Origin of the sequence: Microbacterium sp. KUDC0406 (genome assembly GCF_021582875.1) — a bacterium.
Lineage (GTDB): Bacteria > Actinomycetota > Actinomycetes > Actinomycetales > Microbacteriaceae > Microbacterium.
The window spans coordinates 2271030-2328104 of the sequence record NZ_CP091138.1; the positions used below are offsets into that span (position 1 = coordinate 2271030).

Annotated in this window: 55 protein-coding genes, 3 tRNA genes and 3 pseudogenes (2 of these 61 running past the window's edge); 21 read left to right on the forward strand and 40 right to left on the reverse strand. The window is 69.5% G+C overall.

Annotated features, from left to right (window positions below):
- From L2X99_RS11365 to L2X99_RS11375, 3 genes are all read right to left on the reverse strand, one after another.
- Positions 1–74: the 5' end (the start) of a LysE family translocator gene (locus L2X99_RS11365; RefSeq protein ID WP_236126636.1), read on the reverse strand. It extends 556 nt beyond the left edge of the window; only the first 74 of its 630 coding nucleotides appear in the window; it begins with the start codon at positions 72–74; its stop codon lies beyond the left edge, outside the window.
- Between the two features lie 205 nt (positions 75–279).
- Positions 280–813, reverse strand: a complete 534-nt coding sequence (locus L2X99_RS11370; RefSeq protein ID WP_236135128.1) for an alpha/beta fold hydrolase — start codon at positions 811–813, stop codon at positions 280–282.
- Positions 814–821: 8 nt separating this feature from the next.
- Entirely contained in the window at positions 822–1289 is a 468-nt protein-coding gene (locus tag L2X99_RS11375; protein ID WP_236126634.1) for an SRPBCC family protein, read from the reverse strand.
- A 107-nt stretch (positions 1290–1396) separates the two neighbouring features.
- On the opposite strand from L2X99_RS11375, the gene L2X99_RS11380 reads away from it, so the two are divergent.
- From L2X99_RS11380 to L2X99_RS18625, 7 genes and pseudogenes are all read left to right on the forward strand, one after another.
- Complete coding sequence (locus L2X99_RS11380) at positions 1397–1861, forward strand: winged helix-turn-helix transcriptional regulator (RefSeq protein WP_236126633.1); 465 nt, start codon at positions 1397–1399, stop codon at positions 1859–1861.
- Positions 1862–2048: 187 nt separating this feature from the next.
- Positions 2049–2477: a MarR family winged helix-turn-helix transcriptional regulator gene (locus L2X99_RS11385; protein ID WP_236126632.1), complete on the forward strand. Its 429-nt coding sequence runs from the start codon at positions 2049–2051 to the stop codon at positions 2475–2477.
- Positions 2478–2562: 85 nt separating this feature from the next.
- Positions 2563–4158, forward strand: a complete 1596-nt coding sequence (locus L2X99_RS11390) for an SPFH domain-containing protein (RefSeq protein ID WP_236126631.1) — start codon at positions 2563–2565, stop codon at positions 4156–4158.
- Between the two features lie 103 nt (positions 4159–4261).
- Positions 4262–4780, forward strand: a pseudogene (locus L2X99_RS18610) (DEAD/DEAH box helicase); the annotation flags it as partial.
- 202 nt (positions 4781–4982) lie between these two features.
- The gene (locus tag L2X99_RS18615; protein ID WP_442923439.1) at positions 4983–6050 is read left to right on the forward strand and encodes a helicase-related protein; all 1068 of its coding nucleotides are present in this window, start codon (positions 4983–4985) and stop codon (positions 6048–6050) included.
- A complete protein-coding gene (locus L2X99_RS18620) occupies positions 6047–6232 on the forward strand; it encodes a hypothetical protein (protein WP_442923440.1) in 186 nt (61 codons plus the stop codon). The genes L2X99_RS18615 and L2X99_RS18620 overlap by 4 nt, the downstream gene beginning before the upstream one ends.
- Positions 6169–7029, forward strand: a complete 861-nt coding sequence (locus L2X99_RS18625) for an ATP-dependent helicase C-terminal domain-containing protein (protein WP_442923441.1) — start codon at positions 6169–6171, stop codon at positions 7027–7029. Before L2X99_RS18620 ends, L2X99_RS18625 begins: the two co-directional genes overlap by 64 nt.
- A 34-nt stretch (positions 7030–7063) precedes the next feature.
- Here the strand turns inward: L2X99_RS18625 and L2X99_RS11400 are convergent, their stop codons facing one another.
- Genes L2X99_RS11400 through L2X99_RS11410 form a run of 3 tightly spaced genes read right to left on the reverse strand, consistent with a single transcriptional unit; the run spans position 7064 to position 8246 of the window.
- Positions 7064–7594: a zinc-binding dehydrogenase gene (locus tag L2X99_RS11400; protein ID WP_236126630.1), complete on the reverse strand. Its 531-nt coding sequence runs from the start codon at positions 7592–7594 to the stop codon at positions 7064–7066.
- A complete protein-coding gene (locus tag L2X99_RS11405) occupies positions 7579–8022 on the reverse strand; it encodes a hypothetical protein (RefSeq protein ID WP_236126629.1) in 444 nt (147 codons plus the stop codon). Before L2X99_RS11405 ends, L2X99_RS11400 begins: the two co-directional genes overlap by 16 nt.
- Positions 8019–8246 carry a hypothetical protein gene (locus L2X99_RS11410; RefSeq protein WP_236126628.1) on the reverse strand — a complete coding sequence of 76 codons (228 nt, stop codon included), beginning with the start codon at positions 8244–8246 and terminating at the stop codon, positions 8019–8021. The genes L2X99_RS11405 and L2X99_RS11410 overlap by 4 nt, the downstream gene beginning before the upstream one ends.
- A gap of 122 nt (positions 8247–8368) precedes the next feature.
- Here L2X99_RS11410 and L2X99_RS11415 point away from each other — a divergent pair, with 122 nt between their 5' ends.
- Complete coding sequence (locus L2X99_RS11415; protein WP_236135129.1) at positions 8369–9028, forward strand: TetR/AcrR family transcriptional regulator C-terminal domain-containing protein; 660 nt, start codon at positions 8369–8371, stop codon at positions 9026–9028.
- On the opposite strand, the gene L2X99_RS11420 is transcribed toward L2X99_RS11415, so the two are convergent.
- From L2X99_RS11420 to L2X99_RS11515, 20 genes are all read right to left on the reverse strand, one after another.
- Complete coding sequence (locus L2X99_RS11420; RefSeq protein ID WP_236126626.1) at positions 9003–9737, reverse strand: ABC transporter permease; 735 nt, start codon at positions 9735–9737, stop codon at positions 9003–9005. The genes L2X99_RS11415 and L2X99_RS11420 overlap by 26 nt on opposite strands.
- A complete protein-coding gene (locus tag L2X99_RS11425) occupies positions 9734–10498 on the reverse strand; it encodes an ABC transporter ATP-binding protein (protein ID WP_236126625.1) in 765 nt (254 codons plus the stop codon). The genes L2X99_RS11420 and L2X99_RS11425 overlap by 4 nt, the downstream gene beginning before the upstream one ends.
- 61 nt (positions 10499–10559) lie before the next feature.
- Positions 10560–12077: an L-serine ammonia-lyase, iron-sulfur-dependent, subunit alpha gene (locus tag L2X99_RS11430; protein ID WP_236126624.1), complete on the reverse strand. Its 1518-nt coding sequence runs from the start codon at positions 12075–12077 to the stop codon at positions 10560–10562.
- A 149-nt stretch (positions 12078–12226) separates the two neighbouring features.
- Positions 12227–13675 (reverse strand): sensor histidine kinase, encoded by a 1449-nt coding sequence (locus tag L2X99_RS11435; protein ID WP_236126623.1) that lies wholly within the window; start codon positions 13673–13675, stop codon positions 12227–12229.
- Entirely contained in the window at positions 13672–14427 is a 756-nt protein-coding gene (locus L2X99_RS11440; RefSeq protein WP_236126622.1) for a response regulator transcription factor, read from the reverse strand. The genes L2X99_RS11435 and L2X99_RS11440 overlap by 4 nt, the downstream gene beginning before the upstream one ends.
- A 311-nt stretch (positions 14428–14738) precedes the next feature.
- Positions 14739–15482 carry an amino acid ABC transporter ATP-binding protein gene (locus L2X99_RS11445; RefSeq protein ID WP_236135130.1) on the reverse strand — a complete coding sequence of 248 codons (744 nt, stop codon included), beginning with the start codon at positions 15480–15482 and terminating at the stop codon, positions 14739–14741.
- Entirely contained in the window at positions 15479–16174 is a 696-nt protein-coding gene (locus L2X99_RS11450) for an amino acid ABC transporter permease (RefSeq protein WP_329607999.1), read from the reverse strand. The genes L2X99_RS11445 and L2X99_RS11450 overlap by 4 nt, the downstream gene beginning before the upstream one ends.
- 166 nt (positions 16175–16340) lie before the next feature.
- The gene (locus L2X99_RS11455) at positions 16341–17195 is read right to left on the reverse strand and encodes an ABC transporter substrate-binding protein (protein WP_236135131.1); all 855 of its coding nucleotides are present in this window, start codon (positions 17193–17195) and stop codon (positions 16341–16343) included.
- 3 nt (positions 17196–17198) lie between these two features.
- Positions 17199–17654, reverse strand: coding sequence for a cupin domain-containing protein (locus tag L2X99_RS11460; RefSeq protein ID WP_236135132.1), 456 nt, complete (start codon positions 17652–17654; stop codon positions 17199–17201).
- Positions 17651–19006 carry an amidohydrolase family protein gene (locus tag L2X99_RS11465; RefSeq protein WP_236126620.1) on the reverse strand — a complete coding sequence of 452 codons (1356 nt, stop codon included), beginning with the start codon at positions 19004–19006 and terminating at the stop codon, positions 17651–17653. Before L2X99_RS11465 ends, L2X99_RS11460 begins: the two co-directional genes overlap by 4 nt.
- Positions 19003–20544 carry an adenosylhomocysteinase gene (locus L2X99_RS11470; RefSeq protein ID WP_236126619.1) on the reverse strand — a complete coding sequence of 514 codons (1542 nt, stop codon included), beginning with the start codon at positions 20542–20544 and terminating at the stop codon, positions 19003–19005. The genes L2X99_RS11465 and L2X99_RS11470 overlap by 4 nt, the downstream gene beginning before the upstream one ends.
- Positions 20545–20612: 68 nt before the next feature.
- Positions 20613–20685, reverse strand: a tRNA-Arg gene (locus tag L2X99_RS11475).
- A 65-nt stretch (positions 20686–20750) separates the two neighbouring features.
- Positions 20751–21386, reverse strand: a complete 636-nt coding sequence (locus tag L2X99_RS11480; protein WP_236135133.1) for an asparagine synthase — start codon at positions 21384–21386, stop codon at positions 20751–20753.
- 76 nt (positions 21387–21462) lie between these two features.
- Positions 21463–22083, reverse strand: coding sequence for a GntR family transcriptional regulator (locus L2X99_RS11485; RefSeq protein ID WP_236135134.1), 621 nt, complete (start codon positions 22081–22083; stop codon positions 21463–21465).
- 129 nt (positions 22084–22212) lie between these two features.
- Positions 22213–23322, reverse strand: coding sequence for a fatty acid desaturase family protein (locus tag L2X99_RS11490; protein ID WP_236126844.1), 1110 nt, complete (start codon positions 23320–23322; stop codon positions 22213–22215).
- A gap of 182 nt (positions 23323–23504) precedes the next feature.
- Positions 23505–23708 (reverse strand): cold-shock protein, encoded by a 204-nt coding sequence (locus L2X99_RS11495; RefSeq protein ID WP_236126843.1) that lies wholly within the window; start codon positions 23706–23708, stop codon positions 23505–23507.
- Positions 23709–24207: 499 nt separating this feature from the next.
- Entirely contained in the window at positions 24208–24846 is a 639-nt protein-coding gene (locus tag L2X99_RS11500; protein WP_236126616.1) for a lysophospholipid acyltransferase family protein, read from the reverse strand.
- A gap of 163 nt (positions 24847–25009) precedes the next feature.
- Entirely contained in the window at positions 25010–25291 is a 282-nt protein-coding gene (locus L2X99_RS11505; protein WP_236126615.1) for a hypothetical protein, read from the reverse strand.
- 383 nt (positions 25292–25674) lie between these two features.
- Positions 25675–26943 (reverse strand): DUF1214 domain-containing protein, encoded by a 1269-nt coding sequence (locus tag L2X99_RS11510; protein WP_236135135.1) that lies wholly within the window; start codon positions 26941–26943, stop codon positions 25675–25677.
- A gap of 68 nt (positions 26944–27011) precedes the next feature.
- Complete coding sequence (locus L2X99_RS11515; protein ID WP_236135136.1) at positions 27012–28430, reverse strand: DUF1214 domain-containing protein; 1419 nt, start codon at positions 28428–28430, stop codon at positions 27012–27014.
- Positions 28431–28601: 171 nt separating this feature from the next.
- Here L2X99_RS11515 and L2X99_RS11520 point away from each other — a divergent pair, with 171 nt between their 5' ends.
- Positions 28602–29240, forward strand: coding sequence for a TetR/AcrR family transcriptional regulator (locus L2X99_RS11520; protein ID WP_236126612.1), 639 nt, complete (start codon positions 28602–28604; stop codon positions 29238–29240).
- A gap of 440 nt (positions 29241–29680) precedes the next feature.
- Here the strand turns inward: L2X99_RS11520 and L2X99_RS11525 are convergent.
- Positions 29681–29769 (reverse strand) — tRNA-Ser (locus L2X99_RS11525).
- Positions 29770–29848: 79 nt separating this feature from the next.
- Positions 29849–30853 carry a LacI family DNA-binding transcriptional regulator gene (locus tag L2X99_RS11530; RefSeq protein ID WP_236126611.1) on the reverse strand — a complete coding sequence of 335 codons (1005 nt, stop codon included), beginning with the start codon at positions 30851–30853 and terminating at the stop codon, positions 29849–29851.
- 174 nt (positions 30854–31027) lie between these two features.
- On the opposite strand from L2X99_RS11530, the gene L2X99_RS11535 reads away from it, so the two are divergent.
- The 10 genes and pseudogenes from L2X99_RS11535 to L2X99_RS11580 all read left to right on the forward strand — a co-directional run bounded on the left by L2X99_RS11535 (position 31028) and on the right by L2X99_RS11580 (position 42826).
- Entirely contained in the window at positions 31028–32569 is a 1542-nt protein-coding gene (locus L2X99_RS11535) for a sugar ABC transporter ATP-binding protein (protein WP_236135137.1), read from the forward strand.
- Positions 32566–33603: an ABC transporter permease gene (locus L2X99_RS11540; protein WP_236135138.1), complete on the forward strand. Its 1038-nt coding sequence runs from the start codon at positions 32566–32568 to the stop codon at positions 33601–33603. Before L2X99_RS11535 ends, L2X99_RS11540 begins: the two co-directional genes overlap by 4 nt.
- A complete protein-coding gene (locus L2X99_RS11545) occupies positions 33596–34687 on the forward strand; it encodes an ABC transporter permease (protein ID WP_236126608.1) in 1092 nt (363 codons plus the stop codon). Before L2X99_RS11540 ends, L2X99_RS11545 begins: the two co-directional genes overlap by 8 nt.
- 28 nt (positions 34688–34715) lie before the next feature.
- On the forward strand, positions 34716–35771 hold the full coding sequence (gene rhaS, locus L2X99_RS11550) for a rhamnose ABC transporter substrate-binding protein (protein WP_236126607.1): 1056 nt from the start codon (positions 34716–34718) through the stop codon (positions 35769–35771).
- Positions 35772–35843: 72 nt separating this feature from the next.
- A complete protein-coding gene (locus tag L2X99_RS11555; protein ID WP_236126606.1) occupies positions 35844–37286 on the forward strand; it encodes an L-fucose/L-arabinose isomerase family protein in 1443 nt (480 codons plus the stop codon).
- A complete protein-coding gene (locus L2X99_RS11560) occupies positions 37283–37645 on the forward strand; it encodes an L-rhamnose mutarotase (RefSeq protein WP_236126605.1) in 363 nt (120 codons plus the stop codon). The genes L2X99_RS11555 and L2X99_RS11560 overlap by 4 nt, the downstream gene beginning before the upstream one ends.
- Positions 37642–38805, forward strand: coding sequence for an L-rhamnose isomerase (rhaI, locus tag L2X99_RS11565; protein WP_236126604.1), 1164 nt, complete (start codon positions 37642–37644; stop codon positions 38803–38805). Before L2X99_RS11560 ends, rhaI begins: the two co-directional genes overlap by 4 nt.
- Positions 38802–40862, forward strand: coding sequence for a bifunctional aldolase/short-chain dehydrogenase (locus L2X99_RS11570; protein WP_268928502.1), 2061 nt, complete (start codon positions 38802–38804; stop codon positions 40860–40862). Before rhaI ends, L2X99_RS11570 begins: the two co-directional genes overlap by 4 nt.
- Positions 40863–41061: 199 nt before the next feature.
- A pseudogene (locus L2X99_RS11575) lies at positions 41062–42273 on the forward strand (rhamnulokinase); the annotation flags it as partial.
- A 190-nt stretch (positions 42274–42463) separates the two neighbouring features.
- Positions 42464–42826, forward strand: coding sequence for a GntR family transcriptional regulator (locus L2X99_RS11580; RefSeq protein ID WP_236126603.1), 363 nt, complete (start codon positions 42464–42466; stop codon positions 42824–42826).
- A 4-nt stretch (positions 42827–42830) separates the two neighbouring features.
- Here the strand turns inward: L2X99_RS11580 and L2X99_RS11585 are convergent, their stop codons facing one another.
- The 9 genes and pseudogenes from L2X99_RS11585 to L2X99_RS11625 form a co-directional block, all read right to left on the reverse strand.
- Entirely contained in the window at positions 42831–43790 is a 960-nt protein-coding gene (locus tag L2X99_RS11585; protein WP_236126602.1) for a carbohydrate ABC transporter permease, read from the reverse strand.
- A complete protein-coding gene (locus tag L2X99_RS11590) occupies positions 43787–44716 on the reverse strand; it encodes a carbohydrate ABC transporter permease (protein ID WP_236126601.1) in 930 nt (309 codons plus the stop codon). Before L2X99_RS11590 ends, L2X99_RS11585 begins: the two co-directional genes overlap by 4 nt.
- Positions 44713–46074, reverse strand: a complete 1362-nt coding sequence (locus tag L2X99_RS11595) for an extracellular solute-binding protein (RefSeq protein WP_236135139.1) — start codon at positions 46072–46074, stop codon at positions 44713–44715. The genes L2X99_RS11590 and L2X99_RS11595 overlap by 4 nt, the downstream gene beginning before the upstream one ends.
- Before the next feature lie 95 nt (positions 46075–46169).
- Positions 46170–47836: pseudogene (locus tag L2X99_RS11600) on the reverse strand (glycoside hydrolase family 13 protein).
- A 134-nt stretch (positions 47837–47970) separates the two neighbouring features.
- A complete protein-coding gene (locus L2X99_RS11605) occupies positions 47971–48978 on the reverse strand; it encodes a LacI family DNA-binding transcriptional regulator (RefSeq protein ID WP_236126597.1) in 1008 nt (335 codons plus the stop codon).
- 50 nt (positions 48979–49028) lie between these two features.
- Positions 49029–50258, reverse strand: a complete 1230-nt coding sequence (locus L2X99_RS11610; RefSeq protein ID WP_236135140.1) for an LCP family protein — start codon at positions 50256–50258, stop codon at positions 49029–49031.
- A gap of 100 nt (positions 50259–50358) precedes the next feature.
- The gene (locus tag L2X99_RS11615; RefSeq protein ID WP_236126594.1) at positions 50359–51606 is read right to left on the reverse strand and encodes an LCP family protein; all 1248 of its coding nucleotides are present in this window, start codon (positions 51604–51606) and stop codon (positions 50359–50361) included.
- A 22-nt stretch (positions 51607–51628) separates the two neighbouring features.
- Positions 51629–51713, reverse strand: a tRNA-Ser gene (locus L2X99_RS11620).
- A 163-nt stretch (positions 51714–51876) separates the two neighbouring features.
- Positions 51877–53343, reverse strand: a complete 1467-nt coding sequence (locus L2X99_RS11625) for an MFS transporter (protein ID WP_236126593.1) — start codon at positions 53341–53343, stop codon at positions 51877–51879.
- A gap of 184 nt (positions 53344–53527) precedes the next feature.
- Here L2X99_RS11625 and L2X99_RS11630 point away from each other — a divergent pair, with 184 nt between their 5' ends.
- Complete coding sequence (locus L2X99_RS11630) at positions 53528–54172, forward strand: TetR/AcrR family transcriptional regulator (RefSeq protein ID WP_236126592.1); 645 nt, start codon at positions 53528–53530, stop codon at positions 54170–54172.
- 24 nt (positions 54173–54196) lie between these two features.
- On the opposite strand, the gene L2X99_RS11635 is transcribed toward L2X99_RS11630, so the two are convergent.
- From L2X99_RS11635 to serS, 3 genes are read right to left on the reverse strand one after another with little or no spacing between them, the layout of a single operon-like run.
- On the reverse strand, positions 54197–54811 hold the full coding sequence (locus L2X99_RS11635) for an HAD family hydrolase (RefSeq protein ID WP_329608001.1): 615 nt from the start codon (positions 54809–54811) through the stop codon (positions 54197–54199).
- A complete protein-coding gene (locus L2X99_RS18360) occupies positions 54787–55008 on the reverse strand; it encodes an HAD family hydrolase (protein WP_329608002.1) in 222 nt (73 codons plus the stop codon). Before L2X99_RS18360 ends, L2X99_RS11635 begins: the two co-directional genes overlap by 25 nt.
- Complete coding sequence (gene serS, locus L2X99_RS11640) at positions 55005–56279, reverse strand: serine--tRNA ligase (RefSeq protein WP_236135141.1); 1275 nt, start codon at positions 56277–56279, stop codon at positions 55005–55007. Before serS ends, L2X99_RS18360 begins: the two co-directional genes overlap by 4 nt.
- Before the next feature lie 134 nt (positions 56280–56413).
- Here serS and L2X99_RS11645 point away from each other — a divergent pair, with 134 nt between their 5' ends.
- Positions 56414–57075 carry the 5' portion of a diacylglycerol/lipid kinase family protein gene (locus L2X99_RS11645; protein ID WP_236126590.1) on the forward strand. Its footprint extends 337 nt past the window's final position, so the window shows 662 of its 999 coding nt (coding positions 1–662); it begins with the start codon at positions 56414–56416; its stop codon lies beyond the right edge, outside the window.

The window sequence follows — 57075 nt, forward strand, 5'->3', positions numbered from 1 at the left end:
ACGACATTCGGTCCCGGCATCAGCGCCAGGCCGAAGGCCGCGAGGCAGAACACCGCGATGCCTGTGAAGGTCATTCCTGTACTCACCTGCCGTCGTCGATCAGCATTTCGGCAACAGCCTCCGGGTCCTCGCGCATCGCGTTGTGCCCGGTCGGGATGTCGCGCACCCGCCACCCCGGGTCGGCACCGAGCCGGGCCCGCAGGCCGGCGAAGGGGGTGCCGTCCTCCCAGCCGGAGCAGTAGATGAAGTCGCGCCGCGCAATGCTCTCGAGCCCTCCGGTCAGCCGGATCCGCTGCAGGAGAGAGCCCAGCGGATGCGGGCGGCGGCGAGGCTCGCCGCCGCCCGGGGGCCGTTCCGGCCCCGGGCGGCGGCGAGGCTCGCCGCCGCCCGGGGCCGGAACGGCGGACGGACGGTGTGGCCCGTCTCGGCCGCGCCGTCGATGAAGGACTGTCGGTAGGCATCCGTCGTCAGGGACCAGCAGGAGTCGCCGTCGCGAGGGACGTACGCGTCGAGGTGGACAAGGCGGGAGACCCGCTGGGCCGCGCGATCGGCGGCCGCCGTGATCACCATCCCGCCGTAGCTGTGTCCGACGAGCGTCGCCTCGGTGATGTCAGCCGCCTCCAGAACCCGGACGACGTCAGTCGCGTGCGTGTCGAGGTTCGCGCGCGCCGCCGTCTCGTCGTCATGATCGGGCGACAGACCTGTCAGCGTCAGGGCGTGCACCGTGTGGCCGGCGGCCGCCAGCAGCGGCGTCACGGCCTCGAACGCCCAGGAGCCGTGCCACGCCCCGGGGACGAGAACGAACGTTGCCATCGCTGCACCTACGCGCTCTGGAGCGCGACCTCTTCGGCCGGAGTGATCGGCGCTCCGGTCCCCGTGGTGATGAGCGTGCGCAAGCTCCCGAGCGCGTGACGCGACCACCCGACCGAGCAGCCCTCGTAGCAGTCCAGCTCCGGGGTGAGGCCGACGTGGGTGAATGTCAGTCGTGATCCGCCCGCAGTCGGCTCGATGTCGAAGACGATGTCGCTGCCCGCCCACTCGTCGACCTCCGGCGAGGAGGCGAACCAGTTCGCGACGACGTGCCAGACGACTCGCCGGTGCGGCGTCAGCTCGGTGATCCGGGCGCGCGTGCGGTGGATCCCGGGCACCTCGTAGATGAACTCGCCCTGTCTGTCCGTGTCGCCCGAGATGCGCTGCGACCACCAGCCGCGCACGTCGATGACCGCGTCGTACACGTCTTCCGGCGACTGCGGCACATCGAAGGAGAAGGTGTAGTCGGTACCCGTCATGGTTCGTCGATCCTTTCGTGGACATTCGCTTCACTTGCATCACACAAGCGACTGATACTGTCGCATGACTCCTTTCGTGATGCAAGCATCTGGGTAGAATCGACCTCATGTTGGGCAGGACGTATGACAGCGAGGTGTGCTCCATCGCTCGGTCGCTGGAGGTGATCGGAGAGCGCTGGACCCTCCTGATCATCCGCAACGCCCTCTTCGCGGATGTCACGCGATTCGGCGACTTCCAACGGCGACTCGGAATCGCGACCAACGTCCTCACCGCGCGACTCGACGGCCTCGTCGCCGCCGGCGTGATGGAGAGGTCCCACACCGCGAGCAGCGCGGAGTACCTGCTCACCGAGAAGGGCCGGGATCTCAGCGGGGTGCTCGTGGCGCTCACTGACTGGGGCGATCGCTGGGCCGCACCCGACGGCCCGCCGATCATCTACCGGCACGGCGCCTGTGAAGGCGCGGTGCACAGCGGGCTCACCTGCGACAGGTGCGGCGCCCGACCGGATGCCGTCACGGCATCACCGGGCCCCGGCATGCCGGAAGAGCGCTGGATGAGCGGCAGACAGTGAGCACGTCGAATGATTTCGTGACCAAACCGTTGCTTTCGTTACCTCGCCGTTATAGAGTGATCGCACGGTGAATGTTTGCTGTGGCATCCACCGCAATGTGATTGCAGGACCTCTTGGTGCAAGGGACAAGGGCCGGTCGGGAGCCTCTCCGACCGGCCCTCAATCATGTCCGCGCTAATCTGTGAGGATGACCGATCGCCAGCTCGCCCTGCAGGCGTGGGAGAGCCTCTTCCGCGCCCAGCACGAGCTGTTCGCCGAGATGATCACCGACTTCGACGGCGCCGACATCACCCAGGCCGAGTACGACGTGCTGCTCACGGTCGTGCGCTCCTGCGACATGACCGCCAGGCTCCGCGACGTCACCGCGAACATGCTCATCAGTCAGCCCAGCGTCTCGCGCCTCGTCGACCGGATGGTCAGCCGCGGCCTCATCACGAAGGCCGCCGACCCCGAGGACGGCCGCGGCTCGCTGCTCACCGCGACCGAGGACGGCGCACGCACGTTCCGCGTGCTGGCGACGTCGCACGGCCGGTCGATCGCCGAGAAGATGTCGAAGCTGGATGCCGACGAGCTGGCGACGCTGCTCGCCCTGACGGAGAAGCTCCGCGGACTCTGATCCACAGGCCATTCACCCCGGCATCCGATCTCTGGCAGGGTGGTTGCGTGGGAACTCCACTGGGGAGTTCAGGCTGGAGGGCCCCTTGGAGATCGCCGCGCTCGTCGGAATCCTGATAACCGTCGGAATCGCACTCGCATTCGTCGTCGTACTGGTCGGCATCGTCGCCCTGTTCGCCCGCAGCTGGATCAAGGTCGCCCGCGCCGATGAGGCGCTCGTGATCTCGGGGCGCAAGCAGAAGGTGCAGCGCGCCGTCGTGAACAGCGACGGCAGCACGAGCTCCGAGCTCGCCGAGTCGCCGGTCACGGTGATCGTGAACGGCAAGGCCGTCGTCAACCCGATCACCCAGCGCCACGAGATCATCTCGCTGCGCTCGCGCCAGGTCTCGCTGAACGCCGAGGCGCAGTCGCTCGACAGCGTCACCCTGAACGTCGACGGCGTCGCGATCGTGAAGATCGGCTCCGACCCGCTGTACGTGCGGCGCGCTGCGGAGCGCTTCGCCTCGCAGGACAAGGCCATCGAGCAGTTCACCACCGAGCAGCTGGAGGGCGCCCTGCGCGGCATCGTCGCCACGCTCTCGGTGGTCGAGCTCATGCGGGAGCGCAAGAAGTTCTCGGATCAGATCGCCGCAGACGTCTCGAGCGAGCTCGCCGACCAGGGCCTCATCCTGGACTCGTTCCAGATCAAGGGCATCACCGACGGCGTCGGATACATCCGCTCGCTCGGTGCACCGGAGATCCAGGCGAAGCGCCAGGCCGCCGAGATCTCGCAGACCAACGCCGACCGTGCGATCAACCAGAAGAACATCGCCAACAACGAGGCGAACCTGATCGAGCAGACCGCACTCGACACCAACACCGCCAACGCCAACGCCGGCATCGGCCGTGCCCGCGCCGAGGCCGAGCAGGCCGAGCACCTCGCACGCGCGCAGGCCGAGCAGGCCGTGCTGCAGCAGCAGGCCGAGAACCGGCAGGCGCAGCTGGATGCCGACGTCAAGCGCGTCGCCGACGCTCAGCGCTACGAGTCCGAGACCAAGGCTCAGGCCGACCTGTTCACGCGTGAGAAGGCCGCCGAGGCCGCCGCGATCGAGCAGGTCAAGCAGGCCGAGGCCCGCACCCGCATCGCCGAGCAGCAGGCGCAGGCAGACAAGGCCCGCGCCGCCGGTGAGGCGGCGGCCGCAGAGGCGAAGGCGGCCGGTGAGGCCAACGCGCTGCGCGCCCAGTCCGACGCCGAGGCATCCGCCCGCCGTGTGCGTGCCGAGGCCGAGGCCGCCGCGATCCGCGCCGAGGGCGAGGCCCGCGCGGCCGCCGTCGAGGCAGAGGCGAAGGCCATCGCATCGAACCAGGAGGCGTTCCTGTCGCAGCGCGTGCTCGAGGTGCTCCCCTCGATCATGGGCGAGTTCGCCAAGGGCTACGCCACGATCGGCAACGTGTCGATCATCGGCGGCTCGGGCGAGGACGGCGCCTCCAGCGTCGTCGGCGGCGACAACGCCAAGGCCATGCGCGCCGTGTTCGACAGCGTCAACGCCGCCACCGGCCTCGACCTGGCCGCCATCATCCAGGGCCAGGCCGTCGGCCGCGGCTTCGGCGCCGGCGTCGCGCAGGCGTCTGAGGACGCGGCTCCCGAGGCACCCGCGCGCCGAACGACTGTCGTCGAGACCGAGACCGCCACCGAGGACTGATCGATTCGCACCGAGGGCGCGGATGCTGCGGCATCCGCGCCCTCGGTGCGTCCGGGCGGCCCGCGTACCCGACTTCGGATCCGGCGCACGACGCGCCGGCCGGATGCGACACACACGCGGCGTGTCCGGCACGAGATCCGAAGTTGGGCACACGGCAGTCGCAGGTGAGACTGGACGGGTGACTTTCGACCTGGCGCGGATCGGCGACGGGCTCTCCTTCGCGGGCGCGCTCGGAGACCTGAGCGCCGCGCTCGACGCGAGCACGGCCGTCGTCGTCAGCGCGCCGCCGGGTACCGGCAAGACGACGCTCGTCCCTCCCCTGCTCGCGTCCCGCACGACCGGACGCGTGATCGTCACGCAGCCGCGCCGCGTCGCTGCCCGCGCCGCCGCGCGACGGCTCGCACAGCTCGACGGCACGCCGCTCGGCACCCGGGTCGGGTTCACGGTCCGCGGCGAGCGCTCCGTGAGCCGCGACCTGCGCATCGAGTTCGTCACGGCCGGCGTTCTGCTGCGACGGATGCTGGACGACCCGGGCCTCGACGGCGTGGACGCGGTCGTCATCGACGAGGTGCACGAGCGCGCGCTCGAGACCGACCTGCTGATCGGTCTGCTCGGCGAGGTGCGGGAGCTGCGCGACGACCTCGTGCTCATCGCCATGTCGGCCACACTCGACGCCGCTCGGATCACCGAGGTGATCGGCCCGGAGGACGACCCCGCGCCGGTCGTGGAGCACCCCGTCGCGGCGCATCCGCTCACCGAGCGCTGGGCACCGAGCCCGGTGCCGCGACTGGACGAGCGCGGAGTCACCCGCGGCTTCCTCGACCATGTCGCCCGCACCGTCGGCATCCGGTGCGCGCGACCTGGTCCGCGACGACCCGGCCGCCGACGTGCTGGTCTTCGCGCCCGGCGCATGGGAGGTCGCCCGGATCGCCCGGAGCCTGCGCGACGAGGCCCGCGGGTTCGACGTGCGCGAACTGCACGGGCAGATCCCCGCCGCCGAGCAGGACGCCGTGATCCGCGGGCGTGCGGCCGGGGCCGAGCCGCGCATCATCGTCACCACCTCACTGGCCGAGTCGTCGCTCACCGTGCCGGGTGTGCGCCTGGTCGTGGACAGCTGCCTGTCACGGTATCCGCAGCGCGATACGGCCCGCGGGATGAGCGGTCTGGTCACCGCCGGCGCTGCGCGTTCCTCCTGCGTCCAGCGGGCCGGACGCGCCACCCGGCAGGGCGCGGGCACCGTCATCCGGTGCGTCGATGAGCGCACCTATGCCGCGGCGCCGGCGCGGCCGGCGCCCGAGATCGCCACCGCCGACCTCGCGGATGCCGCGCTGCTGCTCACCTGCTGGGGCGCACCGGGCGGCACCGGGCTGAGGCTGATCGATCCACTGCCCGCCGACGCACTGGCCGAGGCCCAGGCCGTGCTGCACGACCTCGGCGCCATCGGCGCCGACGGTCGCGCGACGGCCGAGGGCAGGGCGCTCGCCCGCATCCCCGTCGACCCTCGGCTCGCGCGTGCGCTGCTCGAGGGCACGGAACTGGTCGGCGCCAGGCTGGCGTCCGAGGTGGTCGCGCTGCTCGGCGGCGACCTCCGCGCGCCCGACGCCGACGTGGCGGCAGCGATCGTCGCGCTGCGCAACGGGCGCGGTCCGGATGCCCGACGCTGGGCGCTGGAGACCGAGCGCCTGCGGCGTTTCGTGCCGTCCTCCCCGCATCCGGCAGCAACGGTCGCGGGTCCGGCGCAGAAACACCCACAACGAGTGAGACCGGAGCATCAGAGGCACAGACCCTTCGGAGTTCGGGTCTCAACGGTCGCGGGTCCGGCGCAGAAATACCCGCAACCGGTGAGACCGGAGCATGGAGCGCCGGCGGCGGCGACGACGCGGGGCTCGTGATCGCGCTCGCGTTCCCGAACCGGATCGCACGGCGGGTGGAGCGCACGTCCGAGGGCGCGACGTTCCTGCTGGCATCCGGCACCCGCGCAGGCGTGCGCGGAGCGCTCGCCGACGCCGAGTGGCTCGCGGTCGCCGACGTCGCCCGTGCATCGGGGCGAGCCGCCGCAGGCTCGGGGCGCTGATCCGCGCCGCCGCGGCGATCACCGAGACGCAGGTCGAGCGGGCCGCCGACCACCTGATCACCGACCGCGTCGAGGTGGAGTTCGTGAACGGCCGCGTGGCCGCTCGCCGTGAGCGCCGGGTCGGCGCGATCGTGCGCGCGTCGGTTCCGGTGCGTGCGACGGCCGAAGAAGCACGCGCGGCCGTGCAGCGCGCCCTGCGCCGGGAGGGCCTGGGCATGTTCACCTGGTCGGATGCCGCGGACCAGCTGCGCCGCCGGCTCGCGCTGCTGCACCGCTCGCTGGGTGCCCCGTGGCCGGGGGTGTCGGATGCCGCGCTGACCGACGCCCTCGACGGCTGGCTCGGCCCAGAGGTCGACGCGCTCGCCACCGGGACCCCCGCCGCGCGGCTCGACCTGGCATCGGCGCTGCGCCGGCTGCTGCCGTGGCCGGCCGCCGCCGAGTTCGATGCCCTCGCGCCGGAACGGCTCGAGGTTCCCAGCGGATCGCGCATCCGCATCGCCTATCCGCCGATCGATGACGAGACCGCCCGCCCGGTGGTCGCCGTGAAGCTGCAGGAGTGCTTCGGGTGGGCCGAGACGCCGCACCTGGCAGGCGGGCGGGAGCCGGTGCTCTTCCACCTGCTCTCCCCTGCCGGGCGTCCGCTCGCCGTCACCGACGACCTCGCGTCGTTCTGGTCGGGCCCCTACGCGCAGGTGCGCGCCGAGATGCGCGGCCGGTATCCGAAGCATCCGTGGCCGGAGGACCCGTGGGCCGCCGCGCCCACCCGCCATACGAAGAACCGCGCGGCGCGCGGCTGAGTCTCGGCCGGCTCCGGGCGCCGGGCCCCTCGGGTCAGGGCGTCACGACGAGGCGCCTGCCGCGCAGATCCGTGCGCTGCCAGGCCTCCTCGATGTCACGCAGCCGCACCGTCTCCACGGGGAACGACAGGTCACCGCTGCGCGTCCAGGCGACGACCTGATCGAACGCCTCGGCGATGGTCTCGGCTGTGAGCCCGCTCGCGGCGCCGACGATCTCCAGGCCCGACGTGCGCAGACTCGCCGCCGGCAGAACGACGTCGGCACCGGCGAGTTCGCCGATCTGGATCAGCCTGGCCCGCTTCCCGAAGGCGAAGCTGTCCGGGACGAGTGCCCGCAGCAGCACGTCGGTCGGCCTGCCCCACAGGTAGTCCGCGATCACGTCGTAGCCGTCCGGTGCGGTATCCCGGTACGCCCGCAGCAGGTCGTCATCAGGCAGAGACGTGTTGATCACCCCATCGGCGCCGAGTTCCTCCAGCTCGCGGAGCTGCGCGTCGTCACGGCCGGTGGCCACGACCCGTCCGGCGCCGAGCAGCCGCGCGATCTGGACGGTCAGCCGGCCCGCCACCCCGTTCCGCCCTGCACCAGCACGGTCCGGCCTGCTTCGAGTCCGCCTCCCAGCTTGATGCTCATGCCCGCCACGGCCGAGCTCATGACCGACAGCACAGCGGGGTCGATCCCCTCGGGCGCGGGACGAACCGCGCGTTCATCGACCGCGCACAGTTCGGCGAGGGCACCGTACGGCGATCGAGGATTGCCGAAGGACACGAGGGTCCCGTCCGCCAGCTCGCCGATGCCGTCGAACGCGGGGATCATGGGGAACTCCACGGAGCCGCCCTGCGCCGAATAGTGCTCGCCTGCGACGATCGCCCTGTCGACGTTCTCCACCGCGACCGCGATCGGGCGGACGAGCACCTCGCCCTCCTGCGGCACCGGGTCGGGGAAGTCCTCGTAGCGGGGAACGCCGCCGGCGCCGTGCACGACCGCGGCCTTCATCGCCGCCCCTGCCCGAAGAGCGCCGCGATCCGCTGCTGCCAGGCGACGAGCACGCGCGGCGGGCGGTGCGCCGTGTGGCGGTGGGCAGCGGCATGTCGCCGGCGGGACTGAGCACGGCGCGCGGCCCCCTGATGCCCGCTCGATCGCTCGGCGTGCGCGGGCACGCCGGGGATCCGATGTGTCCCTTCGTGCAGAGCATCGATGAGCCGGTTCTCGGTGTTCATGTGGTCTTCCTTCCCCGTTCTCTATCGGTGATAGAGCTGAATCTATCACTGATAGAGCGTAGCGTCTATCACCGATAGAGAGCCGTGTCGATCACTGATAGATTCGGGGCGGAGGTGCACCCGTGGCCCTGGACAGGCAGCAGATCGTGACAGCAGCCGTCGACCTGCTCGACGAGGCCGGACTGGACGGCCTGACCCTCCGCAGGCTCGCCACCGGACTCGGCATCCGCCAGCCCACGCTCTACTGGCACGTGCCCAGCAAGGCGGCTCTGCTCACCGCCGTCGCCGACGCCATCCTCGATGCGGAGTTCCCTGCGTTGATCCCGGCCGGGCCCGGAGAGGACTGGCACGACTGGCTCCTCGCCCTGGCCGTCCGGCTGCGGCACGCGCTGCTCGCGCACCGGGACGGTGCGCGGCTCATCTCGGCCTCGCAGCTGTCGGTGCGCATGGCCGACATCTCGGAGATCGCCATCGGAAGCCTGGTCGGTCACGGCATCCCGCTGCGCGAGGCACGGCTCATCGTGCTGACCGTCGAGCACTTCACCATCGGCCACGTCCTGGCCGAGCAGACCGGCGGTTCCGAGGCCGAGTCCGCGCAGGACTTCGATCTCGAGGCCTTCACGGAATCGCATCCGCTGGTCGTCGCCGGGATCACCGACTACTTCCAGGATGCCCGCACCCCTGACGACCTGTTCCGCGACTGCCTGCAGGTGATCATCCGCGGCGCGGCCGCCACGGCCGGAGGCGGCGGTCAGGTCACGGCGTCCGCCGCCGCAGAGTGAGCGGCGCCAGCACCAGGAACGCCGCGGCGAACGCGACGACGATGAGCACCGGCTGCCACACGTCCCAGCCCTGGTCACCGCCGGTGACGGCATTGATCGCGTCGATCGCGTGGCTCAGCGGCAGCCAGTCCGAGATCGCGTAGAGCACGTCGGGCATCTGGTCGCGGGGCATGAACAGCCCGCCGAGGATGATCTGCGGGAACACCAGCACGGGCATGAACTGCACCGCCTGGAACTCGGTCTGGGCGAAGGCGCTGGCCAGCAGCCCCAGGGCCGTGCCGAGCACCGCATCCACCACTGCCACCAGGCCCAGCTGCCACAGCGGTCCGTCCACCGTCAGCCCGCACACGTACACCGCGAACGCGACCGTGACGACCGCCTGCAGCACGGCCATCAGTCCGAACGCCAGCGCGTAGCCGAGGATGAAGTCCGCCTTGCCCAGCGGCGTCGTCATGAGCCGCTCGAGCGTTCCCGACCTGCGCTCGCGCAGCGTCGTGATCGAGGTGATGAGGAACATCACGATGAACGGGAACAGGCCCAGGATCGCCCCGCCGAACTGGTCGAACACGCCGTCCTGATCGGTGAAGAGCCAGGCGAAGAGTCCGACGAGAAGGCTCGGGGCGACCAGCATCAGCGCGATCGAGCGCGGGTCGTGCCGCAGCTGGCCCAGCACCCGCCCCGCGGTCGCCAGCATCCGTCGCGGGTTCACGATCCCGCTCCCCGCTGGGAACGGCGGGTCGGCGGATTCGCCGCCTCATCGCGGGCGATGAGCGCGAGGAACGCGTCCTCGGCATCCGCCTCACCGGTGTCCTCCAGCAGCGCGGCGGGGGTGGTGTCGGCGATCATCCGGCCGTCCCGCATGAGCAGCAGCCGGTCGCAGCGCCGTGCCTCGTCCATCACATGGCTGGAGACGATCAGAGTTGTGCCGCCGTCGGCGATCCGCCGGAACATCTCCCACAGCTCGCTGCGCAGCACCGGGTCGAGGCCGACCGTCGGCTCGTCGAGCACGATCAGCTCCGGTCTTCCGAGCAGCGCTGCGCCCAGCGACACCCGGCCGGCCTGCCCGCCGCTGAGCGCCGCGACCTCCTGCCTGCTGTGGTCTCGCAGCCCGACCTCGTCGATCACCCGGTCGACGTCGGTGCGGGGCGCGCCCAGCACGGATGCGAAGTACTGCAGGTTCTGCCGCACGGTCAGATCGTCGTACACGGCTCCGCCCTGCGTGCTGTAGGTCACGCGGTCGCGCAGTTCGCGAGAGCCGGCGGGTTCGCCGAGCACGGTCACCGTGCCGCCCTTGATCTTCTGCACGCCGACGATCGAGCGCATCAGGGTGGTCTTGCCGCATCCCGACGGTCCCAGCAGGCCGGTGATCCGCCCTCTCGGGACCTCCACGTCGAGGGCGTCGAACACCGTGCGACGCCCGCGCTGCACCGTCAGCCCTCGGACCGTCACCGCTGCAGCATCCGTCGTCATGTCATGATCGTGCGCCGCCTGCGGCGCGCGCACAATCGACCCGCCGCGAGCACGGCTCAGGTCAGCACTCGATGACGTTCACCGCGAGGCCGCCCTCGCTGGTCTCCTTGTACTTGGTCGACATGTCGAGGCCGGTCTGGCGCATGGTCTCGACCACCGCGTCGAGCGACACGTAGTGGTGCCCGTCACCTCGCAGTGCGAGCCGGGCGGCCGTGACGGCGGTGGATGCCGCGATCGCGTTGCGCTCGATGCACGGGATCTGCACGAGTCCGCCGATCGGATCGCAGGTGAGGCCGAGGTGGTGCTCCATGGCGATCTCGGCGGCGTTCTCGATCTGGCGGACAGTGCCGCCCATCACGGCGGTCAGCCCGCCGGCGGCCATCGCGCAGGCGGAGCCGACCTCGGCCTGGCAGCCGCCCTCAGCGCCCGAGATCGACGCATTCGCCTTGAACAGCGAGCCGAGTGCGGTCGCGGTGAGCAGGAACCGACGGATGCCGCGGCGGCGGTTGGCCTCGGCGACCTCGTCGGGGTCGTCGCCCTTCGACGAGCTCACGGGCCCGGCGCCGACCGCAACCGGCGAGGCTTCCGCACCGAACCCGAGCAGCGCGCTGCCGACCAGCTCCCCGTAGGGGGTCACGGCGTTGCCCGCGCCGAGACCGGAGTCGGCCAGGAAGCGCCACCAGTACATCGCGACGGCGGGCAGGATGCCGGCGGCGCCGTTGGTCGGCGCGGTCACGACCCGGCCGCCCGCGGCGTTCTCCTCGTTCACGGCGAGCGCGAACGCGCCGAGCCACTCGCCCGGAATCTGTGCGTGCCCATCGGCCTCGGCCGCCTCGAGCTGCTCGCGGATGTCGGATGCCCGGCGCTTGACCTTGAGGATGCCGGGCAGTGTGCCGGCGGTGTGCAGGCCCGCGTCGACGCAGGAGTGCATGGCGTCCCAGATGGCGTCGAGGCCCGCGGCGACCTCGTCCTCGCTGCGCACCGCCTCCTCGTTGCGGCGCGCGATCTCGGCGATCGTCAGGCCGTGCTCGTCGCAGAGCGCGAGCAGGCCGGCGGCGTCGCCGTACGGGAACGGATGCGGCGCTGCGGCGATCCTCGCGTCCTCGCCGTCGCGGCGGATGAACCCGCCGCCGACGGAGTAGTACGTCTGCTCGGTGAGCACCTCGTCGCCCTGGCCGTGAGCACGCAGCGTCATCGCGTTCGGGTGTCCCGGCAGTCGCGTGCGCGGCTCGAAGGTGACGTCGTCCTTGACGAACGCGATGTCGTGGGTTCCGTCCAGGGCGAGCGTGGCGCCCTCGGGCCATTCCGTCCAGGCGGCCCGCACGTCATCGGGATCACAGGTCTCGGGCGCCAGGCCCTGAAGCCCGGCGACCACGGCATCCGGTGTTCCGTGCCCGAGGCCGGTCGCGCCCAGGGAGCCGTACAGCGAGCAGGTGACCCGGGTGACGGCGGGCAGCACGTCGTCCGCGCGCAGGCGTGCGGCGAAGTCGAGGCCGGCCCGCATGGGTCCGACGGTATGGGAGCTCGAGGGTCCCACTCCGATGGAGAACAGGTCGAAGGCCGAGACGTACGCAGTCACCCCTCAAGGCTACGCGCTGCGACGAGCCTCGGCACTCGCCTCAGCATTCCAGCATGTGCACTTCGCTCGGAGATGTGCGGTTCGCGCGGGCTGATTGCGCGGGTGAGTCCGCGCGGAGCGCACATTTCCGCGGCTGCGTGATGTCGTGCTCACCCGGCCCCGGGCGCGGACGGCAGGGTGACCACGAAGGTCGCGCCTTCACCGGGCAGCGCCTCGATCGTGCCGCCGTGGGCCTCGACCACGGCACGGGCGATCGCGAGGCCCAGGCCGGTGCCTCCGCCGTCCTCGCGTGAGCGCGAGGCATCACCGCGCGCGAACCGGTCGAACACGGTCACCCCCTCGGGCAGCCCCGGCCCGTCGTCGGAGACGGTGACGGTCACCCCGTCGGCATCCGCGGCGATGCGCACGGATGCGGTCGTGCCGGGCGGCGTGTGCTGCCGGGCGTTGCCGAGCAGGTTGTCGATGACGCGGCGCAGGTCGGCGGCGTCCCCGCTGACGATCGCCGGATCCTCGCCGAGCTCCATCCTCCAGGAGTGATCGGGTCCGGCCGTCCGCGCGGCGACGACCGCCTCCGCGACCAGCATCCGCAGGTCGACGTCGGTGCGCGCCATCGCGGGCAGCGCGTCGAGCCGCGCGAGCATCAGCATCTGATCGATCAGCGAGCTCATCCGGGTGCCCTCGGCGTCGATCAGGGCGGCGTTGCCGCGCAGCTCGTCGAGCTCGGCTCCGGCGCGTTCGGACAGTTGCGCATGGGCACGGATGCTGGTGAGCGGCGTGCGCAGCTCGTGGCTGGCATCCGCGACGAACCGCCGCACCGCCTGCTCGCTGGCCTCGCGCTCGGCGAGCGCCTGCTCGACGTGATCCAGCAGGTCGTTCAGCGCGGCGCCGACCTGGCCGACCTCTGCCGTGGAGGCGATGTCGTCGTCTGCCACGCGCTGCGCGAGGGTCACCTCGCCGCGACCGAGCGGCACCGACGTCACCTCTGACGCGGTGCTCGCCACGCGGCGCAGCGGCAGCAGCGCACGCCCCATCGCGAGGGTCGCGGCCAGGATCGCGAGCAGGATGCTGGCGAGACCGACCAGCACGACCACCAGGCCCAGGCGGCTGGTCGCGGCGGTCACGGGCTCCAACGGCAGACCGGTCACGACCACCGCATCGTCCGGCGCCGCGCGCGCCGCGACCCGGTACGCGCCGAGGTCTCCGCCCAGGTCGACCGTCTGCGGTGCCGCGCCGGCAGGGACCGATGACAGGGCCTGCCGCTGCTCGGCGCTGAGGTCGTGCCGCTCGCCGTCGGCGTCGATCCAGCCGCCGATCACGAACGCATCGTCGCGGAACACGGCCGTGACGGTGCCGGGCGACTGACCGGGCGCACCGACGAGGTCGTCGCGGTCCGGCGGCTGCGGGGCGCCGGGCGGACGCGGTCCACCCGCCATGTCGGCACCGCGCTGCGCCGCCCCGTTCAGGCGGTCGTCGAGCTGCCCGAGCAGATAGTCGTTCAGCGACACCACGGAGACGATGCCCACGATCACGCTCGCCACGGCGACGAGAGCCGAGGCGATGAGCACGACCTGCAGACGCAGGCTGCGGGCGCGCTTCACGAGTCGCTCCCCGATCGGCCGGCCTTCAGCAGGTACCCCACCGTGCGCACCGTCTCCAGCCGCACCGATTCGCTCGCGGCGAGTTTGCGCCGCAGGCTCGACACGTAGACCTCGACGAGGTTCGAGTCGGCGCCGTAGTCGTAGCCCCAGACCGCCTCGAGGATCTGCGACCGGCGCAGCACCCGTCCGACGTTGTTCGCCAGCAGGAGGAGCAGTTCGAACTCGGTCGCGGTGAGCTCCAGCTGTGCACCGGCGAGCGTCGCGGTGACGGCCGCCTTGTCGAGGGCGAGATCACCGATGTGCAGCACCGACTCCGCGGGACGGGCGATCGCCGCCGCCGTGCGGGCCAGCACACGCACCCGGGCCTGCAGCTCGGGGACGGCGAACGGCTTGGTGAGGTAGTCGTCGCCGCCGGCATGCAGACCGGCGATCCGATCGTCGTGGCCGTCCAGCGCGGTGAGGAACAGCACGCGGACCTCGGAACGGATGGCCCGGATGCGGTCCAGCGTCTCGAGCCCGTCGATGCCCGGCATCATGATGTCGAGGACGACCACGTCGGGCTGGAACTCGCGCACTGCGAGCAGGGCGTCGCGGCCGCGGTTCTCGACCCGCACCTCCCAGCCGTCGACGCGGAGCGTGCCGGCCACGGCGGCGGCGAGAGAGACCTCGTCGTCGACCACGAGCACCCGGGCGGCCGTTCCGTCGGCGCGGCGCACCGGCGGAAGCCCGAGCCCCCCGTCTGCCATGGTCATGTGTTGATCCTTGCGCACCGGCCTCTCCCTTCGCGAGCACCGCCCGCGTCGCGCTTCGGGACGCCTTCCGCAACGCACGCCCCGTTCAGGTCACCAGTCCGGTTGCGGGAGGAGAGGCGACCGGTGACATCGCATCGCCGCGGCGGTCGTGCCGCGCGCTCACGCATTGATGCTCTGGGGGCATCAATGCGTGAGCACGTGGGAACAGCCACTGGCGACTCAGAGCCCCGACGATGCCGCGTGCATGCGACCATGCTCGACGGCCGGCCATCAGGGACCCTTTGCCGTAGCTGTGGCAGGGATAAATCCCGCTACAGGCCGCGCACCCGCGCGAGGAACTCCGCGGTCGCCGGATGCTGCGGAGCGTCGAAGATCTGCTCCGGCGGCCCCTGCTCGACCAGCACGCCCTCCCTGAGGAACACCACGCGGTCGGCGACCTCGCGGGCGAACGACATCTCGTGCGTGGCCATCACGATCGTCGTGCCGCGGCGCTTCAGCTCGCGCACGAGATCGAGCACCTCGCCGACCAGCTGCGGGTCGAGGGCACTGGTGATCTCGTCGAGCAGCAGCACCTCGGGCTCGGTGAGGATGGCGCGCACGATCGCGACCCGCTGCTGCTGGCCCCCGGAGAGCCGGTCGGGGTACTCGTCGGCCTTCGCACCGAGGCCGAGCGAGTCCAGCAGCTCCCGGCCGCGTGCCCGCGCCTGGCCCTTCGGCATCCCGTGCACCTTGCGGGCGGCGAGGGTGACGTTGTCGAGCACGGTCATGTGCGGGAACAGGTTGAAGTGCTGGAACACCACGCCGATCCTCGCGCGCACGGAATCCGCGTCCACACGAGGGTCGGTGATGTCCTCGCCGCTCAGGAAGATCTGGCCGTCGTCGACCTGCTCGATGAGGTTCATCGTCTTCAGCAGCGTCGACTTGCCCGAGCCGGATGCCCCGATCAGCACGACGACCTCGTGCGGAGACACGTCCAGGTCGAGCCCCTTCAGCACATCGTGATCGCCGAAGCGCTTGCGCACGCCCCTGGCCTCGATGACCGGCACGGCACTCATACGACTCCTCCGGCCTGCTCGCGCCTGTTCAGCCGGGCGGTGACGGCGTCGGTCATCCGGATCATCGGCCAGCTGAGGGCGATGAAGAACAGCGCGGCGACGATGTACGGGGTGTAGTTGTAGGTGTCGGCGACCTGCAGCTGCGCGGCGCGCACGGCGTCGACGACGCCGAGGATCGAGATCAGGCCGACGTCCTTCTGCATCGACACGAAGTCGTTCATCAGCGCGGGGATGACCTTGCGCACGCCCTGCGGGATCACGACCATCCGCAGGGTCTGCGCGTGGCTGAGGCCGAGCGACCGGGCGGCGACGCGCTGCGAGGGGTGCACCGCCTCCATGCCGGCGCGGAGCACTTCGGCGACATAGGCCGAGTAGCTGATGATGATCGCGATCGTTCCCCAGAACGCCGGAGGCATCCGCGGGAAGATCATCAGCGCCGGGATGCCGTAGCCGACCAGGTACAGCACGATCAGCACCGGAACGCCGCGGAAGAAGTCGGTGTACGCGGCGGCGAGCGCACGCAGCGGGAAGAACACCGGGCCGCGCAGGGTGCGCAGCACCGCGAGCAGCGTGCCGAGGATCGCGACGCCGACGGCGGCGATGAGCAGTACGACGATGTTCACGAGCAGACCCTGGAAGACGGGCCCGATGCTCTGCAGCGCGATCTCGGGATCGAAGAACGTCTCGCGCACCACCGTCCACCCGGGGTGTTCACGAGGATCGCGACGATGACGCCGATCAGGACGACGCTGCTGATAAGCGCGATCAGCACCGATCGCGTGGTGGCACGACGCCGCAGAGCGCGACGCGACAGCTCGAGATCACTCGGCTGCCACGTCGCGTCGACGGTGGAGGCGCTCACTTCAGGACGGGGACGTCGACCTCGTCGCTGAGCCACTTCTGCTGCAGCTCGTCGAGGGTGCCGTCCTCACGCAGCGCGTCGACGGCCTTCGAGACGTCAGCCGTCAGCTCGGACCCCTTGGGCAGCACGAACGCGAAGTCGTCGCCGCCGTCGGCGCTGTCGAACTGGCCGGAGACGGTGGAGTTCTCGACGAGGGCGCCGGTGACGTAGAAGGCCCCGGGCAGGTCGGTGACCATGGCGTCGATCTGGCCGCTCTTCAGCGCCAGCACGACGTCGTCGACGGTGTTGAAGACGCCGAGGTTCTTCTCGCCGAGCTGCTTCTTGGCGACGGTGTAGCTGGTCGTGCCGGCGGCGACGCCGACCTTGATCTTCTTCAGCTCGTCGATCGACGCCACGGATGCCGCGGGCGAGTCGTTCAGCACGACGACCGCCTGGGTGGTGGTGTAGTACGGCGACGAGAAGTCGACGGCCTTCTTGCGCTGGTCGGTCACCGAGAACTGCTGGATGTTGACGTCCCAGTCCTTCGGGCCCGGCGCGATGGCGGCATCGAAGCCGGTGCGCGTCCAGACGATGTCCGTCGCGTCGAAGCCGAGCTCCTTCGCGACGGCGTTCGCGACCGCGCCCTCGAAGCCCTTGCCGTTGGCGGGGTCGTCATCGACGAACCACGGTTCGTAGTTCGGCTCGCCGGTGGCGATGGTGAGCTTGCCGGCGGTGACGGTCGGCAGCGCACCGTCGCCGGCGTCAGCGGACGGCGCGGCGGACGAGGTGCCGGAACAGGCGGCGAGGGACACGGCGGCCGCGACCGCGATGGCGGCGAGTGCGGTGCGACGGAGAGTGCGGGAGACGGGCACGGTTCACTCCTGAAGAGAGGTCGGGTTCGGGTTCAAGGGTACGTCGGGAGCGAGCCGCCAGTCGGCGAAGTCGAAACCTGGCGACACGAAGCACGAGACGAGCACCTCGGCGTCGTCCAGGGGGCGGGCCGCCTGCCAGACGCCGGCGGGCACGAGCACCTGCGCGGCCTCACCGGGTCCGAGCACGGTCGGGGTCGCCTCCTCGGGTTCCCCGCCATCGCCGCCGAGGGTCAGCTCGAGTCGGCCGGGTCCGTGCCAGAGCCACAGTTCGTCGCTGGTGACGACGTGCCAGGCGCTGCGCTCGTCGGGCTGCAACAGGTAGTGGATGCAGGTGCCGGCGGGCCTGGCTCCGTTCGGCGTCTCGACGACGAGCGGGCTGGTCCAGGTGCGCCGGAACCAGCCGCCCTCGGGGTGCGGGGCGAGGTCGAGTCGCTCGGCGGTCGCCGGTCGTGCGGTCATGTGATGGCTCCCTGCGTCTCGTCCCTGCGTGTCGACTCGCCTGCGGCTCTCCCGGCGGCCGTCGCTCGCCCGGCGGCCGGGGCCGGGAAGCCGGATGCCGCCCACCGCACCTCTCCGGACACGATTGTGGCCGCGGCGCGGCCGGCGCCGGCCTCGATGAGTTCGACGACCGCATCGGCGCCCGCCGGCACGTCGAAGAACGTCAGGTCGGCGAGCGCGCCGACCGCGAGGTAGCCGGTGCGCTCCGGACCGACGTCGATGCCCATCGCGTGCGCGCCGCCGATCGTCGCCGCGCCCAGCAGCCGCGCGTGCAGGTCGCGATCGGTGTAGCCCTGCGAGCGCGCGATGCGCGCCAGCTCTGCGACATCCGCCATCAGATCGAGCGACGGACTGGACGAGAGCGAGTCGGTGCCGACCGCGATCGGGCTGCCCTCGCGCAGGTAGGCGGCGATCGGCGGCTCCTCCAGGCCGATCACGGCGTTCGAGCGCGGACACAGCGCCACCGTGGTGCGCCGCTCGCGCAGGATGGCGCGGTCGCGGGCGCTCATGTACACGCCGTGCGCGATGTGGCAGTCCGGACCGAGCACGCCGAGCTGGTCGACGAACTCGGTGGCGCTGGTGCCGAAGCCGGCCTGGCGCAGCTCCTGGAAGCTGGCCAGGCCCGCCGTGTGCCAGGCCTGCGGGTGCTCGTGCGCGAACTCGTTCTCGAAGGCCGCCTCACCGAGGTGGATGTGAATGCGCCCGCCGCGCTCGCGCACGATGTCGGGGATCTCCAGCAGCGGCTCGATGTCGAGGGAGTACGGGGCGTGCGGCGACAGGCCGGTGCCGGGCGGTGTGGGCAGCGCGTCCAGCGCCTGCTCGACCTGCGCGCGCCCGGTGCGCGCCCAGTCGGCGTTGGTCCAGCTCATCACCTCCCAGTAGGTGATGCCGTGCAGTCGCGCGTCGTGCAGTGCGGATGCCGCGGACGGATCGGTGACGACGTCGGCGACCGCGGTGGTGCCGCTCCGCAGCGCCAGCTCGGCACCGTCCGCAGCATCCGAGGCCCAGTCCCTGCCGCCCTCGTAGACCGGGTCGAACGCGGCGACCCAGTCGTCGAAGCCGGTGTACCGGCCCTGACCGACCACGGCCATGCCGGTGTACTGCAGGTGCGTGTGCGCGTTCACCAGCCCCGGAGTCAGGATGCCGGGCCAGTGCACCTCTTCGTGGGCGACGCCGCGCTCGGCGAGCGAGCGCAGCACCCAGGCGCGCTCGCCGACGTGCACGATGCGGCCGTCGCGCACGGCGACGGCGCCGTCCGGGATCGGCGGCGCCGTGACGGGGACGACGAGTCCTGCGGAGTAGACGGTGATCACGAGCGCGCACCCCCGTCGACTGGGCGCTCCGAGGTGCCGTCCACCGGTTCAGGTCGCAGTCCGCCCCGGTATGGCGGCCGGAGAGCGTGACGAAGTGCGACCTGAGCGGGGATCTCGTCGCCACGAGGCGACGTGTAGCGCGGCGAGCGCCAGTCGGCCTGCGCCTCGACCTGCGCTGTACTGCGCTCGTCGATGCGGGCGCCGCGGGCGGCGAGGGCAGCGCGGGCGATCGCGGCATCCGCCTCGACGGGGAACGGATGCAGGCCGGGGGCGAGATCGGCGGTGAGCAGCTGCTCGACGGCGCCCAGCTGCACGGCGAAGGAGAGATCCATGATCTCGATCGGATTGCCCTCGGCGGCGGCCAGGTTCACGCAGCCGCCGCGGGCGATCAGCAGGGCGCCGTCGCCGACGCGATCGAAGTGCTCCGCGACCGGGGTCAGCGCGGCCGCGTCGACGTCCACCTCGCCCGGGACCCCGCCGGCGACCGTCACGATCGCCGCTGCGCGCAGCGTCGCGGCATCCACCGTGTGCGGAGCACCCGTCGCGGAGATCACCAGAGCGCCGGACGCGAGCTCGCGCAGCGGGCCGATGCGGAAGCCGTCGTGTGCGGCCTTCAGCGCACGCACCGGATCGGTCTCGGCGACGGCGATCTCGGCTCCGAGTGCGCGCAGATGCGCGGCGACGCCTTCGCCGACCGGTCCGTAGCCGATCACGACGGCGGGCTGGTCGCGCAGGCCGATGCCGGCGGCGTCGAGCACGTCGGCGATCGCGAACACGCAGGACTGCCCGGTGCCGTAGCGGTTGTCGAAGGAGGTCTTCATGGCGGCGTCGTTCACGGCGATCACCGGAATGCGCAGCAGGCCGTCACGCTGCATGAGGCGCAGAGGGGTGAGCCCGCTGGTGGTCTCCTCGGCGGCCCCGCGCAGGCCGTCCGCGAGGCCCTCCTCGTGCGCGAGGCGGATCAGATGCGACCCGTCGTCGAGCAGCAGGTCGAAGCCGCGGCGCAGGAACGCGATGGCCGCGTCGCGCTCGGCGGCTCCGTCGAGCGCCGGATCGCCGTCCACCGGAATGCTGCGATCGCGCAGCACCCGGGCGACTTCGACGTCGATCTCGTCGGGGTGCGCGTACACGGCGACCTCGGCGCCGGCATCCCGCAGCAGCAGGGCGAGCTGGGCGGTCTTGGGCTCCAGCACCATGGCGATGCCGATGCGGATGCCGCGCACCAGACCTGCGTCGCGCAGGCGCTCGGCGACCAGGGCCGAGACCGGCATGTGCGCGCCGGCGATGTCGACCCGGTCGTCCGCGGTCGCGCGGGCGGGCAGCGGGCCGCCGTCCATCAGGATGTCGGGTGCCTCCCCCGGCGCGAACGTCACGCCCCCGTCGGTGAGGTGCCCGCCGAGAGCGGGGATCAGGCGACGCAGTTCCGCGGCGACCGCATCCTCACCGCGCACCGAGAACGCGCGACCGGCGACCAGCAGATTGGTCTCGCGGGCGAACCTGCGCACGAGACGCTCGGCGGCGGTACGCTCTTCGGTCATGAGGCTCTCCAGGAAAGACGAAAGCCCCGGACACCGTCCGGGGCTTCCTATACTGTCTCAACACAGTGCGCGCCTGGAGGGACTCGAACCCCCAACCTTCTGATCCGTAGTCAGATGCTCTATCCATTGAGCTACAGGCGCACGGCCCTCAGCGGGCCGAGGAAAAGCCTACAGCAGGTTAGCGGGGAACACGAATCGGCGCCGTTTCAGCTCTTCGCCGAGGCCTTCCGGCTCCAGCGCGAGGTGCGCTCCTCCTTGGCCCCTGCCTTCGCCGCCTCCTTCGCGAGCTTCTCGGCGTGCTTGCGCCTGCTGCGCTGCTGCGACGAGAGAGCCTGCAGATCGACGAGCTTCAGCGCCTGCATCCGCGCCTCGCGCATCGTGGCGTACTCCGGGTCCTGGTCGGGTCGCATGCCCTCGACGAGCAGACGGCGGTCGAGGTTGCCGCGCACGTCGGCCCAAGCGGCCGCCCGAGCCGATTCGACCAGCTCGTTCACCTCGTCGCGATCGTCGGCCATCTCGCGCAGGCGCTGTGCGACGCCGGTGGACTGCCGCGCCCGCCGTTTGAGGTTGCGCACGTCGCGATCACGATAGTCGTGCGTGCCGGACGGATCGGAATGACGGCCCTTAGCGCGCTTGCGCAGCGCATTCAGATGCTCGGCGGCCTGATCGGACTCGGCGGCCATCGCCCGCAGAACGTCGCGCGCGTCACCGGCGTAGCGGTCGAGGTCGAAAGTGCCGCCCTGGGCGATCGTTCCGACGAGGATGTGGTTCTTCACGGCGAGGCGCGCCGCCGCTGTGGCGATCGCGACGCCCTCCGCGATGGCATCCGCTGTCCGTCCCACGACACCTCCTGCCATGAGCGTACCTGCCGGGTCCGACGTCGGGACAGCCCCGGCCGCCGTGGGTCCGGGACCGGCGTCAGGAGGCGGACGCCACAGGCGCGCCCCAGAGCGCGACGGCCTCATCGCAGGCGGTCTGCAGATGCGCACGATTCAGCTCGCAGACGAGTTCGGCGTCCCGGTCGATGAGCGCCTCGACGATCGCGCGATGGGCGGCCAGATGGGAGTGCAGATCGGCGTTGCGGCCGAAAGCGCGACGGAACCGCGTCTCGAACACGCCCATGGTCTCGTCGAAGGTCTCGTTGCCCGCCAGCTGGATGACAGTCCGGTGGAACCTGCCGGCTGCGAGGTTCGTCTGCACCACGTCGTGCGACGCGGCGGCGTCCTCCTCCTGAGCGAGCGCGGCCTTCACTCGCGCCAGCCCCTCCTCGTCGTGCCGCACGGCGGCGAGGCTGAACGCCGCGTTCTCGATGGCGATGCGCAGCACGGTCAGGTCGAGCACGTCCTGCGCGGTGAAATCGCGCACGATCGCCCAGGTTCGCGGGCGCGAGACGACGATCCCCTCGACGACCAGCCGCCGGATCGCCTCACGCACCGGCAGCCTCGACACGTTCAGCTCCGCCGCGAGGTCCCGCTCAACCAGTCGCGAACCTGGTAAGCGCCTTCCCAGGACGATGTCGTCCCTCAGCACGCGCGACACGCGCACTGATTCCAGTTCTACAGGCCCCAGCCCCATGGATGGATTCAAGCACGGGCAGGCCCGAACGCCAAGGTCATGTCCGCCGCCGCGGAGATGCGAGTCGTCGGCTGCGGCCGTGCGGCGCCCTGCTCAGACCCGACGGTACTGCGCGGCCATCGGGCAGTCGAAGGGGTCACGGGCGGCGAGGCCGACCCGATTCAGATACTCGATGACGATGGCGTACGAGCGACCGAGCGATGTCTCCGTGTACGGCACGTCGTTGGCCGCGCAGAAGTCGCGGACGATCTCACGCGCCCGCGCGAGGTGCGGCCTGGCCATGCTCGGGAACAGGTGGTGCTCGACCTGGTAGTTGAGGCCGCCCATCAGCCAGGTGGCCCACCATCCGCCGCGGATGTTGCGCGAGGTGCGCACCTGCTTCGAGAAGAAGTCCAGCTTCGCGTCACGGTCGATGACCGGCATGCCCTTGTGGTTCGGGGCGAACGACGCCCCCATGTACACGCCGAAGACGGCGAGCATGACGCCGACGAACGCGAACGCCATGCCCAGCGGAAGCAGCAGGAAGATCGGCACGAGCACCAGCACGAAGCGTCCGGCGATCATGCCCAGTTCCGCCCAGCGACCCTTCACCTGCCCGCGGCCGGCGAGGTGCTTGACGCTCAGATAGTGCAGGTTGACCCCCTCGAGCGTGAGCAGCGGGAAGAACAGCCAGCCCTGCCTCCGGGTGATCATGCGCCGCAGCCCGCGCGCCTGCGCGGCATCCTCGTCGAGGAACGAGATCGTGTCGATCTCGATGTCGGGGTCCTTGCCGACGCGGTTCGGATTGGCGTGGTGGCGACTGTGCTTCGAGTCCCACCACGAGTAGCTGATGCCGACGAAGGATGCCAGCACGCGCGCCAGCCGGTCGTTCGCAGGGCCGGTCGCGAGGATCTGCCGGTGTGCGGCCTCATGGGCGAGGAACGCCACCTGCGTGAAGAGGATGCCCAGCGCTGCCGCGATGAGCAGCTGGAACCAGCTCTGCCCGAGCAGGATGAATCCGGTGATGACCCCGCCGAACGCCGTGGCGATCGCTGCTCCGACGAGCGCGTAGAACCACGGCGCGCGCTGCAGCAGGCCGGTCTCGCGCACGACCTGCGAGACGTGGGTGTAGGCGCGCGTGATCGGCGGGAAGTCCTCTGCACCGGCATAGGTCTGGCGGATGGGACCGAGTGTCGCTGATGCGACGGCGGCTGAAGTGGAGATGATCGAGCCCCTGACGTGTGGCCGACCGTCGAGGAAACGATCGGGCGGAGCCAAAGGCGGATGCCGATCGCTTCTTCACACCGTACGCGGGTGCGTATGCCGCAACCTGCATGCATCCGGCAGACGGAACGGGCGGTCGAGCCGAAGCCCGACCGCCCGTTCGCGTCAGAGATCAGAACTGATCAGAGGGGACGGATGTTCGCCGCCTGCATGCCCTTGGGGCCCTGCTCGGCGTCGAACTCCACCTTCTGGTTCTCATCCAGGCTGCGGTAGCCGTTGCCCTGGATCGCGCTGAAGTGCGCGAACAGGTCGGCCGAGCCGTCATCGGGAGCGATGAAGCCGAAGCCCTTTTCGGAGTTGAACCATTTGACGGTGCCAGTGGCCATGACGTCATTCCTTCGTTGTCTGGGACCACGGGAGTGATCCGTGAAACCGCGACGGCGACGCCGAGGCGGGGTATGGGTGTGCGCGGACAGATGGTCCGGCGCAGGGACGGCGTGCTCCTCGAGCGCGCTGCGCGCGGCATCCAGCGTCTGATGCGCGCTGATGCGTTCACCGACGGGGCCATAGACGAGAAAACGGTCGTCGGCGTCCACGACGACATGGCCGGCGTACTCGCCGTCGCGCGTGGCGACGTGCACGTCGTAGTCGGCCTGGCGCCAGAGCAGCGCCGGAGCGAGTGTTGCAGTGATGAAGATGTGAAGCAGTCTTTCAGTGATTCGCGTTCCGCGCCATCTTTGGCGGGCCGCAGGAGGAAGTCGGAAGTGCGTGCGCCTTGTGAGCGCCGCGTGCGGAGACGGAGGGGCTGACACCTCGACGTCATGAGAATCTCCACCCTGAGCAGACTCCGATGCGCGGACGCCGAGCCCCGATCGCGGAAGCGGTTCAGTCGCGCGAGGTCGCGTTGACGCTGCCCGAGCGCTCCTGCCCGCTCAGACGTGCGATCGCGGCCATCATGCGCTCGGTGATCTCGCGTCGGGCCTTGCCGTCCGGCACGTTCGCGAGGTCGGTCAGATCGAGCGGTTCGCCGAAGCGGACCTCGACACGCGGCTTCCCCCACAGATGGCTCAGCGGTGTGACGGTGCCGGTGCCGACCAACCCGACGGGCACGACCGCTGCGCCCGTGTCGCGCGCCATCCACGCGGCGCCGCCGTGCCCCGCGTGCAGCTTCCCGTCGCGTGACCGGGTGCCCTCCGGGAACACGGCGAAGACACTCCCGGCACGCAGGATGCTGCTGCCGGCGTCGAGCGCGCCCCTGGCGTCGCGTCCGGTCGCGCGGCGCACCGGAACGCCGCCGATGGAGCCGAAGAACCAGCGCTTGAACCTGCCGAGCAGGCCCGCGCCCTCGAAATAGGACGACTTGATGAGGAACTGCACAGGGCGCGCGGCGGACGTCGGGATGATCAGTGTGTCGAGCGACGAGAGGTGATTGCTCACCAGCAGCACCGCCCCGTGTTCAGGCAGGTTGCCGCGCCCCACGATGCGCGGAAGGTACATCAGCCAGAACAGCGGCCGAAGGATCACCCGTCCGATGAAGTAGACGGCCCCTGGCCGGGGTCCAGGCCGGGGGCCGACGGGGCGGGTGAGGTCACGTCGCAACCCTACCCGGGTCGTGTCGCTCGGCTCACATGCCGAGCAGCCGCCACGCGCCCGCTCAGCAGGCACTCCGACTCGGCCCAAGCATCTGTCACCTGTCGGGTGGCACGCGCCGGTTGTGCTGTGGAATCGCGACAAGCCCCGGCATCAGCGCCATGACCAGGACTGCGATCGCCCAGAACCCCAGAGCCGGAACGAGAAAGAACGCTGAGGCTGTCACGAGCGCGATGCCGACGACTCCCAGAGCGATCGCAACAGGACTCCGCCAGTACGCGAGGCGCCGGCCGACGCTCGCGTCGCTGGCGCCCTTCACGGACTGGTAGAAGAGGGCACCACCCGCGAGGACTCCGAACCACGCCACCAGGTCGAACATCCGCCCAGCCTGGCACTCGCAGTACGGCGAAGGCAACGAGCAGAACCCGTGCGGATGAGGGATTCGAGTCCCTCGCGGAAAGCGCCACCCGCCTGCGCCGACATGAAACGGCCCCGAGGACTTCGTCCGGGCCGTTTCACATGGCGGAGACGGAGGGATTTGAACTCGCGCCGATCCCAATCGAGGTCGACTGAAACCGCGTGATTCCGCGGCGTCTGACGCCCCGGACTACCGTCTCGATCCGATCAGTTCGGTTCGATTCGTGGCAGAAACATGGCACGTACCTAGGGACGACCATCCGGAAACAGCCGCTTCAGGCGGGCGACCTGCGACTAGACACAGGCGTCCTCGAACGTCACCAGACGTGTCTTCGGACGGTGCCATCAGTAGATGCGTTCCACATCGGAAAGGGCCCATTGCTTTGTCATGACGTCCTTTCCGACGCCGTAGAAGCGGAACATCAGCTCGAAAGCGTCGGAGTCACCCGTCTCGATGGTGTTGGCTTCTTGACCGGGCTCCGCGCGGGGCCCGAAGTACACGTCGACGGTGCCGTCGTCATTGGTGATCAGTCCGGGTGTCTGCGAGGACACGGAGTATTTCGTGTTGTCCCGGATGAACGCGTGCGTCCGTGCGTCGTACATCGTCACCGACCAGAACTGCGATACGGGCACGTGCGCGGGCAAACGCATCCGGTAACTCGCTGCGGAAGAGAAGAAAGCGCCGTCGCTGTCGCGGAGGTTGACCAGGTAGAACTGGCCGATGCCCAGTCGCCGGATGCCGATGAAGGCCATGTGGTAGATGACACCACGGTTGGGATACGGGTAGCCCTCCGGGTGGGCGTCGAACCCGTCGCGCTGACTGTCGGTGAAATCCTGCCGCCCGGGGAAGAACCATTGCGTGCCGTTGAAGAAGGGCTCGAAGCTGCCCTCGTACTCCGCCTTCAGCCAGGCATGCGCCTCGCCGACGGCATCGGTGAGGACGGCAGCATCGTCGGCGGTGGGAGCGAAGGGTTCGCCTTTTCGGATGCCGATGGATTCGAGCATCTGCTCGAACGGTCGGTCTCGAGCGAGGAGGGGCTCGTCTTGAATGGCGCGGTGCAGAAGCTCGTAGAAGCTCAGATCGTACGGGATGGTGGTGTCGACGACTTGGCCTTGCAGATCCCGAGCGGACGTCGCCGGTGGGTTGGCGGCCTCGGCGAGCGGGTAGACGCGGATCTTTCGGCAGAGTTCGAGACCCCGGTCAAGTGCTTCCTGCGTGCCCTCTTCCAGCACCGACCTGAGCAGCGCATAGCTGCCGTAGGTTTCGCCGGGTAGCGCGATGTATCCGTCAGGCACGTCTTCATCCCAGTCAGGCGGGAGGATGAGGTATCTGCCGCCTCGCCCCTCGTCGACACCGAAGTGGCCGACGTCTTCCAGCGGAACCTGCCACAGGTTGCAGATGGACCCGTTGAGCGCTTGCCCGTCTTCTTCTGCGGGGATCTCGACAACGACGGGGCCGTCATGGGTGTCGAAGAAGGCCATGTAGTAGATCAGGTCGGGGTTCGGGGTGAGCGTCTGGTTGCGCCAGTCCAGCAGCTTGGACCAGTAGACGAACTGGTTCGTCTTGCCGGCCGCGAGGGTCTCTCGCATGAGCTGGAAGTTGACCGCGGGCATTCCCCAGATTGCAGTCTCTACGGCGTGACGATGCTTGCCGCGAGTTAGGGCGTCTGCGCTGATATCGTTCATGCTGTCCTCTCACCGTGTGGCTGACGGATGAAGTCGCCGGGTCGCCAGTTGCCATCGAAGGCCCCTTCGGAGGGGCCGTAGATGCGGAAGTAGACGAACCAGCCCGACCCGGGGATCGTCTGAACCCATCGATGATCTGCATGCTCGGGCGGAGTGGGCCCGAAGTGCAAGGTGACTTCGTCGGCGTCGAGGTGACTACGGAGCTCGAACATCGATCTGAGTGCGGCATTGCCCTGCTGCGTGGCGATCTGGCTGCGGGTCTGAGCGTCGTAGACGGTGATGCTCCAGAACAGTTTCGCTGGCACCGGAAGCGGCACGGTGAGAGTGTAGGCGGATCCGCCGTCGAGGTAGGCGTTGGCGCTGTCGCGCGCGCAGAACCAATAGACCGATCCGCCCCCAGCCTGGCGGCGGAACATCGCGGGTGATGACGCGATGGCCTGGTAGAACCAGGTCTCGCGGGCGGTCACGTCGAGATGTCCGTCGAGGTCGAAGGATGCGTTCTCCGGGCGAAGGCTCACCCATTCCCAATGACGATCGGGCCACGCCACGCGGTCTTGGCGGCGATCTGCGAGCGACTGGACTCGCATCTGAGCGTCTGCCTCGACTGCGGCGTGCTTGAGTATCGACACTGTTCGCTCGTCGGCGGGCATCGGTTCGCCGGCTCGGATGCCGAGAACGGCGAGTTCGGCGAGTGCCGTCTGGTCGGCGGGCGTGGTGCCCTGCTCTGTGATGTAGCGAAGGAGCGTGTCCCAATAGGCAGCGGTGCCTTGCACTCGGTTCGGGCTGGTGTCCTGCCGTGTGCCCGTCAGGTCGATCCAACGAGGTTGCTCCCAAGGCGCGCGTGAATCTAGTGGGGTGACGACCGTTCGCTTCATCAGCGCGATCGCCGCGTCGACGTCGGCGTCCACGGGCACGGCCCGAAGCCCGGCGATGACGGTGGGCGTGGTTGCGCGGACGAAGAATGTGCGTTCCAACTCGGACTGGGCGGCGACGTCATCTGCCGAGGCGCCCGGCGGCAGGATGACGAAGCGGCCACCCTCACCATTGTCGGGACCAGGGATGCCCACGTCGGCGATCCACGACTGATCGGCGTTCAGCAGCGCTCCCAGGATCGGGCCGGCCGGAAGGTCGACGACGAGCGCGCCGTCCGACAAGTCGAGGATGACCGAGGCATACGGGGTGTCGGAGTTCAGCGTCAGTCCGCGCTGATCCGGGCGAGTATCCATCGTCCCGAACACCCGATTCGGGACGACTCCGATCGCCAGGTTGCCGTCGAACAATGCGTACCCGGAGACCGCGGGAAAGAAGTGTTTGTAGACGGCGATGGCGCGGACAAGATCGGAGGCGTCGTACGCGGCGTCGATGGTCTCTGGCGTCGGAAATCCAGCCAGGAACGCGTAGGTCTGCTCTGTCATGGTGTTACTCCAGTTCCGCGGTCGATGGGAAAGATGTCAGTGCAGTCACGAGCGCCGGCTGCCACGTGTGTGGCAGGAAGCCACCCCGGCAATGAGGCCCCTGGTTGCGGCGATTATGACACTATGGATAATCGAACGCACGGTCAACGAAAACGTGGGGAATGGATACGGATGCCGAAGATCGTCGACGTTGAACGGCGACGCGAGGACATCGCGCGCGCCTGTTGGCGGGTGATCGTGCGCCACGGCATCGCCGGCGTCACTACGCGCGAACTCGCCCGGGAAGCCGGGATCGGTAGCGGCGTGCTGTTCCATTATTTCCCCGACAAGGAAGCGATCATCTTCGCCGCATTCGAGCTGCTCACAGAAAGCTTCCGGCAGCACCTCCGAATCAACATCGCGCCCGCGCGTGACGCACGAGAGCGCCTGCGGCTGGTGGCTTTGAGCAACCTGCCACTGGACCCTGAACGAGCCGACGAGTTCGGCGTATGGCTGTCCATGTGGGCGCACACATACACGAACGACGCGCTCCGATCCAGACAAGCTGAGCTCTACCAGAGCTGGCGCGACATCCTCGCCAACCTGGTCCGAGACGCGCTCTCCGACGGCTACCTGGATCCGACGCTGGACGCGTCCGTCGCTGCCGCCCAGCTCTCAGGAATCACCGATGGCCTCATCGTCCAGATGATGCTCGACCCCAGCCGCCCAGTGGCCGAGCTCGCGGTCAAGGCCGTCGATGACCTGCTCGACCGGTGGTGGGTTGGCATGCACCCAGCGGTCTCGGCAAGGGTCGAATCGGCCTCTACCTAATTGACCGCCGAAACCTCGCCCATGTGGGCGCTAAGGGCGCGCCGCTGTCCTGGCCGCCCTTCCACACCAAGACGGGACCGCATGCGACACGCCCGTTGGCCGCTTCGAATGGCACGAGAACCCGCTGCGCACGCACCAGCTCGGGCCTGCCGATAACGTCGACTTCGTTCGCGACGAGACCCGACCCGGGAGTCGGAGGACCGCAGCAGGCTCCTTCGGGTGTCTGCCGGGCGAAGAGAGACGGAGGGATCGGCGCTCTCGGTCTCGCTCTCAGGTGACCGAAACCGCACAGTGGACGAGCGCTCATCGAGCAGAACGCTCAGAGAAATCCCGCAGAACCGCAACACTGCTCAACGCCGACCATGCCGCAGACGTGGCAGAGATGGCAGATCACGTGGCAGAAGTGGTATAAAATAGCCCCTGATCAGGACTTTCCAGTGCGGAGACGGAGGGATTTGAACCCTCGGTCCCCGTGAGGGGACTCCACCTTAGCAGGGTGGTGCACTAGGCCTGACTATGCGACGTCTCCATGTGCGAAGCCTCGGCCGCGCACGTCCATCCATCATAACCGGTCGATTGTGACGTCGCGAACCGGGCCGGCGCGCGGTTCAGGCCCCCAGGGACGATGCGCGGGCGACGAGCTCCGGCTGGAACACCACGTGCTCCGTGGAGGGAGCCGCACCACCGCTCCGGCTCAAGAGCATGTCGACGGCGGTGGATCCGATGAGGGAGGCGGGCTGGCGCACCGAGCTGAGCGGGATCACCGCTGCCGCGGCGAAGTCGATGTCGTCGTAGCCGATCAGGGCGATGTCCTGCGGAACGCGGGCGTTCCCCGTCATCACCAGGCTCTGCAGCAGGCCGAGTGCCAGCAGGTCGTTCGCGGCGAACACCGCGTCCGGCCGCTCGGCGGCGGGCCTCCGCATGATCAGGTCGCCCAGCCGTCGCCCCTCATCGACGGTGAGTGCCTCGGTGGCGAGGAACTCGACGCTCGCGTTGGCGGCGGCCGCAGCGGCCTGGGCTCCACTGAGCCGGTCGGCGACCTGCCGCAGCTTCACCGGCCCGCCCACGAAAGCCAGGCGTCGCCGTCCGGTCGCGAGCAGGTGCTCGGCGGCGAGCCGTCCGCCCTCGACGTCATCCACCGCGACCGAGGCGAACCGCGGATCCTGCGACTCGCGGTCGACCAGCACCGAGGGGATGCCGCGCTCGCTCATCTGCACCAGTCTCGGCAGCAGCTCCGCCACGGGCGTCACCAGCACGCCCGTGACGCGCTGCTCCTCGAACAAGGCCAGATGACCGGCCTCACGCTGCTGGTTCTCGTCGCTGTTCGCGACGAGAACGGTCAGTCCGTGCTCGTCCGCCCGCTCCTCTGCGCCGCGCACGACCTCGGCGAAGAACGGGTTGCGGATGTCGAGGACGACCAGTCCGATCGCCCGGCTGCGCCCCGCGCGCAGCTGCCTCGCCGCATCGTTGCGGATGAAGCCGAGCCGCGCGATGGACGCCTGTACCCGCGCGACGATGTCGGCGGACACCTTCTCCGGCCTGTTCAGCACGTTCGACACCGTGCCGACCGACACCCCGGCATCCTCCGCGACATCTCGCACGCTGATCGCCACGACGCACTCCTCCCGTCAACAGAACTCTACGACGATCGCCAAGCAATGAAACGAATCAGAATCAGTTTCGTCCGCCTCTTGTCTTCACGGTTGCTACGCCATAGCATCGTCGTGCATGAGTCAATGAAACGATTCATCCAATGACCCGACGCTCGATGAGGAGACGGCTGCATCATGACCTTCCCGCCGCCCGCCGCGGAATCCGATCCGCCCGTGCTCGCGCTCCGCGGCGCAGTGAAGACCTTCGGACCGGTGATCGCCCTCGCCGACGGGACGATCGAACTGCGCTCCGGTGAGATCCACGCGCTCGTCGGCGAGAACGGCGCGGGGAAGTCGACGCTGGTCAAGCTCCTCGCCGGGCTGTACCACCCCGACGGCGGCGACTTCCTCATCGAAGGCGATCCCGTCGCCTTCCGGTCGGTCGCCGACAGCAAGGCCGCAGGCGTGTCGGTCATCTACCAGGAGCCCACGCTCTTCCCCGATCTCACCGTCGCCGAGAACATCTTCATCGGTCGCCAGCCGCGCGGAGGCGCCGGACTCATCAGCCGGACGCGGATGCGCGCCGACGCCCGCGAGCTCTTCGAGACGCTGGGCGTGCCGATCGATCCCGACCGCATCGCCGAGGGCCTCTCGATCGCCGACCAGCAGATCATCGAGATCGCCAAGGCCATCTCGCTGGACGCCCGTGTCCTGATCATGGACGAGCCGACAGCGGCCCTGAGCGGTGTAGAGGTGGAGAGGCTCTTCCAGGTCGCCCGCTCACTGCGCGACCGCGGAGCGGCGATCCTGTTCATCTCCCATCGGTTCGACGAGGTGTTCGCACTCACCGATCGCATCACCGTGATGCGCGACGGCCGCTACATCGCCACCCATCAGACGGCCGAGGCGACGGTCGAAGGGATCGTCCGGCAGATGGTGGGTCGCGATGTCGACCAGCTCTTCCCGAAGACGCCGGCGCAGATCGGCGACGTCGTGCTCTCCGTACAGGGACTCACCCGGCGCGGCGTGTTCCAGGACATCGACATCGACGTGCGCGCCGGTGAGATCGTCGGGCTCGCCGGCCTGGTCGGCGCCGGACGGACAGAGGTCGCCCGCGCAGTGTTCGGCATCGACGAGTACGACGACGGCCATGTCGCCCTCGACGGCGTGCCGCTGCGTCGGCACGACGTACAGAAGGCGATCGACGCCGGCATCGGTTTCGTGCCCGAGGACCGCCGTCGGCAGGGACTGGTCATGGACCTGTCGGTGTCGCGCAACGCCACCCTCGCGCTCCGCGGGCGACTGGCGCGCTTCGGCCTGATCCGCGGCGACCGGGAGCGCCGCACGGCGCAGGAGTGGACGAAGCGGCTGCAGGTGAAGACCGGATCGATGGAGTACCCGGTCTCGACCCTCTCTGGAGGCAACCAGCAGAAGGTGGTGCTCGCGAAATGGCTGTCGACCGAGCCCCGGCTGCTGATCATCGACGAACCGACGCGGGGCATCGACGTAGGCACGAAGGCCGAGGTGCATCGCCTGCTCTCCGACCTCGCCGGGCGCGGGATCGCGATCCTGATGATCTCCAGCGAGCTGCCGGAGGTGCTCGGCATGGCCGACCGGGTCGTCGTGATGCATGAAGGACGCGTCACGGCGACGATCGACCGCGACGAGGCGACCCCCGAGGCCGTGATGCATGCCGCGACCCACGCCCCCGCCGCACGGAAGGAGGAGGCCGCATGACCGCCGTCGACGAGAGCACGACGCAGCGAGGGCCCGCGTCGGCCCCCTCCCGGCTCGGCGGCCTGCTGCGCGCACGCGAGCTCCCGGTGCTGATCGCGCTGGTCGCCCTCGTGCTCCTCACCTACCTGGCCAATCCGCTGTTCCTGTCGCCGCAGGGCGTGAAGGACCTGCTGCTGAACGCGACGATCATGATCATCCTCGCCGCCGGGCAGACCCTCGTCATCGTCACACGCAACATCGACCTCTCCGTCGGCTCGATCCTCGGCCTGGTCGCGTTCATGACGGGAACGCTGTTCGCGAACTCCCCGGGCATCCCGATCTGGGTCGTCCTCCTCGCCGGGGTCGCGTTCGGAGCAGTGCTCGGAGCGGTCAACGGACTGCTCGTCACGCTGGCCGGCGTTCCCGCTCTGGTGATCACGCTCGGCACGCTGTACATCTATCGCGGCCTCAACAACTGGTGGGCTGGCGGCACCCAGTACTTCGCCGACGACCGGCCCGACGCCTTCGGCGCGCTCGCCGTCGACACGATCCTCGGGTTCCCGATCATCACGCTGATCGCGATCGTGGCCGTCGCCGCGCTCGCCGTCTATCTCGCCGGCGCCCGTTCCGGACGCGATCTGTACGCGATCGGCTCGGATCCGTCCGCCGCCGTGCTGTTCGGCATCAAGGTGAACCGCCGCGTGCTGTTCGCCTTCGTCGCGAACGGACTTCTCGCCGGCCTCGCCGGCGTCCTGTACGCGGCACGGTTCAACTCCGTCGGCGCGACGACCGGCACGGGGATGGAGCTGAACGTCGTGGCCGCCGCGGTCGTCGGCGGCGTCGCCATCTTCGGCGGATCGGGAAGCGTCGTCGGGGCCGCCCTCGGCGCGCTGCTGCTCACGACGATCACGAGCGCCCTCACCGCGATCCGCGTCGACAAGTTCTGGCAGCAGGCGATCGTCGGCGCGCTCATCATCGTCGCGATCCTCATCGACCGCATCGCCGCGCTGCGCACCGCACGCCGGCTCCGACTCAGCGAGGCACGAGATGACTGACACCGACACCTCCACGTCGCTGGCGGCGGCGTCCACCTCCAAGACCCTGGCCGGCGAGCCGAAGGGCCGCACCGGGTGGAACCGGATGCTGCTCGGCCGCGACGCGATCATGATCTACGTCCTGGTCGCGACGATCCTGCTCTTCAGCGTCACCGTCCCCCGATTCGCCTCACCGGTGACGACCGGGTTCCTGCTGCTGGATGTCGTACCCGTGCTGCTGATCGCCATGCCGATGACGCTGATCATCATCACCGGGGAGATCGACCTGTCGGTGGCATCGATCGCCGGTCTGACCAGCGCCGTGCTCGGCGTGCTCTGGCAGTCGGGCGTCGGCATCGTCCCCGCACTGCTGATCAGCCTCATGGTGGGCGTGGTCACCGGAGCGGTCAACGGCATCCTCATCGCCGTCGTCGGCCTGCCGTCCCTCGCCGTCACGATCGGCACTCTGGCGCTGTTCCGCGGTCTCGCCCTGGTCGTGATCGGCGACAATGCCGTGGCGAACTTCCCGCCCGAGCTGAACGCCTTCGTCACGTCGAAACTCGGCGCGACGGGCATCCCGACGGTCATGATCATCGTCGCGATCGTCGTCCTGATGTTCGGTGTCGTGCTGCACTTCACACCGTTCGGTCGGGGCCTCTACGCCATGGGCTACTCCAAGGAGGCGGCGCGGTTCGTCGGCATCGATGTCGAGCGATCGAAGTTCTGGCTCTACGTGGCCTGCGGCGTTGTGGCGGCGATCGCCGGCATCTACTGGACGCTGCGGTACTCGAGCGCCCGATCGGACAACGCCGCAGGGCTCGAGCTCACGGTGATCGCCGCCGTCCTGCTCGGCGGTGTGTCGATCTTCGGCGGCCGCGGATCCGTTCCCGGAGTCGTCGCGAGCGTGCTCCTGATCGGCACGATCAACTACGCACTCCGCCTCGGACGCGTCTCCGACGTGGTCCTGATCATCGTCACCGGCACTCTGCTGATCGTCTCGGTGGTCCTCCCCAGCATCACCGCCGCGCTCGCCCGCCGCCGACATGAGCGCCGGATGCGGCATGCACGTCCCCAGGGCACGACCTCGGGATCCGTCGGCGCCTAGCACCAGGCGCCCGTCGAAAGGAAGAACAATGGAGTTGAACCTGAAACACCGTCGGCGCGGACGGATCGCAGCGGCCGTCGCGCTTGCCGCCTCGGCGGCTCTCGCACTCGCCGCCTGCAGCGGCACACCCTCCGATGGCGGAGGCGGGGGTGGTGGCGGCGGGGCGGATGACCTGAGCATCACCTTCATCCCGAAGCAGCTGAACAACCCGTACACCGATGTCGTCCTGGGCGGCGGGAAGGACGGCGCGAAGGAGGCCGGATTCGCCTCTTCGCAGGTCGTCGGGCCGCTGGACGCCAGTGCCTCGAGCCAGGTGTCGTTCATCAACGCCGAGACACAGGCCGGAACCAACGTCCTCGTGATCGCCGCCAACGACCCCGACGCGGTCTGCCCGGCGGTGGAGGAGGCGAAGTCAGGCGGTGCCAAGATCGTCGGCTTCGACTCGGACCTCAACTGCCGCGATCTGTTCGTCAGCCAGGTGGTGGCCAAGGATGTCGCTCTCATCCAGGTGAAGCTCATCTCCGAGCAGATCGGCGGCGAGGGCGAGATCGCCATCCTGTCCGCCACGGCGAACGCGACCAACCAGAACGAGTGGATCAAGTACATGGAGGAGGAGCTGAAGTCCAACCCCGACTACGCGAAGATCAAGCTCGTGGCCACCGTCTACGGTGACGACGACGACACGAAGTCGTTCCAGGAGGCTCAGGGGCTCATGCAGGCGTACCCCGACCTCAAGGGCATCATCTCTCCGACGACGGTCGGCATCGCCGCCACCGCGCGATACCTGTCGACCTCGCAGTACAAGGGCAAGGTCGCGCTGACCGGGCTCGGCCTGCCGAACGAGATGCGCCCGTTCGTGAAGGACGGCACCGTGACGGAGTTCGCGCTGTGGGATCCGGCTCAGCTCGGATACGTCGCCGCGTTCGCCGGCAAGGCACTGGCCGACGGCAAGATCACGGGCAAGGAGGGCGACACCTTCACGGCCGGTGACCTGGGCGAGAAGGAGGTCGGTGCGGACGGCGTCGTCATCGTCGGGCCTCCGACGGTGTTCAACAAGGACAACATCGACGACTACGACTTCTGATCCGTCGGTGCTGCGGGGCCGGCGTCCGGCCCCGCAGCACCGGTCCGCCTGAAGTCCCGGAAAGAGAATGAGATGACCGCAGACAACACCGCCGCCCTCCTCCCGCCGCACCGGCGCCGCAGGCCGAGGATCGGCCTCGTGGCCGGCGGCCTCGGCACCTACTGGCCGCAGTTCCCCGGGCTGCTCCCGCAGCTGCAGGAGTCGTCGCGCTACGTGTCGGAGCGATTCGCGGAGATGGACGCGGAAGTCGTCGACGTCGGCTTCATCTCGGATGCCCAGGAGGGGGCTGTCGCCGCGGAGCGTCTGCGCACTGCGGACTGCGATCTGATCGTGCTGTTCCTCACCACGTATCTCACGAGCTCGATGGTGCTGCCCATCGCTCAGCGCGCCGGATCCCCGGTGCTCGTCATCGACCTGCAGCCCACCGAGAAGATGGATCATGCCGCCTTCGACACCGGCGCCTGGCTCGCCTACTGCGGCCAGTGCCCCGTGCCCGAGGTCGGCAACGTCTTCCGCCGCGCGGGCATCCCGTTCCGGTCGGTCTCAGGCTGGCTCCGTCAGGAATCCGCCTGGGAGCGGATCGGACGATGGATCTCGGCCGCGCATGTGCACGCAGCGCTGCGGCATGCGCGTCACGGACTGATGGGGCACGTGTACCCGGGGATGCTCGACGTCTCCACGGACCTCACGCTGCTGCCGACCACGTTCGGATCCCACGTCGAGGTGCTCGAGTTCGACGACCTGCGGGTCAGGGTCGAGAGGGTGACCGACACGGAGACCGCCGAGCGCATGGCTCTGGCACGGGAGATCTTCACGATCGACGACTCCGTCCAGGAGGCGGACTTCGCCTGGGGCGCCCGGGTCTCGGTGGGCCTCGACCGGCTCGTAGACGACTTCGGGCTCGACTCCCTGGCCTACTACCACCGCGGACTCGACGGCGAGCAGCACGAGCGGCTGGGTGCCGGGATGATCCTCGGCGCCTCCCTGCTCACCGCGCGGGGCATTCCCACGACCGGTGAGTACGAACTGCGGACGACTGTCGCGCAGCTGGCGACGCAGGTGGTCGGAGCGGGCGGCTCGTTCTGCGAGATCCAGGCCCTGAACTTCGAGGACGGCGTGGTCGAGATGGGGCACGACGGCCCCGCTCATCTCGCCGTCTCCTCCCGCGACCCGCTGCTGCGCGGCCTCGGCGTCTACCACGGCAAGCGCGGCTGGGGCGTCTCGGTGGAGTTCGACGTTCAGCACGGTCCTGTCACGCTTCTGGGCCTGGGTCAGGACCGCGACGGCGCGCTGTCCTTCGTCGCCTCCGAGGGCGTCGTCGTGCCAGGCCCGCTGCTCGCGATCGGGAACACCACCAGTCGCGTCGATTTCGGACGCGACCCCGGGGAATGGGTTGATGCCTGGTCTGCGACGGGCGTCGGGCATCACTGGAGCCTGTCCACCGGCCACCGCGCGGAGACCTATCGCGCCGCGGCATCCCTCCTCGGCATCGACTTCCGCGAGGTGCGCGCATGAATCGCTACTGCTTCCAGCTGCAGGTCGCCGCCGAGCACCTCGACGAGTACCGCCGGCGTCATGCCGCCGTCTGGCCGGACATGCTTCACGCCCTGCAGGACAGCGGCTGGCACAACTACTCGCTGTTCCTGCGTCAGGACGGCCTGCTGATCGGATACTTCGAATCGGAGGGCACTCTCGAGCAGGCGCAGTCGGCCATGGCCGGCACCGATGTCAACGAGCGGTGGCAGTCCGAGATGGCGCGGTTCTTCGTCGATCTCGACGGTGCACCGGACACCGGCTTCCTCGTTCTCGACGAGATCTTCCACCTCGAGGATCAGCTCGCATCCACCGCCGACAAGGAGAGCACCGCATCATGAGCAGCCTGTCCCCATCGATCCTGTCCGAGCTCGAGCAGCAGTCCATCGAGCTCCCCTCCTGGGCCTTCGGCAACTCCGGCACCCGGTTCCGGGTGTTCGGCACACCCGGCACTCCGCGCGACCCGTTCGAGAAGATCGCGGATGCCGCACAGGTGCACGCCTTCACGGCGCTCGCGCCGTCGGTGGCCCTGCACATCCCGTGGGACATGTGCGACTTCGGCGATCTGCGCAGACACGCCGAGGACCACGGCGTGCGGCTGGGGACGATCAACTCGAACACCTTCCAGGACGAGGACTACAAGTTCGGCGCACTCACCCATGAGGACGATCACGTCCGACGGAAGGCGATCGACCACCACCTCGCCTGCATCGATGTCATGGATCAGACCGGCAGCCGCGACCTGAAGATCTGGCTGGCCGAGGGATCGAACTATCCCGGGCAGGCCGATCTTCGTGCCCGCCAGGATCGCCTGCACGACTCCCTGCAGAGGATCTACGCCCGGCTGGGTGACGATCAGCGCCTGGTCCTGGAGTACAAATTCTTCGAACCGGCGTTCTATCACACGGATGTCCCGGACTGGGGGACGAGCTATGCGCAGGTGGCTGCGCTCGGCGACAAGGCGATGGTCTGCCTCGACACCGGCCACCACGCCCCCGGCACGAACATCGAGTTCATCGTCATGCAACTGCTGCGCCTCGGCAAGCTGGGCTCGTTCGACTTCAACTCCCGCTTCTACGCCGACGACGACCTGATCGTCGGCGCCGCCGATCCGTTCCAGCTGTTCCGCATCCTGTTCGAGGTGATCCGCGGAGACGGGCTGAACAACCACGATGTGGCATTCATGCTCGACCAGTGTCACAACATCGAGGACAAGATCCCGGGACAGATCCGCTCGGTGCTGAACGTGCAGGAGATGACCGCCCGCGCACTGCTCGTCGACCGCGACGCCCTCGCCGCCGCGCAGAGCGCGAACGACGTGCTGGCCGCCAATGCCGTGTTCATGGACGCTTTCTACACGGATGTCCGCCCCGCCCTGGCCTCCTGGCGCGAGTCCCGGGGACTCTCACCCGATCCGATGGCCGCCTACCTGGCATCCGGCTATCAGCAGCGGATCGCCGTCGACCGCGTCGGCGGAACCCAGGCCGGCTGGGGCGCATGAGCGCCGATCACGAGGAGACCGACATGACCGACCCCGCCGCCGCCCTCATCGCACGATCCAACCGCCTCGGCGCTGATCCGAAGAACACGAATTACGCCGGCGGGAACACCTCGGCGAAGGGGACGTCGACCGACCCGGTCACCGGCGGGCCCGTGGAGCTGCTCTGGGTGAAGGGCTCGGGCGGAGACCTGGGCACCCTCACCGAGCAGGGACTCGCCGTGCTGCGCCTGGACCACATGCGCGCGCTGGTGAACGTCTACCCCGGCGTCGACCGCGAGGACGAGATGGTCGCCGCATTCGATTACTGCCTGCACGGCAGGGGCGGCGCCGCCCCGTCGATAGACACCGCGATGCACGGACTGGTCGATGCCGCACACGTCGACCACCTGCATCCGGACAGCGGCATCGCGATCGCGACCGCCGCTGACGGCGAGGCGCTCACGACCAAGATCTTCGGCGACAGGGTCGTGTGGGTGCCGTGGCGCCGCCCCGGATTCCAACTCGGCCTCGACATCGCCGCGATCAAGGCGAAGAACCCGCAGGCTGTCGGCTGCATCCTCGGCGGCCACGGCATCACCGCGTGGGGCGACGCGAGCGACGAGGCCGAGGCGAACTCGCTGTGGATCATCGACACGGCAGCCGCCTACATCGCGGAGCACGGCAAGGCCGAGCCGTTCGGCGGTGTGCGCACCGGATTCGAGGCGGTGCCAGAGGCCGAGCGTCGTGCCCGTGCCGCAGCCCTGGCCCCGACGATCCGCGGCATCGCCTCGACCGACAGGCCGATGCTCGGGCACTTCACCGACTCCGACGCGGTGCTCGAGTTCCTGGCCTCCGAGAAGGCGCCGGCTCTGGCGGCGCTGGGCACGAGCTGCCCGGATCATTTTCTGCGCACGAAGGTCAAGCCGCTCATCCTGGACCTGCCGGCGACCGCATCCGCCGAGGAGCAGATCGCGCGACTGCACGAGCTGCACGCCGAGTACCGCGCCGACTACCAGGCCTATTACGACGCGCACGCCACTCCCGAGTCTCCTGCGATCCGCGGCGCGGATCCGCTGATCGTGCTGGTGCCCGGCGTCGGCATGTTCTCCTACGGCGCGAACAAGCAGACCGCCCGCGTCGCCGGCGAGTTCTACGTCAACGCGATCGGCGTGATGCGCGGCGCCGAGGCGCTGTCGACCTACGCGCCGATCTCGGACGCCGAGAAGTTCAATATCGAGTACTGGGCGCTCGAGGAAGCCAAGCTTCAGCGGATGCCGAAGCCGAAGTCGCACCAGGGCCGGGTCGCCTTCGTCACCGGCGCGGCCTCCGGCATCGGCAAGGCCATCGCCACCCGCCTCGCCGCCGAGGGCGCCTGCGTCGTGGTCGCCGACCTCGACCTCGAGAAGGCGCAGGCGGCGGCATCCGAGCTCGGGAACGCGGATGTCGCGATCGGCGTCGCCGCGAACGTCGCCGACGCGGATGCCGTGCGGGCAGCGCTCGATGCAGCCGTGCTGGCCTTCGGCGGTGTCGACCTGGTCGTGAACAACGCCGGCCTGTCGCTGTCGAAGCCGCTGCTGGAGACCACCGAGAAGGACTGGGACCTGCAGCACGACGTGATGGCGAAGGGGTCGTTCCTCGTCTCGAAGGCCGCCGCGAAGGTGCTCATCGATCAGAAGCTCGGCGGCGACATCATCTACATCTCCTCGAAGAACTCCGTCTTCGCCGGCCCGAACAACATCGCCTACTCCGCGACGAAGGCCGATCAGGCCCACCAGGTGCGGCTGCTCGCGGTCGAGCTCGGCGAGCACGGCGTGCGGGTCAACGGCATCAACCCCGACGGCGTCGTGCGCGGCTCGGGCATCTTCGCCTCGGGCTGGGGTGCGAACCGCGCCGCGACCTACGGCGTCGCGGAGGAGGACCTCGGCCAGTTCTACGCGAACCGCACGATCCTGAAGCGCGAGGTCGTCCCCGAGAACGTCGCGGACGCGGTCTACGTGCTGACCGGCCCGGAGTTGTCCCGCACCACCGGCCTGCACATCCCGGTCGACTCCGGCGTCGCGGCGGCTTTCCTGCGATGAGCCCTGTTCTCCTGTGGCCACTCCTCCGGTCGTTGAGCGAGGAGCGCAGCGACGAGACGAAACGCGCCAGGACTCCCGACACACCTCACCACGTTTCGTCTCCGGCTCGTCCCTCGCCTCCGCTCAACGACCCGTGGAAAGGCAGCCGATGACCCGCGCGTTCGCCGCTGTCGACCTGGGCGCGACGAGCGGCCGGGTCATGATCGGACGCGTCGGCCCCGACCTGCTCGAGCTCGAGCAGGTCGCGAGGTTCCCGAACGGACCGGTGCAGCGCGAGGATGGCCTGCACTGGGACTTCGCAGCCCTGCTCGAGCACATCCTCGACGGCCTCGCCGAGGCGGTGCGCCGCGAGCCCGCGATCGAGAGCATCGGCATCGACTCCTGGGCGGTCGACTACGGCCTGCTCCGAGACGGCGAGCTGCTGGCCGAGCCGTTCCACTACCGTGACGAGCGCACGGCCCGCGGCGTCGAGCGGGTGCACTCGGTCGTCCCGTTCGACCAGCTGTACGCCCGCAACGGCCTGCAGTTCCTTCCGTTCAACACGCTGTACCAGTTCGCCGTCGACGAGCGGAATCCCGATGCCGACACCGCGCTGCTGATACCGGACCTGCTCGCCTTCCTGCTCACGGGCGCTCGGGTCGCCGAGCGCACGAACGCGTCGACGACGGGCCTGCTCTCGGTGCGCACCGGGGAGTGGGACCGAGATCTCGCCGAGCAGATCGGCGTCGATCCCGGCATCCTGCCGCCGCTCGTCGATGCAGGCACGGTGATCGGATATCTGGCGCCTCACGTCGCCGCGCGGATCGGTGCCGACCTTCCCGTCGTCGCGGTCGGCTCGCACGACACCGCTTCCGCCGTGGTCGCAGCTCCCCTCTCCTCGCCCGAATCGGCCTACATCTCGTGCGGCACATGGGGACTCGTCGGGCTGGAGCTCGATGCGCCGGTCGTGACCGAAGCGGCTCGCGCCGCGAACTTCACCAACGAGCTCGGCGTCGACCGCCGCATCCGCTTCCTGCACAACGTCACCGGACTCTGGCTGCTCAGCGAGAGCGTGCGGGCCTGGGAGGCGGAGGACGGCGCGCCCATCGACCTCCCCGCCCTTCTCGCGCAGGCGGCATCCGTCGATGACGCGCTCCCCCTGTTCGACGCGAACGACGCGGCACTGGCGGCGCCCGGCGGGATGCCGGATCGCATCGCCGGCGTGCTCAGCGCTGCCGGGCGCCCGGTGCCGCCGAAACGGGCTGCGCTGGTGCGGACGATCGTCGAGTCGATCGCCGCGGCGTTCGCCGGCGCCGTCGCCACCGGCTCGGAGCTCACCGGTCGCCGCGTGGATGCGATCCAGCTCGTCGGCGGCGGCTCGTTGAACGACCTGCTCTGCCAGGTGACCGCCGACCGTACAGCGCTGCCGGTGCTCGCGGGCCCCGTCGAGGCGACCGCGCTGGGCAACGTGCTGATGCAGGCGCGGGCGGCCGGTGCTGCCCCGCAACACTGGAGGGGCTGCGCGACCTCGTGTCCCGCACGCACCGTCCGCACCGTCACGACCCGCGCTGATCCGCAGCCTGCGGGTCCTCCGCCTGATACGTTCTGCGCAGGAGGTCCGCATGCCAGAGATCGACATCGCCATCGACCCCGAGGCGGCGACTCCGCCGTTCGAGCAGCTCCGAGACGGTCTGCGCGAACGGATCGCGAGCGGCCGGCTGCGTCCGGGCACGAAGCTGCCTCCCGTTCGCGCGCTGGCGGCGTCGCTCGGCCTCGCGGCCAACACGGTCGCGCGCAGCTATCGCGAGCTGGAGGCCGATGGCTTCGTCGAGACGCGGGGACGAGGCGGCACGGTGGTCGCACCACGGCTGGACGCCCCGGCGCGCCACCAGCGGATGCTGGAGCTCACCCGCGAGTACGTCGCCGCGGTGGACGCGCTCGGTGTGGATCGCGCGGACATCCCGAGGTACGTGGACCGGATCTGAGCCCTTACCCCTTCACCGCCCCGCCCAGACCTGCGGAGCGCAGGAAGACCGACTGGAACATCAGGAACATCGCGATCGGGATCAGCGTGGCGATCGCGAGGGCGGCCAGGAACACATCCAGCTCGGTCTGGGACTGCACGGCCGGCAGCCGCACCGACAGGGGCTGCACCGCGGGATCGGGCAGCACGAGCATCGGCCAGAGGTAGTCCTTCCAGGCGGCGATGATCGCGAACACCGAGACCACACCGAGGATCGGCTTCGACATCGGCAGCACGATCGACCAGAACAGCCGCACTGGACCTGCGCCGTCGGTCCTCGCCGCTTCGAACACCTCTCGGGGCAGAGCGTCGAAGAAGCGCTTGACGAGCAGGATGTTGAACGCGTTCGCCGCCATCGGCAGCCAGACGGCGAGGTAGTTGTTCAGCATCGACTGACCGACCAGCGGCGGGTTGACGATCGTGAGGTAGAGCGGCACGAGCAGGACGATCCCGGGGATGAACAGGGTCGCCAGCACGAGCGCGTTCAGGATCGGCGCGTAGCGCGGCTTCAGCACGGACAGTCCGTACCCGGCGGTGGTCGCCACGAACAGCTGGAAGAACCACGCCCCGACCGCGAGCAGGATCGTGTTCCAGAAGTAGTGCGAGATGCCCACGTCGTTCCACGCCGTCGCGATGTTGGCCCAGTCCACGCCGTTCGGCCACAGCGCGAACGGCTGCGAGAGCGTGTCCTGCGTCGGGGTGATCGCCGACTTCATCAGCCACAGGATCGGCCCCAGGCCGGCGATGACCAGGGTGACGGTGAGGAACACGTGGGTCGCGCCCATCCCGAGCCTGGCGCCGCGTCTGCGGCGATCGAAGGCCGAGACGATCGAGCGTTCGCCCTGGTCGGCGGTCACGCGGCGTGCACGCTTCGTTGCCTTCGGAGCGGGCTGCGGAACGAGTCGCGCGGGTGCGGTCGCGGTCATGTGGTGCTCCAGCGTTCGGTGAGCTTGAAGTAGAGCCAGCTGAGCAGCGCCAGCGCGATCGCGAGCAGCACTGACACCGCGGTGGCCTCGCCGTAGGCGCCGCCGAGGCTGTTCCGGAACGCCTTGTCGTAGATGTACAGCAGGATCGTTCTGGTCGCGCCCGCGGGTCCGCCGCCGGTGAACAGGAACGGCTCGAGGAACACCTGCGCGGTCGCGATGATCTGCAGGATCAGCATGATGAAGAGGATGCCGCGCAGCTGCGGCAGCGTGACGTGCCAGACCTTGCGCCACACACCGGCCCCGTCGACCTCGGCGGCGTCGTAGAGCTCTGGCGGCACGCCGAGCAGCGCGGCGAGGTAGATGATGATCGAGCCGCCGGCGCCCGCCCACGTCGCCTCGAGCACGAGTGAGGGCATCGCCTGCACGGCATCCTGGATCCACGGCTGCGGCGGGATGCCGACCCACCCGAGCACCGTGTTGAAGACGCCGTTCGGGTCGGCGGAGTAGAAGAACTTCCACAGCAGCACCGCGACCACCGGCGGGATGACGACCGGCAGATAGGCGAGCGCCGAGTAGATGCCCTTGGCGCGACGCACCTCGCTCATCAGCACCGCCATGAACAGCGGAACAGGGAACCCGAAGATCAGGGCGAGCACCGCGAACCACAGGGTGTTCAGCACCGCTTCGCCGAGCAACGGGTCGCTCAGCACCTTCGTGTAGTTCGCGAGCCCCACCCAGTCCGACGTGATCAGGTTCGTCTTCTGCAGGCTCATCACGACCGACTGCACGATCGGCGACCAGCTGAAGACCGCGAACACGACGATCATCGGCAGCAGGAACAGCAGGTTCCACAGGCCGCCGCCCCGGTACCAGGTCAGTGGTGTCCGGCGGGGGCGGCGGCGCTGCGGGTCCGTGAGAGACGTCATTGATCGAGCAGCGCCTGCGCGTCGGTCTGCGCCTTCTGCAGCAGGGCGTCGATGTCGGCGTCCTTCTGGGTGAGCACGGTCTGCACCACGGTGTCGAGGAGCGCGTACACCTCCTGCGTCTTCTTCTTGGGCTCGCCCACCGGCGTCTGCTCCCAGATGCTGTCGGTGAACGGCGTCATCTGGTCGCGCGGCACGTTGATGTACGGCTCGATCCAGGTGAGCGACTTCTCGTACTGCTCCCGGCTCAGCACCGGCAGCAGCGGCGTGCCGACCGCCTGGCCGGAGTCCGCGAGCGTCTTCGCGTCGGTCACCGCGGCATCCTCATCCATCAGCTTCTGCATGTAGTACCAGTCGATCCAGGTGACGGCGGCATCCTTCTTCGCCTGGTCGGCCTTCGGGCTGATCACGGCGACGTCGCCGCCGCCGAGCGTGCCGGGGTCGTCGCCCTCGACCGGCACCACGGCCAGCCCGTACTGCTCCGGCTTCATGCCGAAGTCGCGCACGAGCGCGGTGTACACGTCGGATCCCGAGGTGTACATGCCGAGGTTCCCGGCGGCGAACTCCTGGTTGATCGTGCCCCAGTCCAGGTCGAACTTGGATCCGAACGATCCGTCCTCCCAGCGCACGTCGTGCAGGAACTGCAGCGCAGCCTTGGTCGCGTCGTTGTCGATCGTCGAGGTGGCGGAGCCGTCCTCCGCGTCGGTCTGAGTGCGGGCGCCGCGCGCGACGGTGGCTGCGGTCAGCTGCCAGCCGCCGGTGTTGTTGGCCGCCATCTGCGCGTAGCCGGCCTTGCCCGTCTTCTCGGCGATGGTCTTGGCTGCGGCACGGATCTCGTCCCACGTCGTCGGGGGCTTGTCGGGGTCGAGCCCGGCAGCGGTGAAGAGATCGCGGTTGTAGTGCAGCCCCATCGCGTAGGCCTGCCGCGGGAATCCGTAGATCTTCCCGTCCGATCCGGTGACCCCGTCGAGGATCACCGGGTTGAACTTGTCCTCGTACCCGAGCTTCCCCAGCGCCTCGGTGACATCGGTGAGCTGGCCGTTCTCGAGCAGTGTCTTGGTGTCGGTGAACGGCACGGTGAAGACGTCGGGCAGGCTCCCGCCGGCGAGCTGCACGGCGAAGGTCGGCCCCTTCCACTCGTACTCGACACCGATGATGTCGATGTCGGGATGCTCCTTCTCGAACTGCTTCTCCTGTTCGGCGAACGCCTTGTACGCGGCGGCGTCGGCGCCCGGCGGGAACGTCGCGACGCGCAGCTGCGTCTTGCCGCCGCTGTCCGCGGGACCGCTGGAGCAGCCGGCGAGGGCGCCGACCGTCGCGAGCACGGCGATGCCCGCGACGAGGATCCGTGTTGACTTCATCGTCTTTCCTTCCATGGACGGGATGCCGGATCGGCTCGTCCCGTGATTGCAGGGTGTGTGCGGTTGTGACTGCGAGTGCTCCGGGGAGCGGCGGCTCAGAGCGCGAGCCAGAGGGAGGTGTCGGGTTCGAGGACGCCCGCCGTCGGGGAGCTGGCCAGCAGCACCTCGCGATGAGCGGGCAGCGGGACCGGAGCTGCGGAGAGGTTCGTGATGCAGACGGTCGACTCGCCGCGGCGGAAGGCGAGCACGTCGGCTCCGAGTTCCAGCCACACGAGTTCGGGCGTGATGAGGTCGGGACTGCTGCGGCGCAGGGCGACAGCGGAGCGGTACAGCGCGAGCATCGACTCCGGGTCGTGCTCCTGGGCATCGACGGTCAGTCCTGCCCAGTCCCCCGGCTGCGGAAGCCAGGGCTCACCGCCGAAGCCGTAGGGCGATGCGGTGCCGGACCACGGCAACGGCACCCGGCATCCGTCTCTCCCGGGTCCACGCCCTGCGAGCGGAAGTGCATCGGGTCCTGCAGGGCGTCGCGGGGAAGCTCGACCTCGGGGAGTCCCAGCTCGTCGCCCTGATAGATGTACAGGCTGCCGGGCAGCGCGGCGACGAGCAGCGCCGCAGCGCGAGCGCGGCGTGTGCCGCGAGCCAGGTCGGTCGGGATGCCGAAGCGCTTGCGCTCGAACGCGAAGCCCGAGTCGGCCCGCCCGTAGCGCGTCACCGGGCGGGTGACGTCGTGGTTGGAGAGCACCCAGGTGGCCGGTGCGCCGATGGGCGCGTGCGCGGCGAGCGTGCGCTCGATGCTGGCCCTCATCGCGCTCGCGCTCCACGGCTGGGTCATGAAGTCGAAGTTGAAGGCGGTGTGCATCTCATCGGGTCGCAGGTAGCGGGCGAAGCGCTCGGCATCCTCCAGCCAGACCTCGCCGACCAGCACGCGCTCGCCCGGATACCCGTCGGCGACCCGGCGCCAGCCCCGGTAGATGTCGTGCAGTTCATCTCTGTCGATGTGCGGGTGGGCGCCCGGTGCCGCGTCGCCGACGGGGAGCGGCGGCAGGGTGGCATCCTTCACCGGCATCGCAGCGGAGTCGATCCGCACCCCTGCGACGCCGCGGTCGAACCAGAACCGCAGGATGTCCTCGTGCTCGCGGCGCACGTCGGGGTGGTTCCAGTTCAGATCCGGCTGCTGCGCGGTGAACAGATGCAGGTACCACTCGCCCGGGTTCCCGTCCGCGTCGACGGTGCGGGTCCAGGTCTCGCCCTGGAAGCTGGACACCCAGTCGGTGGGGATGCCGGCTCCGTCCTCGCCACGACCGGGGTGGAACCAGAAGCGCTCGCGCTCCGGGCTGCCCTGGCCCGCCTCGAGCGCACGCCGGAACCACTCGTGCTGATCCGACACGTGGTTGGGCACGATGTCGACGATCGTCCGGATGCCGTGCTGCAGAGCCTCCTGGATCAGCAGCTCGGCCTCGCCCAGGGTCCCGAAACGCGGGTCGATGTCGCGGTAGTCGGCGACGTCGTACCCGCCGTCCGCGAGCGGGCTGGGGTACCACGGCGTGAACCAGATCGCGTCGACGCCGAGGTCGCGAAGGTAGCCGAGGCGCGACCGCACTCCGGCGAGATCCCCGGTGCCGTCGCCGTCGCCGTCTGCGAAGCTGCGGACGTAGACCTGGTAGATCACGGCGGTGCGCCACCAGCCGTCATCCTCGGGCAGGGTGACCGGTCTGGCAGGTGCGGTCTGCGGAACCTCGGTGTCCACGGAACTCCTCGTCATCGATGAGCGGGTGATCCGAATGTAGCTTTCTCGACGAACAATTGCAAGAGTTTGATCAACTTACGCAATTTTCAGATGATTGCGGAGCGCGCCCAATCCCGTCGATCCCCAGCCGCCACGCCAGCGCACCCGCCTCAGCTGCGGGCGGGGCCCGTCGACGAGCGGAGCACGAGCTCCGGCTCGAAGAGCAGTTCGGTCCCCGCTTCAGAGCCGCCGGCGATCTGCGACAGCAGCAGCTCGATGGCCGCGCGGCCCATCGCCTCGATGGGCTGACGGACGGTGGTGAGCGGGGGCTCGGTGCAGCCCATCAGCGCGGAGTCGTCGAAGCCCACGACGCTGACGTCCTCGGGCACGCGCAGACCGGCGCGTCGGGCTGCCCGCACGGCGCCGAGCGCCAGCGGGTCGCTCGCGCACACGATGGCGGTGGCGCCGGCGGCGAGCAGCCTCGCCGCTCCGGCCTGGCCGGCCTCGAGCGAGTACAGCCCGCGCGCGATCAGGTCGTCTTCCAGTGCGCCGCCCAAGCGCGCGAGCGCCGCGCGCGCACCGTCGACCTTCCTCCGTGACGGGAGGTGGTCGGCCGGCCCGAGGACCAGTCCGATCCTGCGGTGCCCGAGCTGATGCACGTGCAGCACCGCCTGCTCGGCGGCCGCGACGTCATCGGTCGAGACGGTCGGGAAGTCGAGCTCCGGGATCCGCGCGTTGACCAGGACCGTGGGGAGGTTCACCGCCTTGAGCCGGGAGTAGTGCTCGTGCGGAGCATCCGCCTGGGTGTAGTTGCCGCCGAGGAAGACGACTCCCGAGACCTGCTGCGCGAGGAGCAGGTCGACGTAGTCGGACTCCGTCACGCCGCCGGCGTTCTGCGTGCACAGCACCGGCGTGTACCCGTTCTGCGTCAGCCCGCCGCCGATGACCTCCGCGAATGCGGGGAAGATCGGATTCTGCAGCTCGGGCAGCACCAGGCCGACCAGGCGGGCGCGCTCGCCGCGCAGCTTCGTCGGCCGCTCATAGCCCAGCACGTCGAGTGCGGTGAGCACCGCCTGCCGCGTGGCATCCGAGACCCCCGGCTTGTCGTTCAGCACGCGACTCACCGTCGCCTCGCTCACGCCGACCTTGCGAGCGACCTCCGCCAGACGTTTGGACATGCCGCAAGTTTACGCAACATCTTTCATCAGAGCGCAAGTTTCTGCGCGATTCAGCGTCCGTTGCCGTTGGAGCAGGTCCGCGCATCGGCGCTCTGCCCCTTGACGTTCGGCGGCAGCGCCACCGCACCGCCCGTCGCCGAGGGCGTCGGCGCCGTGGAGGCCGTCGGCGCCGGCGTCTGCCCCGGAGCATCCACCACACCCTCGCCGTCGCCGCGCTCGTGCGTGACCTGCAGCAGCCGGTTCTCCGCGATCGCCGCCCACATCTCATCGGCCGAATCCTCGTCGGGGACCACCCTGCTGCTGTTGCTCGGGTCATCGAAGACCGGGTACTGCAGGAACACGTAGTCCGAGGGCGGCACGTCCTTCAGCGCGAGACCGATCTGGGCGATCCGCATCGGGTCGAGGTTGTCGCTGAACTGCGAGCGCTCCAGCCCGATCGTCGCCAGACGGAGCACCGTGGCGACGTTGCCGAGCACTTCGGCGCTGGTCGTCTTGCGCACCAGGCTCGACATGTACTGCTGCTGGTTGCCGATGCGGCTCAGATCGCTGCCGCCGACCAGACCGTGCCGGGTGCGCAGGAAGTTCAGGGCCTGCAGGCCCTTCAGGGAGTGCGTCCCGGCCTTCAGCTGCAGGCCGGTGTTCGGGTCGTCGATCGACCTCGCCAGGCAGACCTCGACGCCGCCGATCGCGTTCGTGATCTCGATCACGCCGCCGAAGGTCACGGATGCCGCGAACGTGACCTTCTGGCCACTCAGCTCGGAGACCGTCTTGGCGACGCAGTTCAGCCCGCCGCGGCCGTACGCCTCGTTCATCGCCGCACGGCTCGTCTCGGCGTGCTCGGCGCCGTCGTCGTCGGTGCACGCGGGCTGCCGGACCATCATGTCGCGCGGAAAGCTCACCACAGTGACCCGCCGCGGCTCGTTCGACACGTGCACGAGCAGAGTCACGTCATTGAGCTTGCCGCTCTGCTCCTTGTCGCTGCACCGGTCGCCGAAGAGCTTCGCGATGTCCTTCTCGCACTTGTCCACGCCCGTCAGCAGCACGGTGAAGCCGCCCTTGTAACCGCCGATGTCCGGCGGCAGGTCCTGCTCCCCCTCGAGCGCCACCGAGTTCTCGGCCGCGGTGCTCGCCAGGTGCGTGACGACGAACGCGACCACGCCGGCGGTGCTCACCAGCACGACGGCGAGCACGATGCCGATCATCGACATCAACTGCCCGAATGCCCGGGGCGTGCGCTGCGGTCCGTGCCGCAGGATCGGCCGCGTTCTCCTCAGTCCCACCAGGTGCACCCCCTGCCGCGGCCCTCGCCGGGTCGGAGGACATCCTCACCCTACCCGCGGGGTCGCCGACGACCCCGCAGCCCACGCGAGGCCGCAGAGGTCAGCGCCGGACGTTTCCGTTCGAGCAGGTCTGCTGCGCGGCCGAGTTGCCCTTGACCGACGACGGCAGCTGCGCCACCTGTTCGGGGGTCGGCGTCGCGCTGGGGTCGGCCGTGGCCGGCGGCGCCGTCGCCTCGGGGGCGTCCTCGACCACGACGCCGTCGTTCTTGGTGTTCTGGTGCGTGATCTCGAGCTGCTTGTTCGCCGAGATCGCCGCCCACATCTCCTCGGCGTCGTCGTAGTCCGGGACGACCTTGTTCGCGTTGTCCGGGTCGGTGCCGGTCGGGTACTGCACGAAGACGATGTCGTTCAGCGGCACGTCCTTGAGCGCGAGTCCGATCTGCACGAGCTTCATCGGGTCGGCGAGGGTCGTGCTCGTCTTGAGGTTGTGCACGGCGGTGTCGGCCAGCTTCAGCATCACGGGGATGTTGCCCAGCGTCTCGCTGCTCATCATCTTTCGCGCGAGGCTCGACATGTACTGCTGCTGGTTGCCGATGCGGCCGAGGTCGGAGCCGTCGCCGACGCCGTGCCTGGTGCGCAGGAACTGCAGCGCCTCGAGACCGACGACGGTGTGGTTGCCGGCCGTCATGTCCAGACCGGTGTACTTGTCCTTGATCGGGTTCGCGAGGCACACGTCGACGCCGCCGATCGCGTTCGTGATCTCGATCACGCCCCCGAAGGTCACGGATGCCGCGAACTGGATGTCCTCGCCGGTGAGTTCGGAGAGCGTCTTCGCGACGCAGCTCAGTCCGCCGTAGGCCCAGGCGGAGTTCAGCGGCTGCTTGCTCATCGCCGAGCTGACCCGGCCCTTCTCGTCTGTGCAGGACGGGATGGGGACCATCATGTCGCGAGGGAAGCTGACCGCGGTGACGCGCCGAGGCTCGGCCGAGACGTGCACCAGCAGGTTCACGTCGTTGAGCGTGCCCTCGTTCTCGCGGCCCTCGCAGCGGTCCCCCAGCAGGTGCGCGTACTTGGCCTCACAGGTGTCGACACCGGTGAGCAGCAGGTTGAAGCCGCCCTCGTAGGCGCCGATGTCCGGCGGCACGGACTTCTGTCCCTCGAGCTCGACGGCGTTGGCCTGCACCGTGCTGGTGAGGCCGTAGACCACGTATCCGGCGACGGCGAAGCCGCTGACCAGGACGACGGCGGCGAAGATGCCGACGATCTTCAGCAGCTGGCCGACGAACGACGGGGTCGTCTGCTGACCATGACGGGCGAGGGGTCGCCGCGGCGTGCTCGACTCGCTCAATCGGTGCCTTTCGGATCTGCTGCGGAGGGTGCGGGATTCGAACCCGCGGAACATCTCTGCTCACTGGTTTTCAAGACCAGCTCCATCGGCCGCTCGGACAACCCTCCCGATCCCGGCCGGAGCCGGGCGATCAGGCGTCGAGTCTATCCGGTTTCCGCAGTTCACCGGATGCGCCGTCCCTCATTCTGGCGTGCTCACCTGGGGAACCACTGGGCGACGCCCGCGCGGCGTACGGGATTCCCGGCGTCGGATCCCTCCGGCCGGATGCGGTCAGGCGGCCGCCGCGGGTGCGTGCTCGTCCGTGGCTCGCGAGTCCGTGAGGGTGAGCGCGCCGACACCGGCGATGAGACCGACGGCGACGGCCAGGATGCCGAAGATCGCCCGCTCACCGCGGAAGAACGAGGCGACCAGCTCAGGACTCCAGGCGCCGTCCGGCAGGATCGTCGTGACGAGCACGGCGATGAGCGTGCCGACCACTGCCGTTCCGATGCTGGTGCCGACCTCCTGAGCGGTGTCATTCATGGCCGCGCCCATCGAGGTGCGGTTCTCTGGCATGGCGCCGACGAGGGCGACCGCGCAGATGGTCATCACCGTGCGCAGGCCGATCGTCATGACCACCATCGCGATCGCGATCGCCAGGTAGTCCTGCTCGACGGCCCACGCCATCATGCCGAGACCGGCGGCGAGCAGCAGAGCGCCGATGACGCACGCGATGCGGTGCCCGAAGCGGCGCACCAGCCATTCGGTGAGCGGCGTCGCAGCGAGCATGGTGACGATGATCGGCAGGTTCGCCAGGCCCGCCACCATGGGGGTCCACCCCCACGCGTACTGGAAGTGCAGCACCAGGGCGAACATCACGCCGGCCATCGCGATGGATGTGCCGATCTGAGCGAGAGCGGCGCCGCGAACGGTGCCGAGGCGGAACAGAGCCAGGTCGAGCATGGGAGATGCGGCCCGCCGCTCCCGGACGATGAACAGGACGAGGGACACCAGCGCACCGACGACGATCAGGATCGTCGGTGCAGACATCCATCCGTTCTGCACTCCGCTGGTCAGCGCGTAGCAGGACAGGCCGATCGTGAGGATGCTCAGCGCCACCCCTGGCAGGTCGAGCCTGTCTCGCGTCAGGCCGTCGGCGGTGTCGGGCCCGACCCCGAAGTGCACGCCGATGCACGCCACGAGCGCGATCGGCGCGTTGATCAGCAGCAGCCACTGCCACGGCAGATGCGCGAGCATCGTGCCGCCGAGGAGGGGGCCGAGCACGAATCCGGACATGCCGACGACCATCATGAGGGTGATCGCGCGCATGCGCAGCCTGTCATCGTCGAAGAGCCGGAAGACGAGGGAGTTGGTGATGGGCGCCATCGCGGCCGCTGCGATGCCGAGCAGCGCGCGCAGCACGATGAGCTCATTCGTGGTGGTGACCAGGAGCACCCCGAGGCTCAGCACCCCGAAGAGCCCCAGCCCCACCTGCAGCACCCGGCGGCGGCCGAAGCGGTCGGCGATCGATCCCGCGGTCAGCAGCAGCCCGCCGAACGTCAGCGAGTAGGCGCCGGTGATCCACTGCAGACCCGTCGTGTCGCCGCCCAGATCGCGGCCGATCGTGGGCAGCGCGATCGACAGCAGCGTGTTGTCGACCATCTCCACGAAGAAGGCCAGGCAGAGCGCGGCGAGAGGGATCCATGCGGCCTTCATCGACCGATACGTGCGGGGGCGGGTGGCGAGGACTGCGCTCATGACAACTCCAATCGAACAGCGTTCCTTCTCGAACAACGTTCGATAGAATAGAACACCGTTCGATAATCCGCAAGCAGGACGCGACGATGTGATGGGATGGGGCTATGACCACCCCCGGCGAGACGAGCGGCCACGCGGCCGCCGACCGCGGACGCGTGCACGCGCGTCGCACTCACTCGAGTCCGTGCTGACCGAGGCGGTGGCCATCCTCGACGAGTCCGGCGCGCAGGGACTGACGATCCGCGCACTGGCGACGCGGCTCGGCGGCGGGGCGGCGAGCGTGTACTGGTACGTGTCCGGACGGGACGAGCTGCTCGATCTCGCGGCCGACTCCGTGCTGGCCGGCGTGCTCGTCGATGTCGCCGACGCGGCATCCGACGACCCTCTCGCCGATCTGCGCACCATCGCGCTGACCCTCTTCGATGCCATCGTCGACCGTCCCTGGCTCGGTGCGTACGCTCTGCGCGACACCGGCAGGCAGGTGCATTCGCTGAAGCTCTACGAACGGATGGGCGAGCAGGTGATGCGCCTCGGGCTCACCCCGCGCCAGTGCTTCCACGCCACCTCGGCCGTCGTCGGCTTCGTGATCGGCACAGCCGCCGACATGGGTCAGGAGCTGCCTGACGCCGTCGTCTCCGGAGAGCTCGATCAGCAGCAGTACCTCGCGACGGCGACCGCGCAGTGGCGTACGCTCGACCCGGACGAATTCCCCTTCATCCACCACATCGTCGACGAGTTCGCCGAGCACGACGACCGCGACCAGTTCCTGGCCGGCCTCGATCTTCTGCTGGCCGGCCTCGAGCTGCAGGTGCGGCGCCCCGCCGAATAGGCCCCGGCCTGCGGATGCCCCAGCTCAGTGAGCGGCGACGAGGAGCGAATCGAGGGCGAGGGCGAGGCCGCCCTCCTCGACGGTGGCAGTGATCTCGCCGGCCGCGTCCTTGACGACGTCCGGTGCCTGACCCATCGCGACCGCTCGCCCGCCACCGCCGAGCGACCATCCGAACATGCCCAGGTCGTTGCGTCCGTCGCCGGCGACGAGCACCCGATCGGATGCGTGGTCGAGCCTGCCGCGAACCCGCTCCATCGCCGTGCCCTTGTCGACGCCCTGCGGAGCGATGTCGAGCCACGCGGTCCAGCCGATCGCGTACGAGACCTCGTTCAGGCCCACCTCGGCCACCAGGTCGTGGAAGTACTGCTCATCCCGTCCCGGGGCGACGACGACCACGCGCGAGACGGGCTCGGCGGAGAGCTCTGCGAACGGCACCTGCCGCGCACCGTCGAGGGTCCAGTCGTCGAGCTGCTCGGTGAACAGACGCAGCCCGGACTCGAGTTCGACCATGTACCGGGCATCCGGCAACCGCGCGCCGAGCAGATCGAGCACCTGAGTAGGGTCGAACGTCTCGACGTGCCAGCGCTGCCAGTCGCCGCTGACACGACGCATGGTCACGGCGCCGTTCGAGCACACCACGTACTCCGGCTCGAGCCCGAGCGCCTCCAGATGCCGGCGGGTGCCGCCCAGCTGCGCCCGGTCGCGAGGGTGACGACGTGGCCGGCGTCGCGCAGCCGGCCGATGGCGGCGGGCACGCCGGGACTCATCGTCTCGTCCTCGAGCAGGATCGTTCCGTCGACGTCCAGCGCGACGAGCCAGGTGTCCGCGGGCATCATGCGTCGCGCACCGGGGTCAGCACCTCGAGGCCGCCGAGATAGGGGCGCAGCGCCTCGGGCACCCGCACCGAGCCATCGGCCTGCTGATGCGTCTCGAGCAGCGCGACGATCCAGCGCGTGGTCGCGAGCGTGCCGTTCAGCGTGGCCACGGGCTGGGTCTTCCCGCCCTCGTCCGCACGGTGACGCACGTCGAGCCGCCGCGCCTGGTAAGTGGTGCAGTTCGACGTGGAGGTGAGCTCGCGGAACGCGTCCTGCGTCGGCACCCACGCCTCGATGTCGTACTTGCGGGCGGCGCTGGAGCCGAGGTCGCCGGCGGCGACGTCGATCACCCGGTACGACAGGCCGAGCGCGGTGAGCATCTCCTCCTGCAGCCCGACCAGGCGCAGGTGCTCGGCCTCGGCCTCCTCGGCGGTCGTGTAGACGAACATCTCGAGCTTGTTGAACTGGTGCACCCGGATGATGCCGCGGGTGTCCTTGCCATGCGACCCGGCCTCGCTGCGATAGCACGTGGACCAGCCGGCGTACCGCAGCGGACCGCGCGCGAGGTCGACGATCTCGTCCTTGTGATAGCCCGCGAGCGGCACCTCGCTGGTGCCCACGAGGTACATGTCCTGCGCCTCGAGGCGGTACACCTCGTCGGCGTGCTCGCCGAGGAAGCCGGTGCCCTGCATGATCTCGGGTCGCACCATGGTCGGCACGATCATCGGCGTGAAACCGTTCTGCAGCGCCTTGTCCAGCGCCATGTTCATCAGAGCGATCTCGAGGCGCGCGCCGATGCCCTTGAGGAAGTAGAACCGGGCACCGGACACCTTCGCGCCGCGCTCCATGTCGATCGCGTCGAGCAGCTCGCCGATCTCGAGGTGGTCACGCGGCTCGAAGTCGAACACCGGGATGTCGCCCACCCGGCGCAGCTCGACGAAGTCCTCCTCTCCGCCGGCCGGGACGCCATCGATGATGACGTTCTCGATGCGGTCGAGCGCGGCGGACGCCGCATCCGCCGCCTCGTTCGCCGCCTGCTGCGCCTGCTTCACACGCTCGGCGAGCTGCTTCGCCTGCGCGACCAGAGCGGCCTTCTCGTCCTTCGGGGCCTTCGCGACCTGCTTCCCGAAGGCGTTCTGCTCGGCCCGCAGCTCCTCGAACGACGTGATCGCGGCCCGGCGCGACCGGTCGGCCTCGATCGCGGCGTCGACGGTCTCGGGCGCGTTCCCGCGCGCGATCTGAGAGCGCCGGACGGTGTCCGGCTCGTCACGGAGCAGAGCGAGGTCGATCATCCGGCAAGTCTACCGGCGGGCGGATGCGCTCCTTCCCGGGCAGCCCCGCGAGCGGAGCGAGCCGCCGTACCGCGCTGGCGAAGCGAGCAGACGTGACGAGACGCCGACCCATGGCACGCCATTAGAGTGGCCCCATGAGCACTCGAAACGCCCGGCATCCGCATGCCGCGCTCGTGTTCAACCCCGTCAAGGTCGACGAGAAGCGACTGCACGCGGCGCTCAAGACCGCTTCGAGGCGGCACGGCTGGTCGTCGCCGAAGTTCTACGGCACGACGGTCGAGGATGCCGGACAGGATGCCACCCGCCGGGCGATCGACGACGGAGCGGCGGCTGTTCTGGTCGCGGGCGGTGACGGCACCGTCCGCGCCGTCTCCGAGGCGATCGCGGCGACCGGGGTGCCGCTGTCGATCGTGCCGAGCGGAACCGGCAACCTGTTCGCCCGCAACCTCGAGCTTCCCCTGGGTTACCCGGAGAGGATGATCGACGCCGTGTTCACCGGCACGACCTTCCCCGTCGACATCGGCTGGGCGCTGCTCACCCGCGCCGACGGCAGCACCTCGGAGCACGCGTTCGTCGTGCTGGCCGGCATGGGCCTGGACGCCGCGATGATCGCGAACACGAACTCGAACCTGAAGAAGCAGGTCGGCTGGGTGGCCTACGTCGACGGCGCCGCCCGCTCGCTTCCCGGCGCGAAGCCGTTCCGGACGGTGTACCAGATCGACGACCGCCGTCTGCACACGGTGAAGGTGCAGAGCATGCTCTTCGCCAACTGCGGCGCACTGCCGGCCGGGATCGC

What these genes read in the sequence shown, in the direction of transcription:
- L2X99_RS11370 (WP_236135128.1), bottom strand. Translation starts at nt 813, where the DNA reads ATGGCAACGTTCGTTCTCGTCCCCGGGGCGTGGCACGGCTCCTGGGCG.
- L2X99_RS11375 (WP_236126634.1), bottom strand. Translation starts at nt 1,289, where the DNA reads ATGACGGGTACCGACTACACCTTCTCCTTCGATGTGCCGCAGTCGCCG.
- L2X99_RS11380 (WP_236126633.1), top strand. Translation starts at nt 1,397, where the DNA reads ATGTTGGGCAGGACGTATGACAGCGAGGTGTGCTCCATCGCTCGGTCG.
- L2X99_RS11385 (WP_236126632.1), top strand. Translation starts at nt 2,049, where the DNA reads ATGACCGATCGCCAGCTCGCCCTGCAGGCGTGGGAGAGCCTCTTCCGC.
- L2X99_RS18615 (WP_442923439.1), top strand. Translation starts at nt 4,983, where the DNA reads ATGTCGCCCGCACCGTCGGCATCCGGTGCGCGCGACCTGGTCCGCGAC.
- L2X99_RS11405 (WP_236126629.1), bottom strand. Translation starts at nt 8,022, where the DNA reads ATGAAGGCCGCGGTCGTGCACGGCGCCGGCGGCGTTCCCCGCTACGAG.
- L2X99_RS11410 (WP_236126628.1), bottom strand. Translation starts at nt 8,246, where the DNA reads ATGAACACCGAGAACCGGCTCATCGATGCTCTGCACGAAGGGACACAT.
- L2X99_RS11425 (WP_236126625.1), bottom strand. Translation starts at nt 10,498, where the DNA reads ATGACGACGGATGCTGCAGCGGTGACGGTCCGAGGGCTGACGGTGCAG.
- L2X99_RS11440 (WP_236126622.1), bottom strand. Translation starts at nt 14,427, where the DNA reads ATGACCATGGCAGACGGGGGGCTCGGGCTTCCGCCGGTGCGCCGCGCC.
- L2X99_RS11445 (WP_236135130.1), bottom strand. Translation starts at nt 15,482, where the DNA reads ATGAGTGCCGTGCCGGTCATCGAGGCCAGGGGCGTGCGCAAGCGCTTC.
- L2X99_RS11460 (WP_236135132.1), bottom strand. Translation starts at nt 17,654, where the DNA reads ATGACCGCACGACCGGCGACCGCCGAGCGACTCGACCTCGCCCCGCAC.
- L2X99_RS11470 (WP_236126619.1), bottom strand. Translation starts at nt 20,544, where the DNA reads ATGACCGAAGAGCGTACCGCCGCCGAGCGTCTCGTGCGCAGGTTCGCC.
- L2X99_RS11495 (WP_236126843.1), bottom strand. Translation starts at nt 23,708, where the DNA reads ATGGCCACTGGCACCGTCAAATGGTTCAACTCCGAAAAGGGCTTCGGC.
- L2X99_RS11505 (WP_236126615.1), bottom strand. Translation starts at nt 25,291, where the DNA reads ATGTTCGACCTGGTGGCGTGGTTCGGAGTCCTCGCGGGTGGTGCCCTC.
- L2X99_RS11510 (WP_236135135.1), bottom strand. Translation starts at nt 26,943, where the DNA reads ATGCCCGCGGTCAACTTCCAGCTCATGCGAGAGACCCTCGCGGCCGGC.
- L2X99_RS11515 (WP_236135136.1), bottom strand. Translation starts at nt 28,430, where the DNA reads ATGACAGAGCAGACCTACGCGTTCCTGGCTGGATTTCCGACGCCAGAG.
- L2X99_RS11520 (WP_236126612.1), top strand. Translation starts at nt 28,602, where the DNA reads ATGCCGAAGATCGTCGACGTTGAACGGCGACGCGAGGACATCGCGCGC.
- L2X99_RS11535 (WP_236135137.1), top strand. Translation starts at nt 31,028, where the DNA reads ATGACCTTCCCGCCGCCCGCCGCGGAATCCGATCCGCCCGTGCTCGCG.
- L2X99_RS11540 (WP_236135138.1), top strand. Translation starts at nt 32,566, where the DNA reads ATGACCGCCGTCGACGAGAGCACGACGCAGCGAGGGCCCGCGTCGGCC.
- L2X99_RS11545 (WP_236126608.1), top strand. Translation starts at nt 33,596, where the DNA reads ATGACTGACACCGACACCTCCACGTCGCTGGCGGCGGCGTCCACCTCC.
- rhaS (WP_236126607.1), top strand. Translation starts at nt 34,716, where the DNA reads ATGGAGTTGAACCTGAAACACCGTCGGCGCGGACGGATCGCAGCGGCC.
- L2X99_RS11555 (WP_236126606.1), top strand. Translation starts at nt 35,844, where the DNA reads ATGACCGCAGACAACACCGCCGCCCTCCTCCCGCCGCACCGGCGCCGC.
- L2X99_RS11560 (WP_236126605.1), top strand. Translation starts at nt 37,283, where the DNA reads ATGAATCGCTACTGCTTCCAGCTGCAGGTCGCCGCCGAGCACCTCGAC.
- rhaI (WP_236126604.1), top strand. Translation starts at nt 37,642, where the DNA reads ATGAGCAGCCTGTCCCCATCGATCCTGTCCGAGCTCGAGCAGCAGTCC.
- L2X99_RS11570 (WP_268928502.1), top strand. Translation starts at nt 38,802, where the DNA reads ATGAGCGCCGATCACGAGGAGACCGACATGACCGACCCCGCCGCCGCC.
- L2X99_RS11580 (WP_236126603.1), top strand. Translation starts at nt 42,464, where the DNA reads ATGCCAGAGATCGACATCGCCATCGACCCCGAGGCGGCGACTCCGCCG.
- L2X99_RS11585 (WP_236126602.1), bottom strand. Translation starts at nt 43,790, where the DNA reads ATGACCGCGACCGCACCCGCGCGACTCGTTCCGCAGCCCGCTCCGAAG.
- L2X99_RS11590 (WP_236126601.1), bottom strand. Translation starts at nt 44,716, where the DNA reads ATGACGTCTCTCACGGACCCGCAGCGCCGCCGCCCCCGCCGGACACCA.
- L2X99_RS11595 (WP_236135139.1), bottom strand. Translation starts at nt 46,074, where the DNA reads ATGAAGTCAACACGGATCCTCGTCGCGGGCATCGCCGTGCTCGCGACG.
- L2X99_RS11605 (WP_236126597.1), bottom strand. Translation starts at nt 48,978, where the DNA reads ATGTCCAAACGTCTGGCGGAGGTCGCTCGCAAGGTCGGCGTGAGCGAG.
- L2X99_RS11625 (WP_236126593.1), bottom strand. Translation starts at nt 53,343, where the DNA reads ATGAGCGCAGTCCTCGCCACCCGCCCCCGCACGTATCGGTCGATGAAG.
- L2X99_RS18360 (WP_329608002.1), bottom strand. Translation starts at nt 55,008, where the DNA reads ATGATGCCCGCGGACACCTGGCTCGTCGCGCTGGACGTCGACGGAACG.
- serS (WP_236135141.1), bottom strand. Translation starts at nt 56,279, where the DNA reads ATGATCGACCTCGCTCTGCTCCGTGACGAGCCGGACACCGTCCGGCGC.